Annotated in this window: 49 protein-coding genes, 1 tRNA gene and 1 pseudogene (1 of these 51 running past the window's edge); 31 read left to right on the top strand and 20 right to left on the bottom strand. The window is 69.0% G+C overall.

Annotated elements, in window-relative coordinates; all coding sequences use genetic code 11:
• Nucleotides 1-254 precede the first annotated feature (254 nt).
• Nucleotides 255-1,760 (bottom strand): alpha,alpha-trehalose-phosphate synthase (UDP-forming), encoded by a 1,506-nt coding sequence (locus tag AC3ERS_RS04015; protein ID WP_431964505.1) that lies wholly within the window; start codon nt 1,758-1,760, stop codon nt 255-257.
• A gap of 251 nt (nt 1,761-2,011) precedes the next feature.
• Nucleotides 2,012-2,203, bottom strand: coding sequence for a hypothetical protein (locus AC3ERS_RS04020; RefSeq protein ID WP_431964552.1), 192 nt, complete (start codon nt 2,201-2,203; stop codon nt 2,012-2,014).
• Between the two features lie 183 nt (nt 2,204-2,386).
• Here AC3ERS_RS04020 and AC3ERS_RS04025 point away from each other — a divergent pair, with 183 nt between their 5' ends.
• From AC3ERS_RS04025 to AC3ERS_RS04035, 3 genes are all read left to right on the top strand, one after another.
• Nucleotides 2,387-3,220, top strand: a complete 834-nt coding sequence (locus AC3ERS_RS04025; RefSeq protein WP_431963621.1) for an alpha/beta fold hydrolase — start codon at nt 2,387-2,389, stop codon at nt 3,218-3,220.
• Nucleotides 3,221-3,370: 150 nt separating this feature from the next.
• Nucleotides 3,371-3,613 (top strand): MbtH family protein, encoded by a 243-nt coding sequence (locus AC3ERS_RS04030; protein WP_011207082.1) that lies wholly within the window; start codon nt 3,371-3,373, stop codon nt 3,611-3,613.
• Between the two features lie 110 nt (nt 3,614-3,723).
• A tRNA-Thr gene (locus AC3ERS_RS04035) sits at nt 3,724-3,795 on the top strand.
• A gap of 145 nt (nt 3,796-3,940) precedes the next feature.
• Here the strand turns inward: AC3ERS_RS04035 and AC3ERS_RS04040 are convergent.
• The 3 genes from AC3ERS_RS04040 to AC3ERS_RS04050 all read right to left on the bottom strand — a co-directional run bounded on the left by AC3ERS_RS04040 (nt 3,941) and on the right by AC3ERS_RS04050 (nt 7,166).
• Complete coding sequence (locus AC3ERS_RS04040) at nt 3,941-5,692, bottom strand: glycoside hydrolase domain-containing protein (RefSeq protein ID WP_431963623.1); 1,752 nt, start codon at nt 5,690-5,692, stop codon at nt 3,941-3,943.
• A gap of 639 nt (nt 5,693-6,331) precedes the next feature.
• On the bottom strand, nt 6,332-6,757 hold the full coding sequence (locus tag AC3ERS_RS04045; protein WP_431963625.1) for an HIT family protein: 426 nt from the start codon (nt 6,755-6,757) through the stop codon (nt 6,332-6,334).
• A 31-nt stretch (nt 6,758-6,788) separates the two neighbouring features.
• The gene (locus AC3ERS_RS04050) at nt 6,789-7,166 is read right to left on the bottom strand and encodes a PH domain-containing protein (RefSeq protein WP_068055805.1); all 378 of its coding nucleotides are present in this window, start codon (nt 7,164-7,166) and stop codon (nt 6,789-6,791) included.
• A gap of 224 nt (nt 7,167-7,390) precedes the next feature.
• Between AC3ERS_RS04050 and purD the strand changes: the two genes are divergently transcribed.
• Nucleotides 7,391-8,668, top strand: a complete 1,278-nt coding sequence (purD, locus tag AC3ERS_RS04055) for a phosphoribosylamine--glycine ligase (RefSeq protein WP_431963628.1) — start codon at nt 7,391-7,393, stop codon at nt 8,666-8,668.
• A gap of 52 nt (nt 8,669-8,720) precedes the next feature.
• Here purD and AC3ERS_RS04060 read toward each other — a convergent pair whose 3' ends face one another.
• The gene (locus AC3ERS_RS04060; protein ID WP_431963630.1) at nt 8,721-9,674 is read right to left on the bottom strand and encodes a M23 family metallopeptidase; all 954 of its coding nucleotides are present in this window, start codon (nt 9,672-9,674) and stop codon (nt 8,721-8,723) included.
• Between the two features lie 128 nt (nt 9,675-9,802).
• Between AC3ERS_RS04060 and AC3ERS_RS04065 the strand changes: the two genes are divergently transcribed.
• From AC3ERS_RS04065 to AC3ERS_RS04085, 5 genes are all read left to right on the top strand, one after another.
• Nucleotides 9,803-10,972, top strand: a complete 1,170-nt coding sequence (locus AC3ERS_RS04065; protein WP_431963632.1) for a pyridoxal phosphate-dependent aminotransferase — start codon at nt 9,803-9,805, stop codon at nt 10,970-10,972.
• 129 nt (nt 10,973-11,101) lie between these two features.
• Nucleotides 11,102-11,740 carry a TetR/AcrR family transcriptional regulator gene (locus tag AC3ERS_RS04070; RefSeq protein WP_431963634.1) on the top strand — a complete coding sequence of 213 codons (639 nt, stop codon included), beginning with the start codon at nt 11,102-11,104 and terminating at the stop codon, nt 11,738-11,740.
• A gap of 6 nt (nt 11,741-11,746) precedes the next feature.
• The gene (gene purB / locus AC3ERS_RS04075; protein ID WP_431963636.1) at nt 11,747-13,168 is read left to right on the top strand and encodes an adenylosuccinate lyase; all 1,422 of its coding nucleotides are present in this window, start codon (nt 11,747-11,749) and stop codon (nt 13,166-13,168) included.
• A gap of 63 nt (nt 13,169-13,231) precedes the next feature.
• Nucleotides 13,232-13,675, top strand: a complete 444-nt coding sequence (locus AC3ERS_RS04080) for an HIT family protein (RefSeq protein ID WP_431963638.1) — start codon at nt 13,232-13,234, stop codon at nt 13,673-13,675.
• Between the two features lie 136 nt (nt 13,676-13,811).
• Nucleotides 13,812-14,771 (top strand): alpha/beta hydrolase, encoded by a 960-nt coding sequence (locus AC3ERS_RS04085; protein WP_431963640.1) that lies wholly within the window; start codon nt 13,812-13,814, stop codon nt 14,769-14,771.
• A gap of 47 nt (nt 14,772-14,818) precedes the next feature.
• Here AC3ERS_RS04085 and AC3ERS_RS04090 read toward each other — a convergent pair whose 3' ends face one another.
• Nucleotides 14,819-15,907, bottom strand: coding sequence for an alkene reductase (locus AC3ERS_RS04090; RefSeq protein WP_431963642.1), 1,089 nt, complete (start codon nt 15,905-15,907; stop codon nt 14,819-14,821).
• A 63-nt stretch (nt 15,908-15,970) separates the two neighbouring features.
• On the opposite strand from AC3ERS_RS04090, the gene AC3ERS_RS04095 reads away from it, so the two are divergent.
• The 3 genes from AC3ERS_RS04095 to AC3ERS_RS04105 all read left to right on the top strand — a co-directional run bounded on the left by AC3ERS_RS04095 (nt 15,971) and on the right by AC3ERS_RS04105 (nt 19,352).
• Nucleotides 15,971-16,378, top strand: coding sequence for a MerR family transcriptional regulator (locus tag AC3ERS_RS04095; RefSeq protein WP_431963644.1), 408 nt, complete (start codon nt 15,971-15,973; stop codon nt 16,376-16,378).
• 10 nt (nt 16,379-16,388) lie between these two features.
• Complete coding sequence (locus AC3ERS_RS04100; protein WP_431963646.1) at nt 16,389-18,533, top strand: S9 family peptidase; 2,145 nt, start codon at nt 16,389-16,391, stop codon at nt 18,531-18,533.
• 117 nt (nt 18,534-18,650) lie between these two features.
• Entirely contained in the window at nt 18,651-19,352 is a 702-nt protein-coding gene (locus tag AC3ERS_RS04105; protein ID WP_431963648.1) for a DUF2334 domain-containing protein, read from the top strand.
• Between the two features lie 73 nt (nt 19,353-19,425).
• Here the strand turns inward: AC3ERS_RS04105 and gad are convergent, their stop codons facing one another.
• A complete protein-coding gene (gene gad, locus AC3ERS_RS04110; RefSeq protein ID WP_431963650.1) occupies nt 19,426-20,847 on the bottom strand; it encodes a glutamate decarboxylase in 1,422 nt (473 codons plus the stop codon).
• Nucleotides 20,848-21,412: 565 nt separating this feature from the next.
• Between gad and AC3ERS_RS04115 the strand changes: the two genes are divergently transcribed.
• Nucleotides 21,413-22,771: a dipeptidase gene (locus AC3ERS_RS04115; protein WP_431963652.1), complete on the top strand. Its 1,359-nt coding sequence runs from the start codon at nt 21,413-21,415 to the stop codon at nt 22,769-22,771.
• A gap of 14 nt (nt 22,772-22,785) precedes the next feature.
• Here the strand turns inward: AC3ERS_RS04115 and AC3ERS_RS04120 are convergent, their stop codons facing one another.
• Complete coding sequence (locus tag AC3ERS_RS04120) at nt 22,786-23,430, bottom strand: MBL fold metallo-hydrolase (protein WP_431963654.1); 645 nt, start codon at nt 23,428-23,430, stop codon at nt 22,786-22,788.
• Nucleotides 23,431-23,544: 114 nt separating this feature from the next.
• Between AC3ERS_RS04120 and purS the strand changes: the two genes are divergently transcribed.
• Nucleotides 23,545-23,781, top strand: coding sequence for a phosphoribosylformylglycinamidine synthase subunit PurS (gene purS, locus AC3ERS_RS04125; protein ID WP_067841963.1), 237 nt, complete (start codon nt 23,545-23,547; stop codon nt 23,779-23,781).
• Nucleotides 23,778-24,455, top strand: a complete 678-nt coding sequence (gene purQ / locus AC3ERS_RS04130) for a phosphoribosylformylglycinamidine synthase subunit PurQ (protein ID WP_431963656.1) — start codon at nt 23,778-23,780, stop codon at nt 24,453-24,455. The genes purS and purQ overlap by 4 nt, the downstream gene beginning before the upstream one ends.
• 60 nt (nt 24,456-24,515) lie before the next feature.
• On the opposite strand, the gene AC3ERS_RS04135 is transcribed toward purQ, so the two are convergent.
• On the bottom strand, nt 24,516-25,535 hold the full coding sequence (locus tag AC3ERS_RS04135; RefSeq protein ID WP_431963658.1) for a substrate-binding domain-containing protein: 1,020 nt from the start codon (nt 25,533-25,535) through the stop codon (nt 24,516-24,518).
• Between AC3ERS_RS04135 and AC3ERS_RS04140 the strand changes: the two genes are divergently transcribed.
• Nucleotides 25,534-26,070, top strand: a complete 537-nt coding sequence (locus tag AC3ERS_RS04140) for a MarR family winged helix-turn-helix transcriptional regulator (protein WP_431963659.1) — start codon at nt 25,534-25,536, stop codon at nt 26,068-26,070. The two genes, AC3ERS_RS04135 and AC3ERS_RS04140, sit on opposite strands and share 2 nt — an antisense overlap.
• On the opposite strand, the gene AC3ERS_RS04145 is transcribed toward AC3ERS_RS04140, so the two are convergent.
• Complete coding sequence (locus AC3ERS_RS04145; RefSeq protein ID WP_431963661.1) at nt 26,067-27,140, bottom strand: ABC transporter substrate-binding protein; 1,074 nt, start codon at nt 27,138-27,140, stop codon at nt 26,067-26,069. The genes AC3ERS_RS04140 and AC3ERS_RS04145 overlap by 4 nt on opposite strands.
• A 250-nt stretch (nt 27,141-27,390) precedes the next feature.
• On the opposite strand from AC3ERS_RS04145, the gene AC3ERS_RS04150 reads away from it, so the two are divergent.
• Nucleotides 27,391-28,677 (top strand): M18 family aminopeptidase, encoded by a 1,287-nt coding sequence (locus AC3ERS_RS04150; protein ID WP_431963663.1) that lies wholly within the window; start codon nt 27,391-27,393, stop codon nt 28,675-28,677.
• 172 nt (nt 28,678-28,849) lie between these two features.
• On the opposite strand, the gene AC3ERS_RS04155 is transcribed toward AC3ERS_RS04150, so the two are convergent.
• Both AC3ERS_RS04155 and AC3ERS_RS04160 read right to left on the bottom strand, forming a co-directional pair.
• Entirely contained in the window at nt 28,850-31,516 is a 2,667-nt protein-coding gene (locus AC3ERS_RS04155; RefSeq protein WP_431963665.1) for a toll/interleukin-1 receptor domain-containing protein, read from the bottom strand.
• Nucleotides 31,517-31,940: 424 nt separating this feature from the next.
• The gene (locus AC3ERS_RS04160) at nt 31,941-33,272 is read right to left on the bottom strand and encodes a glycosyltransferase 87 family protein (protein ID WP_431963667.1); all 1,332 of its coding nucleotides are present in this window, start codon (nt 33,270-33,272) and stop codon (nt 31,941-31,943) included.
• A 387-nt stretch (nt 33,273-33,659) separates the two neighbouring features.
• Here AC3ERS_RS04160 and purL point away from each other — a divergent pair, with 387 nt between their 5' ends.
• Nucleotides 33,660-35,954, top strand: coding sequence for a phosphoribosylformylglycinamidine synthase subunit PurL (purL, locus tag AC3ERS_RS04165; protein WP_431963669.1), 2,295 nt, complete (start codon nt 33,660-33,662; stop codon nt 35,952-35,954).
• Nucleotides 35,955-35,981: 27 nt separating this feature from the next.
• Nucleotides 35,982-36,230 (top strand): alpha/beta-hydrolase family protein, encoded by a 249-nt coding sequence (locus AC3ERS_RS04170; RefSeq protein ID WP_431964507.1) that lies wholly within the window; start codon nt 35,982-35,984, stop codon nt 36,228-36,230.
• Between the two features lie 73 nt (nt 36,231-36,303).
• Here AC3ERS_RS04170 and AC3ERS_RS04175 read toward each other — a convergent pair whose 3' ends face one another.
• Nucleotides 36,304-36,591, bottom strand: a complete 288-nt coding sequence (locus AC3ERS_RS04175; protein WP_431963671.1) for a YiaA/YiaB family inner membrane protein — start codon at nt 36,589-36,591, stop codon at nt 36,304-36,306.
• 127 nt (nt 36,592-36,718) lie between these two features.
• Here AC3ERS_RS04175 and AC3ERS_RS04180 point away from each other — a divergent pair, with 127 nt between their 5' ends.
• From AC3ERS_RS04180 to AC3ERS_RS04195, 4 genes are all read left to right on the top strand, one after another.
• On the top strand, nt 36,719-38,452 hold the full coding sequence (locus AC3ERS_RS04180) for an alpha/beta hydrolase (protein ID WP_431963673.1): 1,734 nt from the start codon (nt 36,719-36,721) through the stop codon (nt 38,450-38,452).
• An 11-nt stretch (nt 38,453-38,463) separates the two neighbouring features.
• On the top strand, nt 38,464-39,084 hold the full coding sequence (locus AC3ERS_RS04185; RefSeq protein WP_431963675.1) for a CPBP family intramembrane glutamic endopeptidase: 621 nt from the start codon (nt 38,464-38,466) through the stop codon (nt 39,082-39,084).
• Nucleotides 39,085-39,156: 72 nt separating this feature from the next.
• A complete protein-coding gene (locus tag AC3ERS_RS04190) occupies nt 39,157-39,573 on the top strand; it encodes a PPOX class F420-dependent oxidoreductase (RefSeq protein WP_431963677.1) in 417 nt (138 codons plus the stop codon).
• Between the two features lie 132 nt (nt 39,574-39,705).
• Nucleotides 39,706-40,098, top strand: coding sequence for a sterol carrier family protein (locus tag AC3ERS_RS04195; protein ID WP_431963679.1), 393 nt, complete (start codon nt 39,706-39,708; stop codon nt 40,096-40,098).
• 77 nt (nt 40,099-40,175) lie between these two features.
• Here AC3ERS_RS04195 and AC3ERS_RS04200 read toward each other — a convergent pair whose 3' ends face one another.
• A complete protein-coding gene (locus AC3ERS_RS04200; RefSeq protein ID WP_431963681.1) occupies nt 40,176-41,447 on the bottom strand; it encodes a YhgE/Pip domain-containing protein in 1,272 nt (423 codons plus the stop codon).
• Nucleotides 41,448-41,661: 214 nt separating this feature from the next.
• Between AC3ERS_RS04200 and purF the strand changes: the two genes are divergently transcribed.
• Nucleotides 41,662-43,242: an amidophosphoribosyltransferase gene (gene purF / locus AC3ERS_RS04205; protein ID WP_431963683.1), complete on the top strand. Its 1,581-nt coding sequence runs from the start codon at nt 41,662-41,664 to the stop codon at nt 43,240-43,242.
• Between the two features lie 7 nt (nt 43,243-43,249).
• Here the strand turns inward: purF and AC3ERS_RS04210 are convergent, their stop codons facing one another.
• Nucleotides 43,250-43,648, bottom strand: a complete 399-nt coding sequence (locus AC3ERS_RS04210) for a hypothetical protein (RefSeq protein WP_431963685.1) — start codon at nt 43,646-43,648, stop codon at nt 43,250-43,252.
• 340 nt (nt 43,649-43,988) lie between these two features.
• Here AC3ERS_RS04210 and AC3ERS_RS04215 point away from each other — a divergent pair, with 340 nt between their 5' ends.
• The 5 genes and pseudogenes from AC3ERS_RS04215 to purM all read left to right on the top strand — a co-directional run bounded on the left by AC3ERS_RS04215 (nt 43,989) and on the right by purM (nt 51,139).
• Nucleotides 43,989-45,605, top strand: coding sequence for an ABC transporter substrate-binding protein (locus tag AC3ERS_RS04215; protein WP_431964509.1), 1,617 nt, complete (start codon nt 43,989-43,991; stop codon nt 45,603-45,605).
• A gap of 95 nt (nt 45,606-45,700) precedes the next feature.
• The gene (locus tag AC3ERS_RS04220; protein WP_431964511.1) at nt 45,701-46,711 is read left to right on the top strand and encodes an ABC transporter permease; all 1,011 of its coding nucleotides are present in this window, start codon (nt 45,701-45,703) and stop codon (nt 46,709-46,711) included.
• Nucleotides 46,711-47,655, top strand: a pseudogene (locus AC3ERS_RS04225) (ABC transporter permease); the annotation flags it as partial. The gene AC3ERS_RS04220 and the pseudogene AC3ERS_RS04225, both read left to right, overlap by 1 nt.
• Nucleotides 47,656-47,893: 238 nt before the next feature.
• Nucleotides 47,894-49,651, top strand: coding sequence for an ABC transporter ATP-binding protein (locus tag AC3ERS_RS04230; protein WP_431963687.1), 1,758 nt, complete (start codon nt 47,894-47,896; stop codon nt 49,649-49,651).
• A gap of 411 nt (nt 49,652-50,062) precedes the next feature.
• A complete protein-coding gene (gene purM / locus AC3ERS_RS04235; RefSeq protein ID WP_431963689.1) occupies nt 50,063-51,139 on the top strand; it encodes a phosphoribosylformylglycinamidine cyclo-ligase in 1,077 nt (358 codons plus the stop codon).
• Nucleotides 51,140-51,387: 248 nt separating this feature from the next.
• Here purM and AC3ERS_RS04240 read toward each other — a convergent pair whose 3' ends face one another.
• The 4 genes from AC3ERS_RS04240 to ygfZ form a co-directional block, all read right to left on the bottom strand.
• Nucleotides 51,388-51,603 (bottom strand): DUF3073 domain-containing protein, encoded by a 216-nt coding sequence (locus AC3ERS_RS04240; RefSeq protein ID WP_431963691.1) that lies wholly within the window; start codon nt 51,601-51,603, stop codon nt 51,388-51,390.
• 175 nt (nt 51,604-51,778) lie between these two features.
• Nucleotides 51,779-52,729 carry an asparaginase gene (locus tag AC3ERS_RS04245; protein WP_431963693.1) on the bottom strand — a complete coding sequence of 317 codons (951 nt, stop codon included), beginning with the start codon at nt 52,727-52,729 and terminating at the stop codon, nt 51,779-51,781.
• 150 nt (nt 52,730-52,879) lie between these two features.
• Nucleotides 52,880-53,578: an MOSC domain-containing protein gene (locus AC3ERS_RS04250; RefSeq protein ID WP_431963695.1), complete on the bottom strand. Its 699-nt coding sequence runs from the start codon at nt 53,576-53,578 to the stop codon at nt 52,880-52,882.
• 66 nt (nt 53,579-53,644) lie between these two features.
• Nucleotides 53,645-54,760, bottom strand: coding sequence for a CAF17-like 4Fe-4S cluster assembly/insertion protein YgfZ (ygfZ, locus tag AC3ERS_RS04255; RefSeq protein WP_431963697.1), 1,116 nt, complete (start codon nt 54,758-54,760; stop codon nt 53,645-53,647).
• 173 nt (nt 54,761-54,933) lie between these two features.
• Here ygfZ and AC3ERS_RS04260 point away from each other — a divergent pair, with 173 nt between their 5' ends.
• Nucleotides 54,934-55,854 (top strand): aminodeoxychorismate lyase, encoded by a 921-nt coding sequence (locus tag AC3ERS_RS04260; RefSeq protein ID WP_431963699.1) that lies wholly within the window; start codon nt 54,934-54,936, stop codon nt 55,852-55,854.
• A 130-nt stretch (nt 55,855-55,984) separates the two neighbouring features.
• Nucleotides 55,985-56,702, top strand: the 5' portion of a protein-coding gene (locus tag AC3ERS_RS04265) for a cytochrome ubiquinol oxidase subunit I (RefSeq protein ID WP_431963701.1). Its footprint extends 773 nt past the window's final position; the window shows 718 of its 1,491 coding nt (coding positions 1-718); its start codon is at nt 55,985-55,987; its stop codon lies beyond the right edge, outside the window.

Consider the following 56,702-nt stretch of genomic DNA (forward strand, 5'->3'; position numbering starts at 1 on the left):
GTAAGACTCGCCCTAGGGGTGGTTGGGAGGGTGGGGATGGTGCGTTCGGTTGTTTGGAGGTTCCGGGTGGGCGGGTCTTGCGGCTGCGGGGCGGGTGGTGAGTGAGTGGATCCTTGTGGCTGTGGCGGGGGTGATCGGAGGCGAGACGGGACGGGGCACGAACGGGCTCCTAAGACTCGCCCCCGGGTGGTTGCAGGTGGGGACGGTGCGTTTGCGCTGGGGTTTGCCGTGCCCGGGGGCAAACGCGCTCGGAGTCAGCGGCTGGGGGCTTCCGATTCCGGGTAGACATCTTCGTCGGTGAGCAGGGCGCTGCCCGCGACTTGGTCTTGGGCCAGAGCTTCCAGGAAGGCGCGGGCCCAGCGGTCCACGTCGTGGGCGAGGACCTGGCGGCGCAGGGAGCGCATGCGGCGGCGTTTGGTGTCGCGGTTGTCTTCCAGGGCGGAGACGATAGCGTCCTTCACGCTGTCCAGGTCGTGCGGGTTGCACAGGTATGCCTGGCGGAGCTCGGCGGCGGCGCCGGTGAACTCGCTGAGCACCAGGGCTCCGTTGAGGCCGCTGTGACAGGCGACGTACTCCTTGGCCACCAGGTTCATGCCGTCGCGCAGCGGGGTCACCAGCATGACGTCGGCGGCGACGAAGAAGGCGATCAGCTCGTCGCGCGGGATGGGGCGGTGCAGGTAGTGCACCACCGGGTGGCCGACCTGGGCGAACTCGCCGTTGATCCGGCCGACCTGGCGCTCGATGTCGCCGCGCATCTGGATGTAGCTCTCGACGCGCTCGCGGCTCGGGGTGGCCAGCTGCACCATGACGGTCTCGGAAGGGTCGACGCGGCCGTCGATCAGCAGCTCCTCCAGCGCGTTGAGCCGGATGTCGATGCCCTTGGTGTAGTCGAGCCGGTCGACGCCGAGCAGGATGTTCTTCGGGTTGCCCAGCTCGGCGCGGATCTTGGCCGCCCGCTCCCGGATCGAGCGACGCCGCGAGTGCTCGTCCAGCTCGGCCGAGGCGATCGAGATCGGGAACGCGCCGGCCCGCACGGTGCGGAAACCCACCTGCACCACGCCGAGCTTGGAACGCACGCCCACGGTGCCGCGCGAGGTCGGCTGTCCGGCCAGTCGCCGCGCCAGGTACAGGAAGTTCTGCGCGCCGCCGGGCAGGTGGAAACCGATCAGATCGGCGCCGAGCAAGCCCTCGATGATCTCGGTCCGCCACGGCATCTGCATGAACAGCTCGACCGGCGGGAACGGGATGTGCAGGAAGAAGCCGATGGTCAGATCCGGCCGCAGCATGCGCAGCATCTTGGGCACCAGCTGCAGCTGATAGTCCTGCACCCACACCGTCGCGCCCTCGGCGGCCACCTTCGCGGTCTCCTCGGCGAACCGGCGGTTCACGTTGACGTAGGCGGACCACCACCTGCGGTCGTAGATCGGCCGGACGATCACGTCGTGATACAGCGGCCACAGCGTGCCGTTGGAGAAGCCCTCGTAGTAATCGATGACCTCCTGCGCCGACAACGGGACCGGATGCAGCTCGAGGCCGTCCTCGATGATCGGATCGACGTCGACGTCGGGCACGCCCGCCCAGCCGACCCACGCGCCCTTGTTGCTGCGCAACACCGGCTCCAAAGCGGTCACCAGGCCGCCGGGGCTGCGCTTCCAGCGGGTGCTGCCGTCGGGGAGTTTCTCCAGGTCGACAGGCAGTCGGTTGGCCACAACGACGAAACCCGAACCCGCGCCTTCCGGAGCGATCGATCCGGCGCGCAAGGCGCCGGGCTCCGGTGGATCGGATTCGGGTAGTTCGGACCGGGCGTGCTGGGAGTCCTCGGACGGCTGTTCGGTCATCTGGTCCACTCACGCATCCTTATTTGGTTGGCGGCGCTCGCGGTGTCCTTCGCGGTCACGCGGGGTTGCTGTCGCCTGGCCCGTCGCTCGCCTCGGTCACGCGTCGCTGATTCGGCGTTGGAGTTTGTCTGTCGAGTCGACGGCGCCGTTGTCGTCGAGCGAGTGGTCGGGTGTTACTCGCCGCGGTTGTTCGGGCCGATGCCGAGCATCGACAGCAGCATCCGGCACTCGTCGGCGTCCTCGGCGTAGGCCGCGACGACCCGCTGCGCCTGACGCGCGGTCTCGTCGGCAAGTGGTTCCAGTTCGTCGTCCGCGATATCGTTCGCGCTGCCCTTCGCGGCCATCTTCTCGTCCTCCCGGCTCATACGCTCGTGCGTGTGAATAGTCAATGTTAAGCGACGCCCTTGCCCCCAAGGCCTCGGAGCCAGTTCACGGTATCGAATCGGCGCCGCCGCACCAGTATCCCGCGAATCCAGAGTGCCTGGTGCACCCGCACTCCGGTGCCTATACCGTGGTGGCGCAGCATCAACTCCACGAAAGGGTCGACAATGCCGCTGGCGACGGTGAACGGAATCTCCCTCAATTACCAGGTCAAGGGCGACCGGTCGAAGGGCACCGACGTCAAGGGCGGCGGGCCGCTCGTCGTGATGATCATGGGCACCGGGAGCCCCGGCCGGGTATGGGAGCTGCACCAGGTGCCTGCGCTGCTCGCCGCCGGATACCGGGTCTGCACCTTCGACAACCGCGGCATCGCGCCCTCCTTCGAGGCGCCCTCCGGCATGACCATCGATGACCTGGTCGCCGACACCGCCGGGCTCATCGAACTGCTCGACGAGGGACCCGCGCTGGTGGTCGGCACCTCGATGGGCGCGCGTGTGGCCCAGGAGCTAGCGCTGGCCAGGCCCGACCTGGTGCGCAAGGCCGTGTTCATGGCCGGGCACGGCCGGCTCGACCAGTTCCAGAAGACGCTTTCGCTCGGCGAGCACGAACTGGACGCGAGCGGGGTCAAGCTACCGCCGAAGTACGAGGCCGCGGTGACCGCGGTGATGAACCTGTCGCCCGCCACCATGGCCGAAACCAACGCCGCGCGCGACTGGCTCGACCTGTTCGAATTCACCGGCGGTCCGGTCACCCCCGGCATCCGCGCGCAGCGCAAGATGGACCACGATTTCGACCGTGTTCAGGCCTACCGTGCGATCTCGGTGCCCTGCCTCGCCGTCGGATTCGCCGATGACCGGATGATCCCCCCGCACCTCACCAGGGAGGTGGCCGAGGCCATCCCCGGCGCCGGCTACCAGGAGATCCCCGACGCCGGACATTTCGGCTACCTGGAGCGCCCGGAGGCGGTCAACAAGTTCCTCCTGGATTTCTTCGCCGCCTGAGGTAACCGCCTACGCGTAACGTCTCCCTTGCTAGGGTCGACACAACGCTCGGGAGTCTTCCGGCGGACGGCCCGTGATTCGCACGGGCGCCGCGCCGGACAGACCCTGCAGCCGATCCCGTACATAGCGCCAGTATCCAGTGAGGTGAAATTGAGCACCAACCCCTTCGATGACGAAGACGGCCGCTTCTTCGTCCTGGTCAACGACGAGGAACAGCATTCCCTGTGGCCCGCCTTCGCCGAGGTTCCGGCCGGTTGGCGCGTCGTCTTCGGTGAGGACAGCCGCGCTGCCTGCGTCGAGTACGTCGAGAAGAACTGGACCGACATGCGTCCGAAGAGTCTGCGTGACGCGATGGCCGCCGACGACGCGGCCCGACAGGGCGCCCAGTCCTGAACCGCGGTATTCGATACTGCGCCGGGGACTCTCGCTGAGCCGCCACCGCGTGGCACCGTAAAGCCGGTGTCACGCGGCGGGCAGGCCCGGCTATGATTGGTCCGCTTCTCGCCTCCTTAGCTCAGTGGTAGAGCACTCGCCTTGTAAGCGAAAGGTCGTCAGTTCAATCCTGACAGGGGGCTCGTTCGTGAGAGGGCGCTCGGTTCTTGGAGCCGGGCGCCCTTTTGCAGCCGCTTCGCGGCTGAGCTCAGTGGTAGAGGCTCTGCCGTTTTTGTAAGCGAAAGGTCGTCAGTTCAATCCTGACAGGGGGCTCGTTCGCTCTGCCACTCAGTCGCGGTCCGCGATGGGCGTATCGGGACCATCGTTGTGGAGCAGCGCGAGCGTGCTCCTGCGCCCGGGCCAGTAGATGGTCCCGTGCTCGAAGCGTTGATACGCGCCGCCGTCGAATTCCTGCTCGTCGGCGACGGGCCAGCCGAGATCGCCGTTCTCGAAACCGGATCGATTCCACCGATCGCGGATCGCGCCGTGCACCCACACCGGCGGACGGCCCGCTCCGTAGCGCAGGTACAGCGCGCCGCCCTGGAAACCCTGCACCTCGCCGAGACGCACGCCGTCCGCGGCGGTCAGCACGGTCCGGTCGGTGATCGGCCAGCCGAGCGGGCCTCCCTCCCAGCCGAGTTCGGCGAACTTGACGTACAGCTCCGTGGAAATGGCGTGCGCGCCGGTGTCCGGATGCCAGTACACCTGACCGTTCTCGAACTCTGCCCGGCGGCCGACGCCGTCCGGAGTCGCGATCTCGCCCACGGTGATCCTGCGGCCGAGCCACGGCGCGGCCGCGGCGGCGTCGTCGATGGCGTTGCCCTGCCCGGGCGGCGGCCCGCCGCCCGCGTACTCGTTGACGAACGTCTCCAGCCGATCCCAGATGAAGTTGTAGCCGACATCGGTGTGCGTGCCGATCCCCAGCTCCTCGGTGACGTACTTGTGGTCCGAGATGCCCTCCCCGCGCCAGTACGGCGGCGGGATGACGACCGGCTCGAAGCCGTACTTGCGCGCGTCCTGGACCGCGAGCCAGGCCGCGATCCGGACATCGTCCTCGCGCTCCAGCCACTGCGCGCGGCTCCATCCGGCGCGGGACCCGGCGAAGCACAGATTGATGGTGAAGGGGTTGGCGTCGAGGACGCTCCAGCTGGCGTAGTCGGTATCGACCACGTCGCAGATGATCCCGTCGCGCAGCGTGTAGTGGTAGGAGACGCTGTTCGCGGGATTGTTCAGATAGTTCGCCAGCGACTCGGCGGTGCCGTTGCCCTCCTGCGTGTGCAGCAGGAAGTTGGTGACGCGCGCGCCGTGGCGGCTGCTGCGTGAATTGCCCATGCGGTCGAGCTCGATGTACTCGGGTTGGGTCACGGGCCGCGGCGCGCGGTCGAGCGACCACTGCCCGTAGTCCGCGGCGTAGACGTCGTTCACGTCGACGGACGAGCCGTCGATGATCGGGCCGGGGTTCGTCGGGGTGTCGACGATGCGCTGATACAGCGAAATGCCTTCGGCGATATCGCCTTCCGACCACGCCTTGGTCTGCCAGGCCCAGTGCCGGCCCGGCGTGGTCGACCGGCCGACGACGCCGTCGCGGATGGCCCACAGGCACACCTCGTCGTGGCCGTAGACGCCGGTCCACTCCTGGCCGATCGCGTTGTTCACGCCGCGGAAGAAATGCACGGCCTTGGTGTTCCAGGTGTCCTCGTCGATGTCCTCGTCGACGGCGAAGTAGATCGGGCAGTAGCCGGGCCCGCCCGCCGCGAAATGGCGTTGCTTCGCCTCCTGTCCCATCCGGGCGCCGCCCTCGTAGCCGAGGGTGTAATCCGAAGGAGCGCTCGCGTTGCCGGTTTTGCCGTACTGCCAGATCGAGACGATGTCCAGACCGGCGGCGCGAATGCGGTCGGCGTATTCGCGCGTGAGCGGCTTGGCCCCGAAGTTCGAGCCAGGCCGCGACGTCGAGACGTAGGCGAGCACCGCGATGTGCCCGGCGTCCCGGATGGCTCGCGGATCGATCTGCCGCCCCGCGTAATCCACTGCTGTGACCATCGTTGCCCCTTCGTTTTCGTTGGTGCCGATTCCCCCGGCCGTTACTCACGGCCGAGCTCGGGCCGACGACGCCGAAGAGCCTGAGGGTCGGCCACATCGAGATATCGCGGCCGAAATTCCGCAGGAAGGTGACGGCGTCGCCGTCGAGAACTTCGAACGGCGCGGTATGCCTGAGTGCCACCGGCGTTCACGTCGATCCGGTCGACATGCGGTCCGCCGGGCCGAGCACCGTCAGGCAGTGCGCGCTTCGCCGACGGCGGGTAGTCGGTCGGCGGCGAGGCAATCCGGATGATCGGGGAGCAGAGGTCTCCGCAGCGGCGCTGGGTCCTTCGGCAACGGCGCTGAGTCCTTCGACGACGGCGCTCGGTTCTTCGATACTGTTGCCGGAGAAGGGAACTGAACGTGGCTATCAACCATGACACCACTCGTTTCGTGCGGAGCTGCAACGTCTGAAAGCCGTCTTCGTGCAACGGCACCGCTAACTGATAAAAGTGTAGAGCAGCGCGCGCGCTGGACAAGAGCGTTCATCGAACAGTCATGAAAGCCGGTGCGATCCAGGTCGGGTCGGCCGAACGGAAAAGGGCGCTCGGTTCGCCACCGAGCGCCCTTCGGCTTTGGGGAACGCGTCGCGCGACTCGCTCAGTCCGGCACGTTGGCGCCGTGGCCGAGATCCCGCAGCGCCTGCTTGATCTTGGCCTGCGCCTCGTCCAGCGACTCGGGCGAGGGGTTCGGGTCGGCGCCGGAGATGTCGAAGTTTCCGAGGCTGTAGGCAGGGAAGACGTGCACGTGCAGGTGCGGCACCTCGAGCCCGGCGATGAGCAGACCGGCGCGCGGCGCGTCGAACGCGGCCCGCACGGCCCTGCCGATCTGCTGCGCGACGCCGTTGAGGCGCGCGAAGGTGTCGGCATCGATGTCCTGCCACTGGTCGATTTCCTTGCGCGGCACCACGAGCGTGTGCCCCTGGGTGACCGGCGCGATGGTCAGGAAGGCGACGAATTCGTCGTCCTCCCAGACGAATCGACCAGGGATCTGACCGGCGATGATCGCACTGAAGACGGAAGCCATATCCGCAGCGTAGTCCGCGGACGGCCGCGCGCTACACCGCCACGAAGTGCGAGAGCAGGCCCTGTACCTCGTAGATGTCGACCTGCCGGTTGAACCGCTTCTGCAGCGGCTCGTGCGTGCCCGCGATCCAGATGACGAGCTCGGCGTCCAGATCGAAGGTGCCCGCCGTCTCCACCGCGAAATGCGTGATCGAGCGGTAGGGGATGCTGTGATAACTCACCTTCCTGCCGGACAGGCCCTGCTTGTCCACCAGGATCAGGCGGCGGTTGGTGAAGAGGATGGCGTCGCGCACCAGGAGGTAGGCGGAATAGATCTGCTCGCCGTTGCCGAGCAGCTTCGCGTACTCCTGCTGCGCCTGGCCGGGATCGATGCGCCCGGCGTTGCCCATCAGTCCGTCGATCAGACCCATGATCTGCACGTCCTTCGCGGTGGCGGGAGACGGTCCGGCGGATCGTCCGAACCCTCCCCACCATGATCCACGGGCCGCGGCCGCGACGGATGAAAGGCGGCAATCGAATTCGCGATCGGTCGGCTATCGGTGGTCGAACGGTGGGCGAACGGCCGCCGAACGCGGGACGTCCAGAAGGCCGATGCCCGGCGAGGCCGATAGTCGCTTCACCTAAGCTGTTGCCCGTGCGCGTACTCGTCATCGGTTCCGGAGCCCGTGAACATGCCCTCGTCCTCAGCCTGCGCCGCGACCCCGCGGTGACCGCGCTCTACGCCGCGCCGGGCAACGCGGGCATCGCGCAGCACGCGCAGGTGCGTCCGGTGGACCCGTCCTCGGCCGAGGCCGTCGTCGCGCTGGCCACCGAACTGTCCGCTGACCTGGTGATCATCGGGCCCGAGGTGCCGCTGGTGCTCGGCGTCGCCGACGCGGTGCGCGCCGCGGGTATCGCCTGTTTCGGCCCGTCGGGCGCGGCCGCCAGGATCGAGGGCTCGAAGGCTTTCGCCAAGGACGTGATGGCGGCGGCCGGGGTGCGCACCGCGCACAGCGAGGTCGTCGACAACCCCGCCGAGCTGGACGCCGCGCTCGATCGTTTCGGCCCCACCTGGGTCGTGAAGGACGACGGCCTCGCCGCGGGCAAGGGCGTCGTGGTCACTGCCGACCGCCTCGCGGCCCGCGATCACGGGGCCGAACTGCTCGAGCAGGGCCACCCGGTGCTGCTGGAGTCGTTCCTCGACGGCCCGGAGGTCTCGCTGTTCTGCCTGGTCGACGGCGAGACGGTGGTGCCGCTGCTGCCCGCGCAGGATCACAAGCGCGTCGGCGACGGCGACACCGGCCCCAACACCGGCGGCATGGGCGCGTACACGCCGCTGCCGTGGCTGCCGGAGGAAACTCTCACCGCGATCGTCGAGGACGTGGTGAAGCCGGTCGCCGCCGAGATGGTGCGCCGCGGCTGCCCGTTCTCCGGCCTCCTCTACGCCGGGCTCGCGATCGGCGCCGCCGGGCCCGCGGTGGTCGAATTCAATTGCCGCTTCGGCGATCCCGAGACCCAGGCGGTGCTCGCCCTGCTGGAGAGCCCGCTCGGCGAACTGCTGAACGCCACCGCGACCGGCACTCTCGCCGAGGTCGCGGCGCCGCGCTGGCGAGACGGCTCGGCCGTCACCGTCGTGATCGCCGCCGAGAACTACCCGGGCCGTCCGCGTCTCGGCGACGTGATCACCGGCACCGGCGAGGCCGCGCAGGACGACGCCGCCGTGCTGCACGCGGGCACCGCGCTGCGTGAAGACGGCGCGCTGGTCTCCGCGGGCGGCCGGGTGCTGAGCGTCGTCGGCGTCGGCGGCGACCTCTCCGAGGCCCGCACCAAGGCCTACGACCGCATCGCCTCGATCAAACTCCCCGGCAGCCACTACCGCACCGACATCGGCCTCGCCGCCGTCGAGAACCGCATCGCCCTCCCCACCCGGTAGCCCCCTTTCCGCACAAAGACCGTGACGCTGTGCGGCGACATGGTCTGTGGGGTCAGAAGCTGAGCCCGTGCAGGGCCAGCCAGGCGCGCGGGTCGACGTGCTGTCCGCCGACGATCACCTCGAAGTGCAGGTGCGGGCCGGTGGAATCGCCGCGGTTGCCCATGCGGGCGATCTGCATGCCCGCGGGCACGCGCTCGCCGACGGAGACGAAGAAGTCGTACATGTGCCCGTAGACGGTGATGGATCCGTCGTCGTGGCGGATGCGCACCCACAGGCCGAAGCCCTGGGCGGGGCCCGCGTCGATCACGGTGCCGTTGGCGACCGCGTAGATCGGGGTGCCGATGGGGGCCGCGATATCGATGCCGTTGTGGAAAGTGCCCCAGCGAGAACCGAATCCGGAGGTGAACGTGCCCCGGGTCGGCAGCACGAAGCCGCCGATTCCGGGCAGGATCGAGCCGGGCGGCAGCGGCGCGGTGCCGCCCATCCACGGCTGCCATTCGCCCGCGGCGGCCGCGGCGGCCTCGGCCTTCGCGCGTTCCAGTGTCGCCCGCGCCGCCGCCGCGACCACGGCCTGCTCGCGGCGGCGCTCACCGTTGGCGATGGCGTTGAGGTAGCGGCGCACCGAGGGCGGGGTCGACTGCATCTCCTGCGGGTGGGCGAAGAAGACGCGCATCGCCTCGTTCGGGCCGGGGGTGCGTTCACTGACGCCCCAGTCGAAAGGCGTGTCGGCGCCCGCAAGGAGCAGGGTCGCGATCAGCCCGGCGATCAGCACCCGGTGCTTGCGCAACAGGGCTCGATAGTCCTGCCGTTTCTGCTCGGTCCAGAGTTCGCGCAGATCGGGGCGGGGACGGCGGCGTAGTCCGTCGAACTCGGTGCGGGCACGCCGCAGCAGCTCACGTGGGCCGGACCGCTCCCGCTTTTCGGCACGCCAATCGGGCGGAATGACGCCGATGCCACCCACTCCGCGTACCCGATCGAGCCCCGCGCGGCGAGCCTTTTCAAGCATTACGCCGACCTTAGTGGTGCGCGCGGAACGAACGGGCGGATGCGGGTAGATGTCGGCCGGGAAAGCTCTCCGGCGAAAGCCGAGCGTTGCCGACATGGCGTCGTGTGCGAGGGTCTACCGTCTGTCGGGTGTCTGGAGAATCTCGCCGGTCGACCATTCCACCTTTCTACGTGATGGATGTCTGGAAAGCCGCCGCGGAGCGCGCCCGAACCCACGGCGACGTGCTGGTGCTCGCGGCCGGCCAGCCGTCGACGCCCGCCCCTGCTCCGGTGCTGCGCGCGACCAAAGCCGCGATCGACGCCGAATTGCTCGGCTACACAGAGACTTTCGGCATCCTTCAGCTGCGCGAGGCGATCGCCGAGCACCACAGGGACACCTACGGCTACCACGTCGACCCCGACGAGGTAGTGGTGACGACCGGCTCGTCCGGCGCGTTCACCCTCATCTTCCTGGCCGCCTTCGACGCGGGGGACACCGTGGTGGTGGCGCGGCCCGGCTATCCGGCCTACCGCAACACCCTCACCGCGCTCGGCTGCCGGGTGGTCGAACTGGACTGCGGCCCCGAAACTCGGTTCCAGCCGACCGTGGCCATGCTCGACGCGTTGCCCGAACCGCCCGCGGGACTCGTGGTCGCCAGCCCGGCCAATCCGACCGGAACCATGATCGCCCCGGCCGAACTCGCCGCGCTGGCCCGGTGGTGCGACGCGCACGGGACACTGCTGATCTCCGACGAGATCTACCACGGCATCACCTACGAGAGCACAGGCTCGGACGCACAGACCTCCTCCGCGTGGGAGACCTCCCGCGAATCCGTGGTTATCGGCTCGGTTTCCAAGTACTTCTCCATGACCGGCTGGCGGCTCGGCTGGATGCTCGCGCCGAGCAGGCTGCGACCCGCGCTGCAACGGCTGGCCTCCAATATGACGGTGTGCCCGCCCGCGGTCTCCCAGTACGCGGCGCTGCACGCCTTCGGGGCCGAGGCCAAGACGGAGCTCGACGGACACGTCCGGCGTTACGCGGTCAACCGGCGGCTGCTGCTCGACGGGCTGCCGAAACTCGGGATCACCGATCTCGCGCCCGCGGACGGCGCCTTCTACGCTTACGCCGACATCGGCCATCTCACCGACGATTCGCGCGTGTGGTGTGCCGAGGTGCTCGAGCACACCGGGGTCGCGCTGGCGCCCGGCATCGACTTCGATACCGTGGCCGGGCGCCGCACCGTTCGCTTCTCGTTCGCGGGTGCTACCGCGGACATCGAGGCGGCGCTGCTCCGGCTCGGGTACTATCTGCGCGCCTGATCCTTATGTCCGACAACAAGTTTCCACAGTTCGGCACCGGAAACGCCCAGATGAGGTAAAACAACGTTGGCTGGGTTTCGACAATCGATTTCGCACGGATGAACTGATGACGACTGGCACGATGGCACGGTGATAACCGCGACGACCCCGAAAGGCGAACGGCGTCGCCAGGCCCTGGTAGCGGCCGCCGCCGAGTTGTTACTCGAAGGCGGATTCGATGCAGTGCGGCATCGCTCGGTTGCCACGCGCGCGGACCTACCGCTCGCGTCGACCACGTACTACTTCGAATCCCTGGAGGACCTGATCGCCCGCGCGGTCGAGTTCAGCGGGAACGCGGAGCTGGACGCGATGCGCCGCAGGGTCGGCGAGGTGAGTCACCGCCGCCGCGGAGCCGAGGCGACCGTCGACTTGGTGCTCGACCTACTGGTCGGCGCCGACGGGCAGGACGAGGGAGCGCGCGGCCAGCTGATCGCCCGCTACGAGCGTTCGGTGGCCTCGGCGCGGCATCCCGAGCTACGTGAGGTCCAGCTACGGCTACGGGCCCAGCTCGACGAGCTGCTCTCCGACGTACTGCGGCGTTCGGACCGGTTGGTGCGGCACGAACAGCTGCGCAGGCTGATCGCGGTGGTCGACGGCGCGGTGGTCGCGGCACTCAGCGAAAGCAACCCGGAACCCCGGCGAATGGCGCGCGGCGCGCTGCTCGAGGTGATCGATATCGTCGCCCCGGCGACGCCGCAGCAAGTGGACAGGTTCCGAGCACTAGACTGACCAGACGTGAGTCTCGTCCCGAATGTCCTCGCCACCCGTTACGCCAGCCCCGAACTGGTGCACCTGTGGTCGCCCGAGCACAAGATCGTGCTGGAACGGCGGCTGTGGCTGGAGGTGCTGCGGGCACAGTCGGAGCTCGGCATCGACATCCCGGCCGGCGTGATCGCCGACTACGAGCGAGTGATCGACCGCGTCGACCTCGCGTCTATCGCCGAGCGCGAGCGGGTCACCCGGCACGACGTGAAGGCGCGTATCGAGGAGTTCAACGCGCTGGCCGGGCACGAACACGTGCACAAGGGCATGACCAGCCGCGACCTCACCGAAAACGTCGAGCAGCTGCAGATCCGGCTCTCGCTCGAGCACGTGCACGCGCACGGCGTGGCGATCGCGGCGCGGCTGGCCGAGCGCGCGGCCGAGTACCAAACCGTGGTCATGGCGGGCCGCTCGCACAACGTGGCGGCGCAGGCCACCACCCTCGGCAAGCGCTTCGCCTCGGCCGCCGACGAACTGCTGATCGCGCTGACCCGGCTGCGCGAGCTCATCGACCGTTATCCGCTGCGCGGTATCAAGGGCCCGATGGGCACCGCGCAGGACATGCTCGACCTGCTCGACGGCGACCCGGCCAAGCTGGCCACGCTGGAGCAGCAGGTGGCGAGGCACCTCGGATTCGCGACCGTGTTCACCAGCGTGGGCCAGGTCTACCCGCGCTCGCTCGACCACGACGTGCTCTCCGCGCTGGTGCAGGTGGGTGCGGGCCCGTCGTCGTTCGCGCACACCATCCGGCTGATGGCGGGCCACGAGCTGGTCACCGAGGGCTTCCAGCCCGGGCAGGTGGGCAGCTCGGCCATGCCGCACAAGATGAACACGCGCTCGTGCGAGCGGGTCAACGGCCTGCAGGTGGTGCTGCGCGGCTATGCCTCGATGGCCGCCGAACTCGCGGGCGCGCAGTGGAACGAGGGCGACGTGTTCTGTTCCGTGGTGCGCCGCGTCGCGCTGCCGGACGCGTTCTTCGCCATCGACGGCATGATGGAGACCTTCCTCACCGTGCTCGCCGAGTTCGGCGCCTACCCGGCCGTGATCGCCCGCGAGCTCGACCGCTACCTGCCGTTCCTCGCCACCACCCGCATCCTGATGGCCGCGGTCCGCGCGGGCGTCGGACGGGAGACCGCGCACGAGGTCATCAAGGAGCACGCCGTCGCCGTCGCCCTCGCCATGCGCGAACAGGGCCGCGAGCCCGACCTGCTGGACCGCCTCGCCGCCGACCACCGCCTCCCCCTCGACCGCCCGGCCCTCGACGCCGCCCTCGCCGACAAGTCCGCCTTCATCGGCGCCGCAGGCGCCCAGGCCGCCGACGTGGTCGCCCAGGTCCAAAAACTGGTCGACGCCTACCCCGAAGCCGCCCGCTACACCCCATCCCCGATCCTCTAGCCGCACACGCGAAACCCGGCTGCCACCGTCCCTTCGCTTCGGCTGTGGCGGTTAGGGTGCGGTGTGGATCCGTACACGATTTTCGCTGACATCATTGCCGGGCGGGCGCCTGCTTCCAAGGTGTACGAGGACGACGACGTGGTCGCGTTCATGGATATTCGGCCGATGACGCCGGGGCATTTGTTGGTGGTGCCGCGGGTGGCGGCGCGGAGTCTCGCGGAGTTGGATCCGGTGGTCGGCGGGAAGCTGTTTCAGGTGGGGCAGCGGCTGGCGGGGGCTTTGCGGGAGAGTGAAGTGGGGTGTGACGGGGTCAACTTCTTTCTCGCGGACGGCGTGACGGCGGGGCAGGAGGTGTTCCACGTGCACCTGCACGTCATCCCGCGCATCCCGGGCGACGGCTTCGGATTGCGCGGGCGGCCGACCAGTCCGCACCGCGCTGACCTGGACTATCTGGCCGGATCCATTCGCGGGGCGCTGGCGCGGACGGAGCCCGCAGGGGGCCGGTGAACGCTCGAGCGGGACGTGAAAGCCCTTACGTACTGGGCAGTTTGCTGCGATAGCGCCAAGATCTCGAATCCCTCCCGCAACTCCATGGAGTGGGTTACGTTGGATGCCATTGTCGTGCAGTGTTGGAGGGCGGGACATGCGGCGTACCAAAGTTGCTGTTGCAGTGCTCTCCTGCGCGATCGCGATGCTCGGGCCATGGGCGGTCGAACCCGCGTCCGCCTCGGCCGCTCGGATCGTGCGAATCTCCGAGCTGGGCCCGACCCGCTCCTCGGTGTTCATCGATTCCCCCGCGATGGGCCGAACGGTCCAGGTCGACGTGCTGCACCCGGCGGACGGCGGCTCCAGGCCCGCCTACTACCTGCTGGACGGCCTCGACCCCGGCGTCGGCCAGAGCACCTGGACCAACGCGACCGACGCCGAGGCGTTCTTCCGCGGCAAGAACGTCAACGTGGTGCTGCCCGTCGGCGGCCAGGCCAGCTACTACACGGACTGGCAGCGGGACGACCCGCGCTTCGGCCGCTACAAGTGGGAGACCTTCCTCACCCAGGAACTGCCGCCGTTGATCGAGGAGACCTTCGACGGCAACGGCGTGAACGCGATCGGCGGCCTCTCGATGGGCGGCAGCGCGGCCTTCATCCTGGCCGCCCGCCACCCGCACCTGTATCGCGCGATCGCGGGCTACAGCGCCTGCCCCGACACCGGACTCGCCACCGGCGGAGTGATGTTCTCCATCGCCAACCGCGGCGGCAACCCGGTCAACATGTGGGGCGCGCCGGGCAGCCCGGCCTGGGCCGAGCACGATCCCTCGCTGATGGCGGATCGCTTGCGCGGCAAGACGATCTACCTGTCCACGGGCACCGGCGTGCCTGGCCCGCACGAGGCCGAGTTCAAGCCGCAGCTGGCCGAGAACATCTTCCTCGGCGGTCCGGTCGAGGTCGGCATCAACACCTGCGTGATCACCTTCGAGCGGCGGCTGCGCGGCATGGCCATTCCGGCGCGCATCGACTACAGCCCGGTCGGCACCCACTCCTGGTCCTACTGGCAGGACACGCTGCACGCCTCCTGGCCCACCCTGGCCTCGGCCATCGGCGCCTGATCCGGCAACCGCCCGGCGCGAATCCGATCGCGCCGGGCGTCGCGCGATCACAGCCGGGACAGTTCGCTCTCCGACCACGCGGGATAGTCGGTGTAGCCCTTCGCATCTCGCCCGTACAACCCTTCCTCGCGAACCGAAGCCAGCGGCAGGCCGCGCGTGATCCGTTCCACCAGATCGGGATTGGCGATGAAAGCCCGCCCGAAGGAGACGAGATCGGCGACGCCGTCCCGCAGCACCGCTTCCGCGCCTTCGGCGGCGGTCGGCTCGCGGTTCTCGCCGATGTTCGCGATCAGCGTGCCACGCCAGCGCGGTCGCAGATCGGCGAGCGCGGGATAGTCGTCGTTGTCGATGAGATGCAGGTAGGCCAGCTCGCGAGAATCCAACTCGTCCACCAGCTTTCGGTACAGGGACGCCGGATCGTCTTCGCGCATGTCGAATTGCGGGTTGCCGGGCGAGAGCCGGATCGCGGTGCGGCGCGATCCGATCGCCTCGGCCACCGCGTCCACGATGGCCAGCGGCGCCCGCATCCGGTTGACGTTCGAACCGCCGTATTCGTCCGTGCGCAGGTTGGTGTTGTCGGCGAGGAACTGGTGCACCAGATAGCTGTTGGCGCCGTGGATTTCGACGCCGTCGAAGCCCGCGGCCACGGCATTGCGGGCGGACGCGGCGTACTGGCCGATGATCGCGGTGATGTCGTCCCGGCTCAAGACACCCGGCGTGATCGGATCGGCCTTGCCGCCCTCGATCAGGTGCACGCGATCCGGATCGATCACCGCGGAGGGGCCCGCGGGCCATGATCCGTCGATGCGGCCGCGCGGATGGTTCTTGCGGCCGCCGTGCATCAGCTGGGCGAAGATCCGTCCGCCGTTGGCGTGCACGGCGGCGGTGACCCGGCGCCAGGCGTCGACGTGGGCTTCGGTCTCCAAGCCGGGCGCCCACGCCTCGCTCTGGCCGGTCGAATGCGGCCAGATTCCCTCGGTGACGATCAATCCGGCGGCGGCGCGCTGCGCGTAGTAGTCGACGACATCGGAGGTGGGGGAGCCGTCCGGCAGCGAGCGCAACCGGGTCATCGGTGACATGACGATCCGGTTCGGCAGGGCCAGTTCGTGGTTGCGGTAGGGCGTCAGAAGCTGCATGACGCGTACGCTAGGACCTGACATCAATGTCAGGTCAAGAGCAGTTGGTGCGAGGAGTCGAGGATGCGCATCGGGGAACTGGCCGAGCGGACCGGCGTCAGCGTCCGGTCGCTGCGGTACTACGAGGACAAGGGCATGCTCGCCGCGGCGCGCAGCTCCGGCGGGCAGCGCGAATACCCGGAGGCCGCCGTGGACCGGGTCAACCGGATTCAGGAGATGTTCGCGGCCGGGCTGACCAGCGACACCATCGCCGAACTGCTCCCGTGCATCCACGACACGGACGGCACGCCGAGCGCCGCGGCCACCCCGTTCCTGGTGCAGAAGCTGACCGAGGAGCGAGCCAGGATCGACCGGGCGCTGCGGGACCTGCACAGCACCTGCGAGGTGCTCGACGGCGTCCTCCGGGCCGCGGGTGGTGAGGCGCCGCCGCCGGAGTTCCATCGCGCCGAGGATTCGACGACCCGCAAGTAGGGTGGATCCCATGTCTGTCGAAAGTGTGGTGGCGGCGCCGATCGCCAAGACGGTGCCTGCCGAGCGGGTGCATCACGGCGACGTCTTCGTCGACGAGTACGAGTGGCTGCGGGACAAGGAGGATCCCGAGGTCATCTCCCACCTCCAGGCGGAGAACGCCTACACCGAGGCGCAGACCGCCCACCTGCAGGGCCTGCGCGAGAAGATCTTCGAGGAGATCAAATCGCGCACCCAGGAGACCGACCTCTCGGTGCCGACCAGGATGGGCGAGTTCTGGTACTACTCGCGCAGCTACGAGGGCAAACAGTACGGCGTACACTGCCGCTGCCCGATCGACGAGCAGGCCGAGGGCATCGACGCCTGGACCCCGCCGCGGCTCGAGGCCGACAGCGAGATCCCCGGCGAACAGGTGCTGCTGGACAGCAACGAGCTGGCCGCGGGCCACGCCTACTTCGCCCTCGGCGCGTTCTCGGTGAGCCACGACGGTCACCTGCTCGCCTATTCGGTCGACACTGTCGGCGACGAGCGCTACACCCTGCGATTCCAGGACCTGCGCAGCGGTGAGTCGCTGGCCGACGAGATCGTGGGCACCGCGCCGGGCGCGACCTGGTCGCTGGACGGCAGCCACGTCTTCTATCAGACGGTGGACGAGTCCTGGCGGCCCGACACCGTGTGGCGGCACCGGCTCGGCGCGGCGACCGATACCGACGTGAAGGTCTTCCACGAGCCCGACGAGCGCTACTGGGTGAGCATCGGCTCGACCCGCTCGGAGAAGTACCTGATGATCTGGGTCGGCTCCAAGATCACCACCGAGGGTTGGGTGCTCGAATCCGACAACCCCGAGGGCGAATTCCGGATCGTCATGCCGCGGCGCGAGGGCGTCGAGTACTCGGCCGAGCACGTCGTGATCGGCGGCGAGGACCGCTTCCTGATCCTGCACAACGACGTCGTGGACGGCGTCAAGGCGGAGAACTTCGTGCTCGCCGAGGCGCCGGTCGACGACCCGTCGAACCTGACGCTGCTCATCGGCCACCGCGACGACGTGCGGCTCGAGGACGTCGACGCTTTCGCCGATCACCTGGTGCTGAGCTACCGGCGCGAGGCCCTGACCAGGGTGGCGGTATGGCCGCTCACCGCGTCCGGCTACGGCGAGCGGCGCGAACTCGAATTCGATCTGGAGCTCTTCGCGGTCGGCGCGGGCGCCAACCCGGAATGGGCCCAGCCGACCCTGCGCATCGGTCTGACCTCGTTCATCACCCCGATGCAGGTGTTCGACTACGTGCCTGCCACCGGCGCGTTGCTGCTGCGCAAGGAGCAGCCGGTGCTCGGCGGCTACGACGCGAACGACTACGAGCAGCGCCGGGATTGGGCGGTCGCCGCGGACGGCACCCGGGTCCCGATCTCGCTGGTGTGGAAGAAGGGCGCGGTGGCCGAGGGCGAGCCGAAGCCGCTGCTGCTCTACGGCTACGGGTCCTACGAGGCGAGCATGGATCCGTCCTTCTCGGTGGCGCGGTTGTCGCTGCTCGACCGCGGCATGGTGTTCGCGGTCGCGCACGTGCGCGGCGGCGGCGAGATGGGCAGGCTCTGGTACGAGAACGGCAAGACGCTCACCAAGAAGAACACCTTCACCGACTTCGTGGCCTGCGCTCGGCAGCTGATCGACACCGGGGTGACCACCGCCGATCGGATGGTCGCCGACGGTGGCAGCGCGGGTGGGCTGCTGGTAGGCGCCGTGGCGAACCTGGCGCCGGAGCTGTTCCGTGGTGTTCTCGCGAACGTGCCCTTCGTCGACCCGCTGACCTCGATCCTCGATCCCTCGCTGCCGCTCACCGTCATCGAGTGGGACGAGTGGGGTAATCCGTTGGCGGACAAGGACGTCTACGAGTACATGAAGTCCTACTCGCCGTACGAGAACGTCGAGGCCAAGGACTACCCGGCGATCCTGGCCGTCACGAGCCTGAACGACACCAGGGTGCTCTATGTCGAGCCCGCCAAGTGGGTGGCCAAGCTGCGCGCGACCAAGACCGGTGACGCGCCGCTGCTGCTCAAGACCGAGATGAGCGCAGGCCACGGCGGCGTCAGCGGCCGCTACGAGAAGTGGAAGGAAGTGGCCTTCGAGCACGCCTGGGTGCTCGACACGGTCGGGCTGGCATAGGACCGTTCCGGCGGCCTCCCGATCTCGGCTGGCCGCCGGCCGCGAATGCGGTGAGTGTTCGTTCTGCGGTCACGCTCGCTGCACGTCGATGACACTTGCGTCCGGCATCGTAGGTTCATGAACGCTGAGCTGATCGTGTCCGTGTCGGGGATTCGGGACACCACTCGAGACGCCGCGATCGAATTCGCCGCCGAGATGGATCATCGCGACGTGCGGTTGTCACTGCTGGTGGCGCCGCGGTTGAAGGGCAAGTACCGGCTGGTCGACGACCCGGCCACGCAGGCGTGGCTGCGCGGCAGGCGGGCCCGTGGCGACGCCATCGTGCTGCACGGCTACGACCAGGCGGCGACCAAGCGGCGCAGGGCCGAGTTCGCCACGTTGCCCAAGCACGAGGCGAAGCTGCGGCTCACCGCGGCGGATCGGGTGCTGGAGCAGGTGGAGCTGCGCACCAGGCTCTTCGCCGCGCCGCGCTGGGACGCCTCGGCCGGCGCCATCGCCGCGCTGCCGGAGACGGGTTTCCGGGTGGCGCTGGGTCTGACCTCGATCCTCGACCTGGAGCGCAACGCAGCGCAGAAGGCGCGCGTCTATGGCATCGGCGAGGGTTTCCGTGCCGAGCCGTGGTGGTGCCGGGCCCTGGTCATGGGCGCTGCGCGTACCGCGCGGCGTGGCGGCGTGCTGCGCTTGGCCGTTTCCGCGGCGCAGTTGCAGCGCTCGGGTCCGCGCCAGGCGATGCTGGACGCGGTGGATCTGGCGCTGTTCCACGGCGCGGTCAGCGAGGTGTACCGCTGGGAGCCGGTCGACCTGGTGCGCGCGGCCTGACGGCCGCGGGCCTCGGTACGCCCGCCGCCGGGTCTGGCGATCGAAGGCGGCGGGCGTACCTTCGCTCGGATGCCTAACCGGTGGGTTCCGTATGCGGGGTTGTCGCGGCGGGCGTCGTGCCGGGCACCTTGGCTTTCGCGTTGTGCGTGAAGCCGCCCGCCTCGGCCCTGGTCAGCGAGACCTTCAGCGGATGGCTGGCCAGCTGTCGCACGCAGCGGTCGACGTCGGCGAGCAGCAGATCGACCATGTCGTGGGTGAAGCCGTGCCGGATGACAGCGCGCATGACCGTCTCCGAACCGCGGTCGGGCGGCAGCGGATACGCGGCGATCAGCCAGCCGCGGGTGCGCAGCCGGTCGGACAGGTCGTAGAGATTGAAGCCCGGCGTGCCGGTGAGCCGCCAGCACACCGCGGCGATGCCGCGATTCGGGTCGCCGTCGTGGATCAGCTCGAATCCGTCGAACGCGGTCAGGCCGTCCGCCAGATGCCGGGCGACCCGGTAGATCGCCTCCTGCAATCGGGTGTAGCCCAGTCTGCCGAGCCGGATGAAGTCGTAGTACTGCGTGATCACCTGGCCGCCCGGCCGGGAGAAGTTCAGATTGAAGGTGGCCATGCTGCCGCCGAGATAGTCGACGTCGAAGATCAGCTCCTGGGGTAGATCGTCGGCCGTGCGCCAGATCGCCCAGCCCGCGCCCAGCGGGGCGAGCCCGGTCTTGTGGCCGGAGGAGTTGATCGATTTCACCCGTTCCAGGCGGAAATCCCACACCAGGTCGGGTGCGGTGAACGGGGCGAGGAAGCCGCCGCTCGCCGCGTCGACGTGCAGCGGAATGTCCAGGCCGCTCGTGGCTTGCAGGTCGTCGAGCGCTTGCGCGATGCCCGCGACGTCCTCGAACAATCCCGTGTAGGTCTGTCCGAAGTTGGCGACCACCATGATGGTGTTCGCGTCGCAGTGCGCGGCCACGTCGTCGGGGTGCATGGTGAGCCGGTCGCCGCGCAGCGGCACCTGACGGATCTCGACGTCGAAGTAGCGGGCGAACTTCTCCCAGCAGACCTGCACGGGACCGCAGACGAAGTTCGGCGTGCCCGAGCCACCGCGCTTGCGCCAGCGGAACTTGGCGGCGAGCCCGCCCAGCATCGCGGCCTCGCTGGACCCGGTGGTGGAGGTGCCGAGCGTGGTCGCGGGATCGGGGGCGTGCCAGAGGTCGGCGAGCATGCACGCGCAGCGGCGCTCCAGCTCCGCGGTCTGCGGGTACTCATCCTTGTCGACGATGTTCTTGTCCAGCGACTCGTTCATCAGCCTGCGCGCCTGGTCGTCGACCCAGGTGGTGCAGAAGGTGGCGAGGTTCATCCGCGAGACGCCGTCGAGCAGCAGCTCGTCGTGCACGATCTGGTAGGCGGCGTCCGGAATCGTCTCCTTCGCCGGGAATCGCTCCTTGGGTGCGGGGTGGTCGATAGCAGGCAGCGCGAACAGATCGTCGAAGTCCGGTTCAGCGGGCATCAGGGGCCTCCCAGCAAGGCTGCTCATCGATTGCCACGGATCGGTTGATGACCTCATTCTGCAATGAATGGCCTGTACAAGTGGCCAATTCGAGCTGACGCGGCGAATGCTGAGCGGCTGCTGGCGTGCGACACTCCGGTGCTGTGTATGTCTGTCGCGCGGTCCGGCGTTCCGTCGATGGCGGTATGCCCACCGCGTTCGCACGTATCCTGACCTCGCAGGGGACGGAATCTCGAGCTGATCTGCCACTGTCTTTTCAGCAGTCGAATCGCTGCGGTCGAGTGGGGGTCTCCCTACTGCGACCATAGCAGCGGGTGGGCGCGAACGGTGCTTCGGCTGCGGCGGATCTGAGCCGACGCGGCGGTGGTTGGGCGCGAACGCGCCGTTCTCGCGGCCGGATCGGATGGCATCGCGAACGGCACGCCCGGCCCCGGCAACCGGTCGGTGCGGGGCGGGCGCGATACGGTGATCGCCGTCGAATCGGCCAGCGCCGTGCGGACCGGCTCGGCACCCACCTCCACGAGGTGTGCATCCGAGCTGGACGACACGACGAAGTGAGCTGCCCATGACTTCCGACGATCCGCATACCGCCGACCTGCGCTCGCGCGTCGCGGGACTGATGGCGCAGGCCGAACGCGATCTGGCCCAACTGGTTTCGTTCAAGTCGGTGGCCGACCCTCGGCAGTTCCCGGCGGAGGAGTGCGAGCGTGCCGCGCAGTGGGTGGCCGACGCGTTCGCCGCGGTCGGGCTGACCAGGGTGGGGTTGCACGAGACGGCGGACGGCAGCAAGGCCGTCATCGCCTCGCGTCCCGCGCCGCCCGGTGCGCCGACGGTGCTGCTCTACTGCCACTATGACGTGCAGCCGCCGCTGGACGAGGCGGCGTGGCGCACGCCGGTCTGGGAGCTCACCGAGAAGGAAGGCCGCTGGTACGGGCGCGGCGCGGCGGACTGCAAGGGCAACATCGTCATGCACCTGACGGCCTTGCGCGCCATCGGATCCGAGCTACCCGTCGGGGTCACGCTGGTCGCCGAAGGCTCCGAGGAGCAGGGCACCGGCGGACTGGAGAAATTCGTCGTCGACAACCCGGATCTGCTGCGCGCCGACGCCATCGTGATCGGCGACTGCGGCAACTTCGCGGTCGGCGTGCCGACCTTCACCGAGACGTTGCGCGGCAACGTGAACGTGGTGGTCACCGTGGAAACCCTTGCCGGACCGCTGCATTCGGGCATGTTCGGCGGAGCGGCGCCGGACGCGCTCGCCACGCTGATCCACGTGCTCGCCACGCTGCGCGACGCAGAGGGCAACACCACCGTGGCCGGGCTGGACAACCGGCAGCCCTGGGACGGCGTGCAGTACGATCCCGACCGCTTCCGCATCGACGCCGGTGTGCTCGGCGGCGTGGATCTGGCGGGCGATGGCACGGTCGCCGAAATGCTCTGGGCCCGGCCGACTCTCACCGTGCTCGGCATCGACGCGCCGCGGGTGGTCGGCTCCTCCGCGGCGATCCAGCCCACGGCCCGCGCCCGGCTGAACCTGCGCATTCCGCCGGGCATCGTGCCGGAGGACGCGCACCGGGCGCTGGTCGCTCACTTGGCGGCCAACACTCCGCTGCACGCCAAGCTGACCATCGAGCTGGAGAGCGTGGGAGCGCCGTTTCGCTCCGCCAGCGGCGGCCCCGCCCGCGCCGCCATGGACGCGGCCCTCGCCGCCTCCTACGGCAAGCCGACCACCACCCAGGGGCAGGGCGGTTCTATCCCGCTGTGCAACGTCTTCGCCGACACCTATCCCGACGCGGAGATCATGCTCATCGGCGTCGAGGAGCCGAAGTGCCTGATCCACGCCCCCAACGAGAGCGTGGACCCCTCCGAAATCGAGCACATGGCTTTGGCGGAAGCGCTCTTCCTCACCACCTACGGCCGCTGACCGGAACCGAAGGGTCAGAATTCGCGCTGGTTCTCCGGTTCGAGCACGGTGAATTCCGTTCCCTTCGGGCCCATTTCGGCGAGCCTGCCGAAGTAGATGCCACGCGCCTCGGGCTGGATGATGCCGAAGTGGATGGGCAGGGCGGTGCGCGGGGCGACCGCGCGGAGGTAGTCGACCGCCTCGCTGATCCGCATCCACGGCGCCGCGGCCGGGATGGCCAGCACGCCGACCTGCACCGGCGGGACCCAGAGCGAGTCGCCGGGGTGCACGAGCTGGGCGGGGTCCTCGGCGGTGCCGAGCTGGAAGACGGTGTTGTCGATGACCGGGATGTCCGGATGGATGACCGCGTGCCTGCCGCCACCGCCGGTGATCTGCAGATCACCGAGTCGCAGCACGTTGCCCGCGTGCACGGCTTCCCAGCGGTCGCCGCGCTGGGCCGCGGTCTGCGGATCCGACAGCAGGCGGGCGTTCGGGTTGGCCTCGATCAAGGCGTCGATGCGGTTCGGGTCGATGTGGTCGGGGTGCTGGTGGGTGATCGCGATGGCGTCCAGGCCGGTGATGCCCTCGAAACCGTGCGAAAAGGTGCCCGGATCGAAGAGCACCTTCGTGCCGTGCAGTTCGACGAGGATGCAGGAGTGGCCGAAATGGGCTATGCGCATGCCGCCATGCTATTGGCATGGTGTCGATTTTCACCCGACCCCGCAGGTAACTCGCGCGACCTGAGCAACTACGCTGCTCAGGTAACCCCCGCATACCCATCTGAGGAGCAACGCGTGGCACGAGTCGTGGTCGAGGTGATGCCGAAGGCCGAAATCCTGGATCCGCAGGGGCAGGCCATTGTCGGCGCGCTCCCGCGCCTGGGATTCGCCGGGATCGCTGATGTGCGGCAGGGCAAGCGATTCGAGCTCGACGTGGACGACAGCGTCAGCGACGCCGAGCTCGAGCAGATCGCCGAAGGCCTGCTCGCCAACACCGTGATCGAGGAGTGGAAGGTGGTTCGCCTCCCATGACGGCGCGCATCGGGGTCATCACGTTTCCCGGCACGCTCGACGACGTCGACGCGGCGCGCGCGGTGCGTCTCGCCGGCGCCGAGGCGGTCAGCCTGTGGCACGCCGACGCCGACCTGAAGGAGGTCGACGCGGTGGTCGTGCCCGGCGGCTTCTCCTACGGCGACTACCTGCGTGCGGGCGCCATCGCCCGGTTCGCGCCGGTGATGGGCAAGGTCGTGCAGGCCGCGGGCAAGGGCATGCCGGTGCTCGGCATCTGCAACGGCTTCCAGGTGCTGTGCGAGGCCGGGCTGCTGCCGGGCGCGCTGACCCGCAACGAGGGTCTGCACTTCGTCTGCCGCGACGAATGGCTCACCGTCGAGTCGGTGTCCACCGCGTGGACCTCCCGCTACGAGCCAGGCGCGCAGATCCTGGTCCCGCTCAAGTCCGGTGAGGGCCGCTACCAGGCCTCGGCCGCCGTGCTCGACGAGCTGGAGGGCGAGGGCCGGGTGGTCTTCCGCTACTCGGGCGACAACCCGAACGGCTCGCAGCGCGGCATCGCGGGCATCGCCTCGGCCAACGGCCGGGTGGTCGGCCTGATGCCGCACCCCGAGCACGCCACCGAGCCGCTGACCGGTCCGAGCGACGACGGTCTCGGACTGTTCCTCTCGGTGCTCGACACCCTGGTCTCGGCCTGACGTAATACTTCGGCCCGAGCCGACCCGAAGCGGGTCGGCTCGGGCCGTTTCGCATTCTGTTCACCAGATGCGGTCGATGAGCTCGAATTCGACGCCTTCGGCCCGCGCCAGATAGCCGGGCTGGATCGCCTGGTTGCCGAGGAAACCGCGTGGGCCGCCAGGGGTTTGAAAGTGCACGCCGTCGGCCAGCGCGCCCTGCAAGCTCGGCACGTCCAGCGAGCCGACGGACTCGGCCAGCCCGCGCAGGGCGTGGATGGCCTCGTAGGTGGCGTTGCTGAAGGTGGTGAGCGCGGGCGCGAAACTGCCGTGCATTCGCCGGTAGCGGGTCTTGCGGTCCAAGCCGTCGGCGAGCTTGTCGTTCAGGAAGAAGCTGGACGGCACATAGAGATTGTGGTTCGCCTTGGCGCCGCCCGTGAGCAGCACGTTCTCGTCGGCGGCCGGGCTGACTCGCACCTGATCGGCGGCCCGGCCCGTGGCGTAGAACTGACGGTTGAAGCGCGAGACGTCCGCGCCGACCATCAGGATGATGACGCCATCGGCCCGGTCCAGATCGGGATGGGTGAGGAAGTCGAGGAAACTGGGTGTGCCGAGCGGGACGTACCGCTCCAGCACGACGGCGCCGGGATCGATCAGGCTGCGCCGCACCGCTTTCGCCGTCTCGCGCGGCCAGATGTAGTCGTTGCCGATGATGGCCCAGCGGCGCACGCCGAGTTCCCTGCCGAGCCACCGCACCGCGGCCACGGTGTGGCCCGCCGGATGCTCGCCGACCAGCAGCACACCGGGCAACTCGTCGGACAGGCCCTCGTGGCTGACCGCGAACAGATAGGGGACGCGCCCGTCGTTCGTCTTGGCCACAGCCCGCCGCACCGCCGAGGTGTGCCAGCCGGTGATGGCGTGCACCATACCGGTGGCCAGCAGCGCGGACACCTCGGTGGCGACCTCGTCCGGCGGTCGGCCGCCATCGATATTCGTGGTACGAATTTCGCGTCCCAGAATTCCGGCGCCACGGTTGATTTCGGATACGGCGAGCGAAATGGCAGCGTCGCAGGACGGCGCGAAGATCCCGCCAGGTCCTTGCATGGGAACGATGTTCAGTATCTCTATTGTGCCGTCTGGGCTCTCGCCGACCGCTGACATTCGGTACTCTTCTTCTGGTTCGAGCGAAATTCAAAAGCAGGCGGGGAAATCAATGTCGACCATTCTAAACGGATATGCCACGCTGCATGGGGCGCTGCGTGCCGCCGAACGCCGTTGGCTACGGCATCTCGACGCGGCGCTGTGCGCCAGGCAGCTTTCGCCGGATCAGTGGTCGATGCTGTGCAACCTGTCGAGCGAAACCGGTATCACCATGAGCGAATTGGCCAACCGTTCGCAGTTGGCGCCGTCGTCGGCCACCCGGCACGCCGACGGTCTCGCCGAGCGCGGCCTCATCTTCCGTGTCGCCGCGGAGGAGGATCGGCGGCGCATCCTGATCGGGCTGAGCAGGCTGGGAACCGAGCTGGTCGCGTCGGTGCGCGCCGAGGAGGAACTCGCCGAGCGGCAGCTCCAGGCGAAGATCGGCGCGCGGCGCTACGCCGAGCTGAAGCGGCTGCTGGAGCTGGTGGCCGAGGCCTAGGTCACGGTGAGCGTCTCGAAGTCGACGCCCGCCGCGCGCGCCACGAAGGTCGGTCGCACGACCTGATCGCCGCGAAAGGTGAACGCGCCCGAGGGACCTTCGAGCACCGCGCGGTCCGCGAGCGCGCCGTGGATGCGCGCCGTCTCGAACGAGCCCGCGGCGTCGACCACGGTGCGCAGTGCGTGCAGGGAGCGGTAGGCGCCGTTGGCGAATCGGCTGAAGGTGGGGGCGAATCCGTGGTGCAGCCGCAGGTATCGGTCGAGCAGATCGCGATCGTCGGCGCTGCGCCGGTCGGGAATCACGCCCGAGGGCACGTAGATATTGCGGTTCGCGTCGAGTCCGCCTGCCAGCAGCACGTTTTCGTCGATCGTCGGGCCGGTACGGAACTGCCGGTCGGCGCGTCCCGCCGCGGTGAATGCCCGGTTGAATCGGGCGGCGTCGGCGCCGACCAGCAGCAGGATCACTCCGTCGGCCGCGTCGAGCCGGGGATCGTCGAGCACCGCGCCGAAATCCTCGGCGCCCAACGGCACGAAGTGCTCGGCGACCACCGTGTGCCGCGGCGCGAGGATCTCGCGCAGCGTCGGCGCGATACGGCGGGACCAGAGGTAGTCGCTGGCCACCACCGCCCAGCGCCGGGCGCCGAACTCCCGATAGAGCCAATCCACCGCGACCATGGTCTGGATGCCGGGGTGCTCGCCGATCATGAAGACGCCCGGCTCTTCGGCGGCGAGCCCGTCGTGGCCGACGCCGAACAGGCAGGGCGCCCGACCGGCCGCGGCGCGCATGATCGCGCAGCGATTCTCCGGCATCGGAATTCCGGTGACGGCGTGCACCATGCCGGTCGCCAGCAGAGCCGACACCTCGTCGTGCACGCGCTGCGGCGGGCCGCCGCCGTCGATCGTGGTGACGCAGACCTCCCGGCCGAGAATGCCAGTCCCGCTGTTGATTTCGGCCATGGCCAGGTTCGCGGCCGCGACACAGGACGGTCCGATGAGGGCGCCCGCGCCGCGCAGGGGTGCGATGTTGACGATCTCGACGACATCGTGGTGCCGCCCGCTCGACAATGTCATGCGAACCCCCGTTCTGCGCGCGAGATTTGCTGGATGTTCTCGTTCGCCGCGTCGCGAGCCAGTCTAGCGGCGTTTTCGCGCTTTTTCGTTTCGGCGCGGCGGCGGGATTACCGCAGGGCTACCGCGGTATTACCGTTGCCGTTAATTGCCCGATACGTCCGATATCGGAACAAGTTGCCGCGGGGCTCGCCCCGGTGCGAGAAATCGCGGCATCACGACCGGCGCGGCGGCGGCTCTCTAGGATCGGTCCATGCCCGTTTCCACCACCGCCGCCACGGCCGAAGGTCTGTGCGCGTTCATCGATGACTCGCCCTCGCCGTTCCACGTGGTCCGCACGGTCGCGCAGGAGCTGGACGCACACGGCTTCACCCGCCTCGCGGAAACGGCGGCATGGCCCGCCGAGTCGACCGGCCGCCGCTATGTGGTGCGCGGCGGTTCGCTGGTCGCCTGGGCCGGGACCGGCGACGCCGCGGCCCCGTTTCGCGTCGTCGGCGCGCACACCGACAGCCCGAACCTGCGGGTGAAGCAGCACCCGGATCTGGCGTCCGCGGGGTGGCAGCTGGTCGGGCTCGAACCGTACGGCGGCGCGTGGCTGAACTCGTGGCTGGACCGCGAGCTCGGCATTTCCGGCAGGCTGACGGTGCGCGACGGAAACGCGTTGCGCGAGGAGCTCATTCGCATCGAGGAGCCGATCCTGCGGGTGCCGCAGCTGGCCATCCACCTCTCCGAGGACCGGCGCGGCGTCACGCTGGACCCGCAGCGGCACGTGAACGCGGTGTGGGGCGTCGGTGACCTGCCGCGCTCGTTCCTCGCCTTCGTCGCCGAAAGCATCGAGGTGGATCCGGCCGCGGTGCTCGGCTGGGAGCTGATGACGCACGTGCTGGCCCCGAGCGGCCTGGTGGGCCGGGACAACGACCTGGTCAGCGCGCCCCGGCTGGACAACCAGGGCACCTGCTACGCCGGGTTGCGCGCGTTCCTGGCCGCCGTCGAGGATCCGGGTGCGGCGGTGCCGGTGCTGGCCATGTTCGATCACGAGGAGGTCGGCAGCCAGTCCGACCGTGGCGCCCAGTCCGATCTGCTGCCCGCCGTGCTGGAGCGGATCGTGCTGGCGCGCGGCGGTGGTCGCGCCGAATACCTGGCGGCGCTGGCCGGTTCGATCTGCGCGTCCGGCGACATGGCGCACGCGACCCACCCGAACTACCCGGAGCGGCACGAGCCCGCGCACCGCATCGAGATCAACGGCGGGCCGGTGCTCAAGGTCAACCAGAACCTGCGCTACGCCACCGACGCCACCGGCGCGGGCGCGTTCGCCCTGGCGTGCGACCAAGCGGCCGTCCCGTTGCAGCGCTACGTGCATCGCGCCGACCTGCCCTGCGGCTCGACCATCGGCCCGATGACGGCGGCCCGCACCGGCATGCCCACGGTCGACGTCGGCGCACCCCAGCTGGCGATGCACTCGGCCCGAGAGTTGATGGGGGCGAACGACGTTCCGGCTTATGCGGCGGCGCTCGCGGCGTTTCTCACGCCCGCCGAGTAGGGCACTGTCGGATTCGTTCGTGAGCGTGCCGAGCATACCGAGTGCGCGATACCTTGCACTGGTGTGAGAGTGCCCGCCCCGATGTCAGTGTGCTGAGCTGCGGGTTTCCCATCGGAGGGTCATGCTGTCGACCTTTCCTCGAACACCCGGACGCGGTTCGCGGCAACCTGGATCACTGCGCGTATCGACACTTCGGTGCCATGCCTGAGGGCATGTACTCCTGCACTTGGGCTCGGGTCACGTATCGGGCGGCGAGTTCACATGCCTCGTCCACGTCCCAGGGGCTGTCCCACAGCCGCACAGTGCCGTCCCGTCCAGCGGAGGCCAGTCGGCTGCCGTCCGGGCTGAATGCCACCGCAATCACCATTTGAGTGTGGCCGGTGAGTGGTTCGCCGACCTGCTCACCGGTGGCGGGATCCCACAGCCGCAGGGTGTCATCGCCGCCGCCGGTGGCCAGTCGGGTGCCGTCCGGGCTGAACGCCACCGCGGCCACCGGGCCGGTGTGACCGGTGAGTGGTTCGCCGACCTGTTTGCCGGTGGCGGGGTCCCACAGTCGCACAGCGTGATCGGCGCCGGCGGTGGCGAGTCGGGTGCCGTCCGGGCTGAACTTCACCGCAAACACCATTTCGGTGTGGCCGGTAAGTGGTTCGCCGACCTGCTTTCCGGTGGCGGGGTCCCACAGGCGCACTGTCCCGTCCATGCCGGTGGAGGCCAGTCGGGTGCCATTCGGGCTGAACGTCGCCGCGTACCACTCGTCGGTGTGGCCGGTGAGTGGTTCGCCGACCTGTTTGCCGGTGGCGCGGTCCCACAGTCGCACGGCGTGATCGGCGCCGGCGGTGGCCAGTAGGGTGCCGTCCGGGCTGAATGCCACCGCGGCCACCGGGCCGGTGTGGCCGGTGAGTGGTTCGCCGACCTGTTTGCCGGTGGCGGGGTCCCACAGGCGCACAGTGTGATCGGCGCCGGCGGTGGCCAGTAGGGTGCCGTCCGGACTGAATGCCACCGCGTACACCTCGTCGGTGTGGCCGGTGAGCGTCGCGCCTATCGGTCGGCCGGGGGTCAGATCCCACAGCCGCACCGTTTTGTCTGCGCTGGCGGTGGCCAGCTGAGTGCCGGCCCGGTTGAACGCCACCGCGTTCACCTCGCTGGTGTGGCCGGTGAGCAGGGAAGCGATCTGTCGGCTTCTGGCCGGGTCCCACAACCGCAGGGTGTGGTCGATGCCGGAAGAAGCCAGCCGGGTACCGTCCGGGCTGAACGCCACCGCGGTCACCGCACCGATATGGCCGGTGAGTGGTTCGCCGACCTGCCGCCTGGTGGCGGGGTCCCACAGCCGCACGGTGCGATCGGCGCCAGCTGAGGCGAGCCGGGTGCCGTCCGGGCTGAACGCCACCCCGGTCACCCAGTAGGTGTGGCCGGTGAGCGGTTCGCCGACCTGCTCACCGGTGGCGGGGTCCCACAGCCGCAGGGTGTGGTCTTTGCCGCCGGAAGCCAGTCGGGTGCCGTCCGGGCTGAACTTCACCGCCAGCACTGCGCCGTCGTGGCCGCGGAGCGGTTCGCCGACCCTCCGTCCCGTGGTGGGGTCCCACAGCCGCAGGGTGCCGTCTCCGCCTGCGGAGGCCAGCCGGGTGCCGTCGGGGCTGAACGCCACGTCGTTCACTATGTCGGTGTGGTCGGTGAGCGGTTCGCCGACCTGCTTGCCGGTGGCGGGGTCCCACAGCCGCACGGTGCGATCGGCGCCGGCCGAGGCGAGCCGGGTGCCGTCCGGGCTGAACGCCACCGCGGTCACCGGGCCGGTGTGGCCGGTGAGTGGTTCGCCGACCTGCTTGCCGGTGGCGGGGTCCCACAGCCGCAGGGTGCCGTCTTTGCCTGCGGAAGCCAGTCGGGTGCCATCGGGGCTGAACGCCACGTCGTTCACTATGTCGGTGTGACCTGCGAGCGGGTCGCGAACCTGCTGAGCGACGCGCTGACCGAAGCCGACGCGGGCGTTGACCACTGCATTGGTGGCCTGCCGCAGCGGGGTCGGTGTCGTCCGGCTGCTCTCGGCGGCGAGGGCGAGAGCCAGAGCGGAATTGCTGGTGGCGGTGTCGCGGGAGGTTGCAGCCAGGGCGAGAGCCACCGCCTCACGCCGTTGGATGGCTTCCTGTTGCCATTTGACGGCCGCGATCGCGGCACAGGCCACCGCGAGAACGGTCAGCAGGACCAGGGCCGTGATCGCGGCGCGTCGTAGCCGTCGGAAGCGACGTTGCTCGTGCAAGTCCTCGCTGGCCAGTTCGTATTTGGGTTTGCCGTGGATCGGTGCAGCCAGGTCGGTGACCTTCTCCCGGAACATCGGTGCGCGAGGATCCCATGGTGCATCCGCGCTGACGTCGACATGGAACGGCTCGGTGGGGAGGACTCCCGGCTCGGTGAGTACCGGCAAAGCCACATCCGACCGCTCAGGATCGAACCGCCCGGTGTCTTCGTCCCAGGTCAGGGACCCACCGGCCACAACGAAGAGCAACCGGTCCGGGCCGCGGCGCCGCAGCCAGTGGGCGACTTCTTTGTTGACCCATTTCGAGGCGACCGCGTCGGGGGACAGCACCACGATGAAAAAGCGGGCGTGGTTGATCGCGTCGGTGACCTTGCCCCACAGATCGGGGCTCGCGGTGAGGTCGGTGGCGTCACGGAACACTCGCACGGCATGTAAGTGGCCCATGCGTCGGCCGATGCGGTGCAAGGCCTTCTGGATCCCCGCGGCGACCTGCCGATCATCGTGGGTATAGGAGATGAACGCGTCGTAATCGAGCGACTCGTCGTTCCCGAGAGTCGGCTGCTCTAGGTTCCCCGGAGCCTGAGCACACATGGACTATCACCACGCCTCCAGATCGAGACATGAACTAGACCGTTTGAGCGTGACCCGGGCGGCACCGGATATCGCGGGTAGTCCACTACCTGTCTTCGCGGCACGGTTGCCGGCACGCCTGCGATCGAGCCCTCCATTGACCGACTGACCGGCTGATGTCATCAGCGCTTGTGGTGGACGTTGCCGGCGGAGACACCGATGAACGACAGGAAAACTGCTGAAGTGACAGTTATGGTGCTTCGCCCAACGGCCGGGAGTCGTGTCGGTGGTCCGTGTGGTCACGCCGGGCAGTACCCGCGGCTGCCGAACGAACGTCTCTATCTGGAACCGTGAGAAGGGGCGTTGCGCAAGCGTTCGGACCGGTCGGGAATCGACTGGCGGCGGGCTGTTGCACCTCGGCCGACTCCGCGCCGCGTGAGGTGGGTCAGGCTGTGACCGGAGCGGGTTCGGGCGAGGGTTTCGTGACGGGGCGGTAGGTGGCGACCGCGACGACGAACACCGCGAACGTCGCGAGGACGTAGCTGCTTCCGATGATCTGCTGCCACCAGTCCCAGTCGAGTTCCCGGTCCTTCGAATGCGGCAGCAGCCAGTGCGGGCCGATCAGGAACAGCACGGTGAAGCCGACGACCGTCGCGACGAACAACCGTCCGCGCGGAGTTCGCGCGCGGCCCTCGCGAACTCGCACGATGGCGTCGGCGGCCACGACGAGCGCGGGCGCCACCCAGACCCAGTGGTGCGACCACGAGACCGGTGAGACCAGCAGCACCGCAGCAGCATTCACCAGCAGCGCCGCCACGGTGGCCCCCGCCTCGATGAGCCGGTGCATCCAGATCGCGGCCAGCGCGATCGTCACCAGCGAGAGCGTGATCCAGATCAGCGTGGCCGCCGAATCGGAGACGCCGAGCCGGAAGGCCATGCCCTTGAGCGACTGGTTGCCCGCGAAGTAGGGCGGGCCGATGCGGCCGGTGTCGGCCAGCGTGTTGAACCAGTACTCCACGGAATCGCGCGGGAACAGCAGGAATCCGAGGCCGACCGCGCCGATCGCCGACACCACCAGCGTGCCCGCCGCTTTCCAATCCTTGCGCAGCAGGAAGTACAACAGATAGCCCGCGGGAATCAGCTTGACCGACACCGCGATTCCGATGAGCATGCCGCGCGGCCAGAATGGCTTGCGCACCAGGCAGTCCAGCGCGATGGCGGCCATCAGCACCAGATTGATCTGGCCGAAGCCGTAGGTCTGACGCACCGGCTCGAGGAAGCCCACCGCCGCGACGGCGGCGATCACCAAGGGCAGCACGGCCAACCGGTCGAGTTCCGGCCGGATCCTGGCCAGTACCAGCCACAGCGTGATGCCGAGGGCGGCGATCGAGGTGGCGAGCACCAGCACCTCGGCCAGCACCAACGGCATCAGCGCCAGCGGCGCGAAGAACAGCGCGGCCAGCGGGGGATAGGTGAACGGAAGGCCGATGCCGAACACCGGCGGCATCGGGCCGTACAGCTCGCCACCGTCCAGCCACACCCGCGCGCCGTTGCGATAGACCTGGAGATCGATGTACCCGTTCCACCAGTGGACGAGCAGCGAGACCACCGCCGAGATCAGGAACAGTCCGAACGCGGCGGCCAGCCAGCGCATCTGCGTGGACGACATCGGCGACCGCGGCGACGACTCGGTCGCGACATTCGCGACGCCGGGGCGCACATCCTCCGTGGCAGCCTGCTGCTCGGCCGAATTCGCGACCCCCGATCGTTCACTCACTCCGACAGAGTATCCGGGGGGTGGGGCGGTCTCCGGGTCGCCCCGGACGCCGCAACCCGCGAGGACCGCCCGCCGATCTCGCCCGCTGACAGGGGAATCGGCGGCTCGGATCGAGACGCGACGGTCTCGGGCAACGACCCAGCGACCATGATCGAGACCACACTCGGATCGGAGCGCTGCACGGCGTCACCGTCGGCAATCCGCGCCGTCACCGCGGCCGCGCCCCTCACCTGCGTGACCGCGCCACCCGCCCTCTAGACTGAGTGCCAGGCATCTCGCCGCAACCAGTGACAACGCTCGTCGCTGCCGACGCCCGTGCTCACCCACCCCGCCGGCTCCGCCGGCTCGCCGACCCCCAAGGCCCGGCCGAAAGGACCCTGGTACTCCGTGACTCCGCAGGTCGACACCGTCAGTGCAGCCGCAGCAACCCCCGATGTGGCGCAACCGTACAAAGAGCTTGGTCTCAAGGACGACGAGTACGCCCGCATCAAGGAGATCCTCGGCCGTCGGCCCACCGACGCCGAGCTGGCGATGTACTCGGTGATGTGGAGCGAGCACTGCTCCTACAAATCGTCCAAGGTGCACCTGCGCTACTTCGGCCAGACCACCACCGACCAGATGCGCGAGTCCATGCTCGCGGGCATCGGCGAGAACGCGGGCGTCGTCGACGTGGGCGACGGCTGGGCGGTCACCTTCAAGGTGGAGAGCCACAACCACCCCTCCTACGTCGAGCCGTACCAGGGCGCGGCCACCGGCGTCGGCGGCATCGTGCGCGACATCATGGCGATGGGCGCGCGCCCGATCGCGGTGATGGACCAGCTGCGGTTCGGCGCGGCGGACGCGGCGGACACCCGGCGCGTGGTGGACGGCGTGGTGCGCGGCGTCGGCGGCTACGGCAACTCGCTCGGTCTGCCCAATGTCGGCGGCGAGACCGTCTTCGACGCCTCCTACCAGGGCAACCCACTGGTCAACGCGCTGTGCGCCGGCGTGATGCGGGTCGAGGACCTGCACCTGGCCTTCGCCTCCGGCACCGGCAACAAGATCATCCTCTTCGGCGCGCGCACCGGCCTGGACGGCATCGGCGGCGTGTCCGTGCTGGCCTCCGACACCTTCTCCGGTGACGAGTCCGGCGCGGGTCGCAAGAAGCTGCCCAGCGTGCAGGTGGGCGACCCGTTCACCGAGAAGGTGCTCATCGAGTGCTGTCTCGAGCTGTACGCGGCCAAGCTGGTCGTCGGCATCCAGGACCTCGGCGGCGCCGGGCTGTCCTGCGCCACCTCCGAACTCGCGGCCGCGGGCGACGGCGGCATGCACATCGACCTGACCAAGGTGCCGCTGCGTGCGGCCAACATGACGCCTGCGGAGATCCTCTCCAGCGAATCCCAGGAGCGCATGTGCGCCGTGGTCACCCCCGAGAACGTGGAAGCGTTCATGGCGGTGTGCCACAAGTGGGACGTGCTCGCCACCGTCATCGGTGAGGTCACCGACGGCGACCGCCTCGTGGTCACCTGGCACGGCGAGACCGTGGTCGACGTGCCGCCGCGCACGGTCGCGCACGAGGGCCCGGTGTACGAGCGCCCGGTGCAGCGCCCGGACTACCAGGACGCGCTGATCGCCGACACCCCGGACAAGCTGTCGCGTCCCAAGACCGCGGAGGAATTGCGCGCGACCCTGCTGCAGATGATCTCCAGCCCGCAGCTGTGCAGCCGCAAGTGGATCACCGAGCAGTACGACCGCTACGTACGCGGTAACACCGTGCTCGCCGAGCACGCCGACGCGGGCGTCATCCGGATCGACGAGGAGACCGGCCGCGGCATCGCGCTGGCCACCGATGCCTCCGGCCGCTACACCAAGCTGGACCCGTACACCGGCGCGCAGCTCGCGCTGGCCGAGGCCTTCCGCAACGTCGCCACCACCGGCGCGACCCCGAAGGCCGTCACCAACTGCCTCAACTTCGGCTCGCCGGAGGACCCTGGCGTGATGTGGCAGTTCCAGCAGGCCGTGCGCGGTCTCGCGGACGGCTGTGTGGCGCTTGGCATTCCGGTCACCGGCGGCAACGTCAGCTTCTACAACCAGACCGGCCAGGACGCCATCCTGCCGACGCCGGTGGTCGGCGTGCTCGGCGTCATCGACGACGTGCACCGGCGCATTCCGACCGGCCTCGGCCTCGAGCCGGGCGAGACGCTGATCCTGCTCGGCGAGACCCGCGACGAGTTCGGCGGTTCCATCTGGTCGCAGGTCGCCCACGATCACCTCGGCGGCGAGCCGCCCAAGGTCGACTTCGCCCGCGAGCAGCTGCTCGCCGAGGTGCTGACCTCCGGCTCGCGCGATGGCATGATCAGCGCCGCGCACGACCTGTCCGAGGGCGGTCTCGCGCAGGCCGTGGTGGAGGCCGCGCTGGCGGGCGAAACCGGTTGCCGCATCCTGCTTCCCGAGGGCGCGGACCCGTTCGTCACGCTGTTCTCCGAATCGGCGGGCCGGGTGCTCGTCGCGGTGCCGCGCTCCGAGGAGACCCGGTTCACCAAGATGTGCGACGCGCGCGAGCTGCCGTGGGTGCGCATCGGTGTCGTGGACCAGGGCTCGGATTCCGTCGAGGTTCAGGGCCAATTCTCGGTTACCATGGCGGAACTGCGCGAAGCCTACGAGGGCACGCTGCCGAAACTGTTCGGAGCCAGCGCGATCTGACCCCACCGGAGGCTCGGATAGTTACCTCTGAGCTACACGACGGGGCCGGCCGAGTGGTCGGCCTCGGGCTGGTATCCGATCGTCACGTTCTGGCAGGTCGCCGCCGACCTGCCGAACGGGCAGCGGGTCAGCGACGGTCATGGGCATCGCTACGGCACGCTGGTGCTCGACGCCTGGGTCGCCATCGCCCAACCGCCGGACTGGACGGCGGAACTCTCCGACCGGATCCGCCGGTACCTGGAGGAATCCGCCGACCGCGAGCGCGAGCTGAAGTAGACCGACGAACGCCCACCCGGGCGAGCCCGGACCCCTCGTTGCCGGGCTCGCCCAGGTGGGCGTCTGTCGTCGGTCAGATGGCCTTGAACGGATCGTGTTCGGCCATCAGCTTTTCCATCCGCGCCGCGTCGATGCGGTTGGTGGTGGAGTTGGCCTCGTGCTGGTCGCGGACCACCTTGGCCAGGGTGAAGGTGCTGGTCACCAGGAACAGCACGGTCATTCCGAGGAAGCCGCGCTGCCAGATGTCCAGCGGAAGGTAGAAGATGCCGACGCCCGCCCCGAACAAACTGATGCCGAACGCGATCGCGGCCTGCGCGACGTAGGCCGAACTGGCTTTCGGCGCTGCGTTTGGTGTGCTCATGGATATCGAGTCTGCTCGGAGGACGGCCGGCGCGACCGCGTACAACTACTCGAGCGCGGTGGGTAATTGTCGCGCGGTGACCTGGGCAACGCGCACCGCCGTCGGTGCCGACAGCCATACTGTTCGAGTGCTCGAGAAGGCCGACACCCTGACGAAGCTGCGTGCCCGCGGCGTCGTCGTGGTGCAGCGCGCCGAGGACATCATCGACCTCAACTACGTCGGCCTGATCGTCGCCACCGTCTTCTTCGCACTGTCGGTGACGCCCTCGCTGGTACCGAGGGACTGGCTGTTCCAGGGCCTGATCTCGGGCGTCAACGCGGCGCTCGGCTACGGCCTCGGCTGCCTGCTCGAGTGGCTGTTCCGGCTCTGGGTGCGGCCGCGGCTGAAGATTCCGGGGCCGCCCATCTGGGTGCGCTACGCGCTGAAGACCGCGGTGCTGTTCTCCTCCGCGGTGGCGGCCGCCCTGATGCTGGTGCAGTCGGCCCGCTGGCAGCGCGAGATCACCGCGCTGATGGGCATGGAGGGCACCACGACCCCGGCCTACCTGCGCACCGGACTGCTGAGCGTGGCGGTGGGCGTCGCGGTGGTCGCCGTCTATCGGACCGTGCGCGAGATCATCCTGTTCCTGGCCAGGCAGCTCAACCGGTGGGTCCGGGTGCCGCGCGAACTGGCACCGGCCGCGGGGGCGCTGGTGCTCGTGGTGCTCGTGGTGACGCTGTTCAACGGTGTCGCCACCGAGGCATTCTTCGCGGTCGCCAACTCGGCCTTCAGCGTGCGCAACGACCACACCTCGGCCAATGCGGTGCAGCCGCAGCAATCCGAGCGCTCGGGAAGTCCGGCATCGCTGGCGAAATGGGAGACGCTCGGCTTCGAGGGACGCTGGTTCGTCTCGCACGGGCCGACGCAGAGCCGCATCGCGGCCGTTACCGGGCAGCCCGCCCGCGAGCCGATCCGGGTCTACGTCGGGCTGGAGTCGACCGACGGCGAGGCGGACCAGGACGCGCTCGCGGTGCAGGAACTGGAGCGCACCGGGGCCTTCGACCGGAAGGCGCTCGTGGTGGTCACCACCACGGGCACCGGCTGGGTCAATTCGATGGCGGTGGGGGCGATCGAGTACATGTACGGCGGCGACACCGCCATTGTCGCGACCCAGTACTCGTATCTGCCCAGCCCGCTGTCGTTCCTCGCGGACCGCGGCAAGGCGGCCGCGGCGGGCAAGGGGCTCTTCGACGCGGTGTACGAGCACTGGTCGGCGCGTCCGCCGCAGTCGCGGCCCAAGCTGCTCGTGTACGGCGAGAGCCTCGGTTCACAGGGGTCGGAGGCCGCGTTCGACGGACTCGCCGATCTGCGCGCCAAGGTGGACGGCGCGCTGTGGGTCGGTCCGCCGAATTCGAACCGCCTGTGGCAGCAGCTCGTGCAGCGGCGCGACCCGGGGTCGAGGGAGGTGGAGCCAGTGTACGCCGACGGGCTGGTGGTCCGATTCGCCGACGACGCCGCCGATCTGGGGCGTCCAGACACCGAATGGCGGGCGCCGCGCATCGCCTACCTCATGCACCCCTCGGACCCCATCGTCTGGTGGTCGCCGGATCTGATCTTCTCCCAACCGGATTGGCTCTCCGAGCCGCGCGGCGCCGACGTGTCCTCGCAGATGCGCTGGGCGCCGTTCGTCACCTTCTGGCAGGTCGCCGCGGATCTCACCAACGCCCAAGGCGTTTCGGACGGGCACGGGCATCGCTACGGCAGTCTGGTGCTGGACGGCTGGGCCGCCGTCGCGGCACCGCCGGGTTGGAATGATCAGCTGGCAGAACGGATTCGGTTCCAGCTGGAGGCGGCGGAGGAATTCGAGCGGGAGACCAAGTGAGTCTCGGACCGGTGTCGAAGGCGATTGTCGGCACCGGATTTGCGCTGTTGTGGAGTAATCGGGTGCTGCCAGGGCTCGGGCTCGATCAGCGCGGGCGCACCGCGGCCAACGCGTGCTTCGCGACCGGGTACGGGCTCGCGTTCGGCGGGCGATCCCACTGGTGGTCGGGCCGGGGGCTGGCGGTCGGCGCGTCCGCCGGAGCACTGGTTCTCGCCGGTTACGGTGCGGCCGTGGCGATTCCGGCGCTGCGCGAGGTGCTGCGCGACGTCGCTCCGGTAGGGCAGGAGGTGTCGGACCTCGAGTGGGTCGCCGTGCACATCCCGGTCGGCACGGTCTACAGCGAGGAGCTGATCTTCCGTTCCACTCTGGAACCGCTGCTGGACAACACTTTCGGTGCGCGCCTCGGCCACGTGCTCGGCGCCGCCGCCTTCGGCCTGTGGCACATCCACCCGGCCCGCGCGGGCGGGCAGCCCATCGCCCCCACGGTTTTGGCCACCGCCGGGGGCGGCGCGATTCTCGGCCTGCTGCGCCGAAAGACCGGCAGCACCACGGCCCCGGCACTGCTGCACTGGGCGATGAACGCGGGCGGGGTGCTCGCGACCCGCCTAGCGCTCCCCGAGCCTATTCCGTAAGTCCCCGAATCGGCCGCGCGTCCACACGGCGAAAACGGGAATGAACGAGGCGAATTGGTGTTGGATCGACACGTGAAACTCGATGACGCCGCGCGCGCACTGATCGGATCCGGTGCCGACGCCACGCTGGTCACGCTCAATCCCGACGGCAGCCCGCAGGTCAGCCTGGTCTGGGTCGCCCTGCAATCGACTCCCGAGGGCGACGAGCTCGTCACCGCACACCTCGGCGAGTACAAGAAAGTCCGCAACGTGCGTCGTGACGGCCGTGTCGCGCTCACCATCGTCTCCAGGGAACGCGGCGAAGTCATGACGCCGTACCTGACCGTCACCGGCACGGCTCGCATCGTCGAGGGCGGTGCGCCGGAACTGCTGAAGGAACTCGCGCAGACGATGGCGCCCGGAGTCCCCTTCCCGCCCGAGGGCGCACCGGACGGGGTCCTCACCCGCATCCGCATCGAGAAGGTCGGCGGCATCGGACCTTGGGCCTGATCCGAACCGGTCGCGGCGCGCGGCAGCCCGGGACTCGCGGTCGGACGCGGATCAGTGACTCATGGTCTGTCTGTCCTCGACGAGGGTTCCTGAAGCGCGAGCCTGTCGGCGCCGATCGGTAATCTCGGCGCTGTGGGACGACGAACGGCGGTGGACCCGGCGGAGACTCGGTCGGCGGTGGCCGCGGTGAGCGCTTGGCTGCGCGACGAGACGGCCGCCGCGCCCGCGCGCCCCGAGCTGGCGGCGGCCGTGCGGACCACGGTGCGCACGCTGGCCGCCAACGCGCCGGGCCATTCCGTCGAGGTGCGGGTCCCGCCGTTCGTCGCGGTGCAGTGCATCGAGGGCCCCCGCCACACCCGCGGCACTCCGCCCAATGTCGTGGAGGCCGACCCGCGCACCTGGCTGCTGCTCGCCACCGGCCTGCTCGACTTCGAGACCGCGCGGCATTCCGGCGCACTCACGGCCTCCGGGAGCAGAGCGCCCGAGGTGGCGCACTGGCTGCCCATCCTGCGACCAGACGAGTGAGAACAGTCGTTCAGGCGGCCGGGCGCGCCTTCGACCGGACGATTGCCGCCGGACCGATTGATCACCTGCCGGACCGATTACTGGGCGACCGCCGCTGAACTGCCGCGATGTAGGCCCTTGTAGTCGTAGTAGCGGGTGATGACCGCCCCGAGAACGAGCCCGACTATCAGGCCGATCAGCGTCATCCAGACGCCACGCCCCAGCCCTGTCGCCCAGTTGGCGTCGAAGTACAGGATCGATCGGACGGCGAGGAACACCTGGTGCATCGGCTCGAAATGGGCCAGCCAGCCGAAGTACTTGGGCGTCGCCTCGATCGGGACCGTGCCGCCCGAGGACGGCAGGCCGAGCACGATGAACAGGATCAGGTTCACCAGCAGTCCCGCCGAGCCGATGGCCGCGAGGATCGACAGGCCGGTGATGCCTACCGCAATGATTGCGAACGCGCCGTAGAGGAACAGCGGTAGCGGATCGTCGATCGGCATGCCGAGCCCCTTGGCCACCAGCAGATAGATCAGCGAGACGACGTTCGCCATGAGGACCATCACGCCCCACTTGATCAGCAGGGTCTTGAATCGCGAGATCGGGGTGGGCGGGAAGTGGACGTACCACGGGCCGTACTCGGTGGGCACGAAACCGAGGGCGGCGTCGACCATGGTGTGGATGGTCATGGAACCGATCACGCCCGCGAGCAGCAGCAACAGCGCGTAGAAGAACGCGGTCAGTCCCTGTCCGGTGTTGCCGGGTAGCGGGTGGTACTGCTCGCTGATCAGCTGGAGCGGACTGGCCAGCGCGATGCGGGTCGCTCCGCTGAGCGCCGGCGCCTGCCCGCCCTCCGGCGGCGTGAGCTGGGACTGCACCTGCCGGGTCAGCTGCTCGCCGACCTGCTTGTTCACCTGCGGGAACGCCTGGTCGCCGACGCGGACGACGATCGAGGAGGCGTACGCGCCCATGCGCGGGTTGGTCTGCAACGTGATGATGGGTTGTTCGATGTCGCCGGGCACCACGCTGCCGACGCCGAGAATGCCGAGTCGCTTGCTGAAGTCGCTCGGAATGATGATCGCGCCGTAGACCTTGCCGGACTGCATCTGCCGCTCGGCCTCGGTGATCCCGAGGACCCGCAGATCGATCTGGTCTGCGGGCACGGACTCGCGCAGCCCGTCGGCCACCTGCTCGCCGAAATTCACCTGTCGTTGCTGCCCCGGTGTGCCCATCGTCTCGCCGACGTCCTGGTTGACCAGCGCGATGGGGAAGTCGTGCAGGTTGTCCACGGGATCGATGACGTAGTCCAGGTACATGATCCCGAGCAGGGTGGTCAGCAGAGTGAGTACCACCACAGGCGAGGCAACCATGCGCAGTACTGAACGACGGTCGAGCCGCCGAGCGTTCGGATCCGTCCCGCTGGTGCTGTCCGTGGTCGCCACGAATGGACGGTACCGCCGTCACCCTGGGATTTCGGGTGATCGACACGGGAATTGCTGCCGGGGTGCGGTGGCCGTGATCGCCCTCCAACTTTCACCCGTAGAATGACTGGTGCCCCCAGCCCGCCCGAACAGGGAGCAAACGGTGACCAACGCCGAAGTATCGGTCGACAACCTCGCAGCCACCCCCGATGAGGACGAGAACGAGCCGCGCGAGGAGTGTGGTGTCTTCGGTGTCTGGGCGCCGAGCGAGGACGTGGCGAAGCTCACGTATTACGGACTTTATGCCCTGCAACACCGTGGCCAGGAGGCGGCGGGCATCGCGGTCTCGGACGGTCAGCAGATCTTGGTCTTCAAGGACCTCGGGCTGGTGTCGCAGGTGTTCGACGAGCAGACGCTGGCCGCCATGCCGGGCCACATCGCCGTCGGCCACTGTCGCTACTCCACCACCGGCGGTGTGACCTGGGAGAACGCGCAGCCGATCTTCCGCACCACCGCGGTCGGTTCCGGACTCGCGCTGGGACACAACGGCAATCTGGTCAACACCGCCGAACTGGCAAGCCGCGCACGGGAACTCGGGCTGATCGGCAACCCGGTCTCCGGTGGCCGCCCGCAGCCGGTCGGCGCGACCTCCGACTCCGACGTGATGACCGCGCTGCTGGCGCACGCCGCCGCGGACTCCAGCATCGAGCAGGCGGCCATGAAGCTGCTGCCCACGCTGAAGGGCGCCTTCTGCCTGACCTTCATGGACGAGCACACCCTCTACGCCGCCCGCGACCCGCACGGCGTGCGTCCGCTCTGCCTCGGCAGGCTCGAGCGTGGCTGGGTCGTTGCCAGCGAGACGGCGGCGCTGGACATCGTCGGCGCGGCCTTCGTCCGTGAGATCGAACCGGGCGAACTGCTGGCGATCGACGCCGACGGCGTGCGTTCGATGCGCTTCGCCAACCCCGAGCCCAAGGGCTGCGTTTTCGAGTACGTGTACCTGGCCAGGCCCGACTCCACCATCGCGGGCCGTTCGGTGCACGCGACCCGTGTCGAGATCGGCCGCAGGCTGGCCAAGGAGCATCCGGTCGAGGCCGACCTGGTGATCCCGGTGCCGGAATCGGGCACCCCGGCCGCTGTCGGTTACGCACAGGGTTCGGGCGTGCCTTACGGGCAGGGTCTGATGAAGAACGCCTACGTGGGCCGTACCTTCATCCAGCCGAGCCAGACCATTCGTCAGCTCGGCATCCGGCTCAAGCTGAACCCGCTGCGTGAGGTGATCCGCGGCAAGCGGCTGATCGTGGTGGACGACTCGATCGTGCGCGGCAACACCCAGCGCGCCCTGGTGCGGATGCTGCGCGAGGCGGGCGCGGTGGAGATCCACGTGCGGATCGCCTCGCCGCCGGTGAAGTGGCCCTGCTTCTACGGCATCGACTTCGCCTCGCGCGCGGAGCTGATCGCCAACGGCGCGGGCTCCGACGACAGCTACGACGACATGGTCGAGAACGTGCGCCGCTCGATCGGCGCCGACAGCCTCGGCTACATCTCCACCGAGGGCATGATCGCCGCGACCGAGCAGCCGCGCACCCGTCTGTGCAGCGCGTGCTTCGACGGCAACTACCCGATCCCGCTGCCGCAGGAGGCCTCGATCGGCAAGAACCTGCTCGAGGGCATGCTGACCGGTCAGCCGGAGTCGGTGCTGCTCGGCGAGAACGCGAACGCGAGCGCGCTGAGCAGGCCCTGAGGCCGGTTCAGCGCGGGAGGTGGTCGGCGAGCCACCGCGCGAAGGCGGCGTCCAGCTCCGTGCCGGTGGGGACGGCGGTGAAGACCGGTGCGCGGTCCACCGTCGGGATGTCCATCCGTGCCAGGTGGTCGTAGACGTAGCGAACGAACTGCCAGGCGCCGTTCTTGCGCACCTTCAGCACGGCGGGCATCGAGCTCACGAGCGGCAGCTCGACCAGCCAGTACCGATCGAGGAGGGTGCCCTCGGCGGCGATCCGGAGTTCCGCGACGGCTGCGATGAAGTCCGGGATGCGAGCGTCGATCAGCGCGGTGACGGCGGCGAGGTTCTCCGCGAGCCCGCGCTGCCTGCCCGCCGCCCGCTCGGCCTCGGCGCGACGTAGTTCCCGTGCGTCGTCCGCCATCCCCATGCCGGGGAGCATAGCGGCGGACGTCCGATGCGCCCGCCGGTTTGGCGAACATCCGAAATGGGTAGCGGCACAATGCTGTCCGTGCTCGTGTCGTGGCCTCCTCGAGACGCTGTGACCTCGGTTTCCCCGCTTTTCTGGACATTTGACCGGTCGTTACCGGTGTCGCCGTGCACGACTCGCAACGCGCGATGGCAGCCCGGTGATTTTTCTTTGAAAACGCAATGTGCCGGAAATGGTTCGTGGGTACGGTCGCCAGCTATATCGGAAGTTCACCGCGTCCGGACCGGGCCTGTGATCCAGGTATCGCGGTGCGGCGCGCTCGAAGAAGTGGGGCCGGATGATGAGGGTTTCGAGGACGCCGGGCGGGCGGAGACGAGCGAAAGGCGTTGCGGCGGTCGGGCTCGCGGCGCTGGTGGCGTCGCTGCTGGCGGGCTGCGGGTCCGGACGGACGGGAGAGGGAGGCGACGGCGCCGGGCTGATCGTCGGCACCACGGACAAGATCTTCTCGCTCGATCCGGCCGCCGCCTACGACAACGGATCGCTGGTCGCGGAGACGCAGATCTACCAGTACCTGCTGAATTTCGCGCCGGGCGATCCCACCCCGAGACCGGACGCGGCCGAGAAGTGCGAGTTCACCACGCCGACGGTGTACACCTGCACGTTGCAGGCCGGGCTGAAGTTCGCCAGCGGAAACCCGTTGACCGCCAAGAGCGTCAAGTTCTCCTTCGACCGCATGCTCGGCATCAACGACCCGAACGGCCCCGCCTCGTTGCTGGGCAACCTGGAGAAGACGGACGTGGTCGACGACCGCACCGTCGCTTTCACGCTGAAGGTCCCCAACGACCAGACCTTCCCGGCCATTCTGCCCACCCAGGCGGGGCCGATCGTGGACGAGCAGGTCTTCCCGGCCGACAAGGTGATGGCCGACGAGGACGTGGTGCGCGCCAAGGGCTACTCCGGCCCGTTCACGATCACCAGCTACGACAAGAACAAACTGGTGGAATACCAGGCGAATCCGGATTACCGCGGCATCCTCGGCACCCCGAAGACCCCGCGCATCTCGGCGAAGTACTACGCCACCACCGACAACCTGAAGCTGGACCTGCAGAGCGGCGCGATCGACGCGGGGTACCGCTCGCTGACGCCCACCGACATCGAGGGCTTGCGTGCCTCGGACAAGGTCAAGGTGCTGGACGGTCCCGGCGGCGAGTTGCGCTACATCGTCTTCAACATGAACACCATGCCCGGCGGTACGCCGGAGCAGAAGCTGGCGGTGCGTAAGGCCGTCGCGTCGTCGGTCGACCGGGCCGCGCTGGCGCGCGACGTCTACAAGGACACCTATCTCCCGGCGTATTCGTCCGTACCGCAGGGCATTCCGGGCGCGGCCGAACCGTTCAAGGAGATCTACGGCGCGGGCCCGAACAAGGACGCGGCCGCGAAGTTGCTCGCCGACGCGGGCGTGGCGACACCGGTGGAGCTCAACCTCCAGTACAACCCCGACCACTACGGCTCCAGCAGCACCGAGGAATACAAAGCGATCAAGGCGCAACTGGAGGGCACCGGCCTGTTCCGGGTGAACCTCCAGTCCACGGAATGGGTCAGCTACCAACGGGAACGGGCGCGCGACGCGTATCCGCTGTTCCAGTTCGGCTGGTTCCCCGACTTCCCGGACCCGGACAACTACCTCTCGCCGTTCTTCGGGCCCAACAACTTCCTGCAATCGCATTTCGAGAATCCCGGCATCACCGCGCAACTGGTCGGTGAGGCGACCCAGCCGGACCGGGATCGCAGGCTCCAGCAGATTCAGCAGGTGCAGCGCGATCTGGCGCAGAACTTCTTGCCGATCGTTCCGCTGTTGTCCGGCAAGCAGATCGGCGTGGCGGCCAGCGGCGTGCAGGGGATGGAGCAGACGCTGGATCTGTCGTTCAAGTTCCGCTACACGGTGCTCAGCAAGTGACTTCGGAGGGGACCGGGCCCGCGGCGATCGCGCCGCGGGCCCGGCGGTTCGCGCTGCCGCGCCGGGCGGCGGGCGGGGATTCCCGCGGGCTCGCCCTGGCCAGGTACCTGGGAGTGCGGTTGCTGCTGATCCCGGTGACGGCCTGGATCCTGGTGACCGCGGTGTTCTTCCTGATGCGGGTGATCGGCGATCCCATCGAGGCATCGCTGGGCGGGCGGCTCCCGCCGGACCAGATCGAGCAGCGGCGGGCGGCGGCGGGCCTGAACCGGCCGATCCTGGTGCAGTACTGGGAGTATCTGTCCGGCCTGGCTCGCGGTGATTTCGGGCAGACCCAGGACCACCGGATGGTCGCCGACATCATCGCCACCCGCGGCGCGGCGACACTCGAGCTGGTCTGCTGGGCGCTGCTCGTCGCCTTCGCGATCGGCGTCCCGCTCGGTAGATACGCCGCGACACACCGGGATTCGGCGCGCGACGCCACCCTGCGGCTGTTCGCGATCCTGGCCTACGCGGCGCCGGTGTTCTTCGTCGGGCTGCTGCTCAAGCTGTTGTTCGCGGTACGGCTCGGCTGGCTGCCGGTCTCCGGACGGGCCAGCGCCGACGTGGAATTGCGGCTGCAGCACGTCTCGCCGAAGACCAACATCATGGTGGTCGACGCGATCCTCTACGGCGACAACGCCTATCTGATCGACGTGCTGAAACACGCCGTGCTGCCCGCCATCGCGCTCGGCTTGCTGACCGCGGGCGTGTTCCTGCGGCTGGTGCGGATCAACTTGATCCAGACCCTGCGCAGCGACTACGTGGACGCGGCACGGGCCCGCGGCCTGTCCGCCCGGGTGGTCACCGGCCGGCATGCCGTGCGCAACGCCATGATCCCGATCGTCACGGTGATGGGCATGTACATCGCCATGATGCTCGGCGGCGCGGTGCTCACCGAGATGACCTTCGAATGGAAGGGACTCGGCTTCGAGCTCGCCGAGTACCTCAAGGCTCGCGACTTCATGGCGGTGCAGGGCATCGTCGCGTTCATCGCGCTGGTCGTCGCCGTGATGAGCTTCGTGGTGGATGCCCTTGTCGCGCTGATCGATCCGAGGGTGAGGTTCTGATGACCGCTCCGGAACTGGTGACCGAACCGGTCGCCGCGCTCCCGCCGGGGCGGCGGGGTCTGCCCGGCCTTCGATTGTTCTCGATGACCGCGGGCATGCAGCGCGTCACGCTGATCATGGGCCTGGTGTCGATCGCGGGATTCCTCTTCGTCGCGGTCTTCGCGCCGCTGCTCGCGCCATACGGGTTGGCGCAGACCGCCCAGGACGGCGTGAGTTTCGGCCAGTACCAGCCGCCTTCGGCGCAGCACTGGTTCGGTACCACCGTCGCGCAGGAGGACGTGTACTCCAGGGTGCTCTACGGCGCGCGGACGGCGCTGTGGGTGATCGTGGTGTCGCTCGTGCTCTCGCTGTTCGTCGGTGTGCCGCTGGGCCTGGTGTCCGGGTACGTGGGGCGCTGGGTGGACCGGGTGCTGGTGACCGTCATGGACGCGCTGTACGCGTTCCCGACGCTGCTGCTGGCGATCGTGGTGTCCATCGTGGTGTCGGGCGGGGAGTCCAGCGGGTTCGGCGGCGTGCTCTCCGCGGCCGTGGCGATCACGACCATCTTCGTGCCGCAGTACTTCCGGGTGGTGCGCAACGCGACCGTGGCGGTGAAGCAGGAGCCTTATGTGGACGCCGCGCGGGTCACCGGCGCGTCGACGGCGCGGATTCTGTTCCGGCACATCCTCGCCAACGTCACCCAGTCGCTGCCGGTGATCGTCACCCTCAACGGGGCCGAGGCCATCCTGACGCTGGCCGGGCTCGGCTTCCTCGGCTTCGGCATCGAGTCCACCCAGGCCGCGGAGTGGGGATTCGACCTGAACAAGTCGCTGGCCGCGGTGTCCAACGGGATCTGGTGGACGGCGGTGTTTCCCGGCACCGCCATCGTGCTGGTCGTGCTCGGGATGACGCTCGTCGGCGAGAGCCTCAACGAGGTGCTCAACCCACTGTTGCGCACCCGGCGTACCGCCGTGCCGGTGGCGGTGGGCAGCGACGTGGTGATCGGCGCGACCGGAGAACCGGAGATGCCGGTCGAGGAGGACGGCGCCGGTGCCGAGCGGTCGACCGGTGCAGGCGGTCGGACGAAGCCGGACGGTGGAGGCGAACCCGCGGCGGACGATGACGGTCCGGCTGCGGCGATCTCGGACGGCGGCGCGGAATCCGTTGCTGTGATAGATGATTCGAACAGACGGGAGGGCGGCCATGCCTGACGTGACCGAGGAGCGGCGACCCGCGCTGTCCATCGAGGCGCTGTCGGTCACCTTCGCCACCGACGCGGGTCCGGTGCACGCGGTGACCGACGTGTCCTACGAAGTGTTCCCCGGCGAGGTGCTCGCCATCGTGGGGGAGTCGGGGTCGGGCAAGTCGGTGAGCTCGCGCACCGCCATGGGACTGCTGCCGTCGACCGCGCACGTGCGCGGACTGGTGACCCTCGGCGCGCAGCAGGTCACCGCGATGTCCGAACGCCAGCTCACCGCGCTGCGCGGCGGGGCGATCGCCATGGTGTTCCAGGAGCCGGGGTTGGCGCTGGACCCGCTGTTCACGGTGGGCTTCCAGATCGCCGAGGCGCTGCGGGCGCACACCGAGCTGTCGCGGAAGGCGGCCAAGGCGCGGGCCGTGGAGTTGCTGCGGCTGGTCGGTCTGCCCGATCCCGAGCACCGCGTCGACTACTACCCGCACCAACTCTCCGGCGGGCAGAAGCAGCGCGTGGTGATCGCCATCGCCATCGCCTGCGAGCCCAAGGTGATCATCGCCGACGAGCCGACCACGGCGCTCGACGTCACCGTGCAGGCCGAGATCCTGAACCTGCTGCGCGATCTGCGCGACCGCATCGGCAGCGCGATCGTCCTCATCACGCACAACATGGGCGTGGTGGCGGATCTCGCGGACCGGGTGGTGGTGATGCGCGAGGGACGGGTCGTGGAACAGGCTTCGGTGCACGAACTGTTCGCCGAGCCGAAGGCGGACTACACCCGCGCGTTGCTCGCGGCGGTGCCGCATTTGGGCGCGCGGCGGGTGAAAAGTACCGATACGCAGGTCGGTACGGAACGGCATTCGTCGGAAGCGGTCGCGGACGCAGGGCACGGCGCGGGTGCCGGGGCCGGGGCAACCAGCGCCGGTGCAAACCTGCCGGTGCTCGAGGTCTCCGATCTGGTGGTGGAGTTCCCAGGCCCCTTCGGTCGTCCGCGATTCCGGGCGGTGGACGGGGTGAATCTGTCCATCGCCGCCGGGGAGACGTTGGGCCTGGTGGGGGAGTCGGGTTCCGGTAAGTCCACCATCGGCCGGTGCGTCGCGGCATTGCAGCGGCCCACGTCGGGAGTGGTGCGGGTGCGGGGCCAGGACATCGCCGGCCTCTCGCAGCGGCGGCTGCGCCCGATTCGGCGGCGGTTCGGTTTCGTGTTCCAGGATCCGGCCAGTTCGCTGAATCCCCGGATGACCGTGGGCGATTGCGTCGCCGAACCGATGATCGTGCACAAGATCGGCACCTCGGCGGTGATCCGCGCCAGAGTGCGCACGCTGCTCGACGACGTGCGCCTGCCCGCGGGCGTGGAACGGCGCTACCCGCACGAACTGTCCGGCGGCCAGCGTCAGCGGGCCAGCCTGGCGCGTGCGCTGGCGCTCGACCCCGACCTGCTCGTCGCCGACGAACCGACGAGCGCGCTGGACGTCTCGGTGCAGGCCGCGGTGCTGGAGCTCTTCGCCCAGCTCCAGCGCGAGTGCGGGTGGGCATGCCTGTTCATCAGTCACGATCTGGCCGTGGTCGACCAGCTCGCCGACCGCATCGTGGTGCTGCGCGACGGTGCGGTGGTCGAACAGGGCGACCGGGACGCGATCCTGCGATCCCCGCGGCAGGAGTACACCCGGCGGTTGGTCGCCGCCGTTCCGGTGCCCGATCCGGTCGAGCAACGCCGACGCAGGGCCGAGACCGCCGCGCTGTTCGCCCAGGGGCCGCCGGACTGAACCGCGCCACCCCGATGGCGCGCCCGTCGGACTCTCAGGACGCGCCCCCGACAGGCTGCTCGCCCCGACCCGATGGGACGGACTGCCCGTCATCGGACCTATCTCGGACGCACGGTTCGCCGCGGGCCCTGTCGAGTCGGCCACCTGACGCCGATCCGTGCCCAACACACCCCCCTTTTTCCCGAAGACCGGGCACAATGATCAGCGGTGAACAGCAACGAAAACGCGACAACTGATCTCGCAAGGATCCGGGTAACTCCTCGGGCACGCCCAGAACTCGGCCACTCGACCAACCGTCGGCCCGGCGTCACAGTCTCGCGGCACTTACGACCGGCAAGAAACGCGGAGAGGCGGATGAGCTAGCGTGAGCAGGCATCTATCCGCCGATTCGGTTTGGAGCTTTCCCCGAAAATGACTGAACAGACCCCCACTGGTGGTGCCTCGTACGCCGCGGCAGGCGTGGACATCGAGGCCGGTGACCGCGCAGTCGAGTTGTTCGGGCCATTGGCGAAGAAGGCCACCCGACCCGAGGTCCAGGGTGGGCTCGGCGGCTTCGCCGGGTTGTTCGCGCTCAAGGGCGGCTACCGCGAGCCCCTGCTCGCTGCCTCCACCGACGGCGTCGGCACCAAGATCGCGGTCGCGCAGGCGTTGGACAAGCACGACACCGTCGGCCTCGACCTGGTCGCGATGGTCGTCGACGACCTCGTCGTCTGCGGCGCGGAGCCGCTGTTCCTCCAGGACTACATCGCCATCGGCAAGGTCGTCCCGGAGAAGGTCGCCGAGCTGGTGTCCGGCATCGCCGAGGGCTGCGTGCGGGCGGGCTGCGCGCTGCTCGGCGGCGAGACCGCGGAACACCCCGGCCTGATGGATCCCGACGACTACGACCTGTCCGCGACCGGTGTCGGCGTGGTCGAGGCCGACGCGGTGCTCGGCCCCGACCGGGTGCGTCCCGGCGACGTGGTGATCGCGATGGGTTCCTCGGGTCTGCACTCCAACGGCTACAGCCTGGCGCGCAAGGTGCTGCTCGACATCGACCGGATGTCGCTGACCGGGCACGTCGAGGAGTTCGGCCGGACCCTCGGCGAGGAACTGCTCGAGCCGACCCGCATCTACGCCAAGGATTGCCTCGCGCTGATCGCCGAGACCGATGTGCGCACCTTCTCGCACGTCACCGGCGGCGGACTGGCGGCCAACCTGGCCCGCGTCATCCCGGCGGGCATGGTGGCCGAGCTGGACCGAGGCACCTGGAATCCGGCGCCGGTGTTCAAGATGATCGCCCAGCGCGGCCGGGTGGAGCGGGCCGAGATGGAGAAGACGTTCAACATGGGCGTCGGCATGGTCGCCGTGGTCGCTCCGGAAGACGTCGATCGCGCCCTCGCGGTGCTCACCGCCCGGCACATCGAATGCTGGACCCTCGGCACCGTGAAGAAGGCCAAGGAGTCCGACGCCGCCCGCGCCGTGCTGCTCGGCGAGCACCCGCGCTTCTGACTGTAGCCGCCGGCTGTCGCGAGAACGCGCGTCTCTCCGTGGCTTCGGCAGCCGGCTCGGGTCGCTGGCGCCGTCCTCGGGTCGGCGGTCGGTAGTACCCGCTCACACGACATCAGCGTCCCGCATCATCGGATGCGGGACGCTGATCTCGTTGTATGGCAAGCCTCTAAGGCGATGTCCCTGCCCCGGTGTCAACGTTCGAAGGGGGAGGCCCGGATGGCCTCCCCCTTCGTCATGTTTTATCCGAGTCAGCGGCGCCAGTCGTCGTAGTCGTCGTCCTCGTCCCAGCGGGATGAGGACGCGTCCGCGTCATGCTCATCGGACAGCACACCGCCACTGCGTTGTTGGGTGGTGGGGCTTCCCGAGAGCTCGCGCTGAAGGCTCGCGAAGTCGGTCGGCGCTGAGCTGTACTTCAGCTCGCGTGCGACCTTGGTCTGCTTTGCCTTAGCCCGGCCACGGCCCATGGCTGACCCCCTCGCGTCACTGCGGGGCGGCCTGGGGTTTGTTGGCGGCCCCGTTCGAATTAATACTCTTCCTGACAGACACTTTAGCGTGTGTCCGGCGGTCGCGCTTCCAGGAGTGGGGGAAGAACTCCCGAACGGAGCCCGTTTGCCCGGTTGTCGCCGTGTGTCCTGGCTCTTAGAGTACGCCGGGAATTGTCCGGATCACCCCGACTCGGGTGCCGCCGCCGAGCACCGGCTGGGCCGCGAGGTCGGTATGCGCCTCGGTCCACTCGACGCCCATCCGTTGCAGAATCGCCAGCGTCAGGGGCATCCGCGCGCGGTCGTGCCCGTCGTCGATCTTGTACGCGAAAGCCCTCCCGTCGGGCAACGCACCCGCGTGCACACCGTCGGCGCCGATCTTGCACACCAGGCCGGGAGCCGCGGCCATGGCCAGCAAATCGGGTGCGTTCGTGCCCGAAATCACTCGCGGGTTCGCGCGAATCGCGTCGGCGACCCGGCGCGGCGGGGTACCGGGCTCGCCGGTGGCCATGGTCGCGAAGGCGCGGGCCAGGTTCATCAGCGAGACAGGAACAATGGGCAGGCCGCAGCCGTCGATGCCCAGGTCGGTCTCCGGTTCGCCGGTGAACTCGGTGACGTTCGTGACCACCGCCCGCTGCAAAGGGTGCGCCTCGTCGAGGTAGCCCTCGGTCGGCCAGCCGTTGATCGCGCAGGTCGCCAGCATGGCGGCGTGCTTGCCGGAGCAATTCATGTAGATCCGGCGCGGTTCGTCACCGGTCAGCGCGGCGGCGCGAGCCCGCTCCTCGAAGGGCAGATCGGGCGGGCACTCCAGCGCCTTTTCGGGGAAACCGAACCGCGCGAGCAGCCGCTCGACCAGAGCGACGTGGTCGGGTTCGCCGAAGTGCGAGGCGGTTGCGATGGCCAGCTCGGCGTCGTCGACCGGCTCGAAACCGTTGCGCAACAGCGTGATCGCCTGCAGGGGTTTGTTGGTCGAACGCGGGAAGATCGGCACGTGTACTTCGCCGAGCTGATGTGTCGGCTCGCCGTCGGCGCCGAGGATCACCAGGGAACCGCGGTGCACGCATTCGCGGAATCCGGAGCGGACGACCTCGACCAGTTCGACACTCATGCCCGCGCCTCGCTGACGCTCGGCTCCGGCATGCGCGATGCACGCTGGCACATGATTCGCTCGCTCCGCTCACTCATGCCTGCACCTCGCTGACGCTCGGCTCCGGCATGCGCGATGCACGCTGGCACATGATTCGCTCGCTCCGCTCACTCATCGCGCGGCTCCCGCCGGGAGATCCCCGCGGCGTTCGGCTGCGCGGGCGGCGTTGGCGGACCGGCGGGCGTGCCGGTCGATCTGCATCCGGATGTCGTCGGAGATGGTCGACTCGTGCTCGAGCAGGGTGGCCAGGCGATCCGCGTCGGCGCCGGTGAACACATCGCGCACGGTGACGCCGTGGTCAGGGACGTGCACCACCTCGACGGCATCGCCGGCGCCGATCGTTCCCTCGGTGAGGACGCGCAGGTAGGCGCCGGTATTGCTGCGCAGTGTGAAGCGCTTGACCCACTGCGCCTCGCCGGACCAGTGCTGGAAGGTCACGCACGGCACCCGCGGCGCGCTCACCTCGAGCAGGGTGTCGCCGATCGCCCAGCGGGCGCCGACCACGGCGTCGCTCACCTCGAGGCCGCTGATGCGCAGGTTCTCGCCGAACCAGCCCGCGGGCAGCTCCCTGCCGAGTTCGTCGGCCCAGTGCTGCGCGTCGTGCTCGGCGTAGGCGTAGACCGCTTGGTGCACGCCGCCGTGGTGCTTGGTGTCGCAGACGTGGTCGCCGTCGAGTCCGAGGGCGCGCACGCCGACTCGACCCGCGACAGGTCGCTTGTCGATGGCGGTGCGGCCGACCCTGGTCGGCACTTCCAGATCGGCGTGCACCACGCAGACCGCAAGCACGCGGGCGGTGTCATCGCTGCGCATCGGCGCCGCTCCCTTCGTCGAGTGGGTGGGAATCGCGAGACTCGGCGTCGAGCGAGGTCGGGTGGATCACCGTCCGCGCAGCCGGTCGACGGCGAGACGGCCTGCTTGCGGCTCGTCGTCGGCGGGGACCGAGTCGGGATCGATGGCGGCGGCGCACGGTCCGGCGACGAGCGCGGTGTCGGCCGGAATCGTGCGCTTGATCAGGGCAAGCGCGATCGGGCCGAGCTCGTAGTGGTCGATGACGGTGCCGAGCCTGCCCACGGTGCGACCGCCCGCGGTGACGTCCTCGCCCGGTGTGGGGCGCTCGTCGGCGGAACCGTCCAAGTGCAGGAGGACCAGGTGGCGCGGTGGCTTGCCCAGGTTGTGCACCCTGGCCACGGTCTCCTGGCCGCGATAGCAGCCCTTGTCCAGGTGCACGGCGCCGTGTTCGTCGACGCCGCCGATCCAGCGGGCCTCGTGCGGGATGGTGCGTTCGTCGGTGTCGAGGCCGATGCGCGGGCGCAGCGCGGCCACCCGCAGCGCCTCGAAAGCCCACATGCCCGCGGGTTCGGCGCCCGCTTCGGTGATCTTGGACCACCACTCGGACAGCCGCTCGCGGGGTATCACCAGGTCGAAGGAGTCGGCGGTCGGCCATGGCATGCGGCGCAGGAAGCCGCCGCCGGGCAGCGGCACGGCCGCGTAGATGTCGGGCAGATCGGCCACGCCGAGCACGGCGGTCAGTTCGCGCACCCGAGGTCCGAGCAGGCTCAGCACCGCGTGGTCGGTGGCCTCACGTGGTTGGGCGTCGGCCCAGAACACCATCTTGCGCAGGAAATCGAGCAGGGCCGGACCATGGTCGGCCTCGGTGTCGGCCCAGACCGTGCCGTCCAGGTCGGTGAGCACGAAGTGGTGCTGCACGCGGCCGTTGAGATCGAGATCCAGATTCTCCGCGGACCGCCCGTCGGCGAGGTCGGCCACGTGCTGGCTGGAGATGGTGTGCAGCCAGCTCAGCCGCTCGGCTCCGGTGATGCTCAGGACGAAGCGGTGCGAGCGATCGATGACCGCGACGCGTTCCGCCGCGGCGCGTTGCTCGCCGAAGGGATTGCCGTAATGCCACGCCACGGTGGCGTCCGGAGCGCCGGGCGGACCCGCGACGGCGCCCGGAACGGAAAGCAGGGGGCTGGGTGCATCGACCACGGACACGTCTTCCACTGTAGTGGCAGTGCCGGACACGGTCCGCCGAGAGCCCGCTCGCGGCCGCCGCGGCGACGCCGGAACGACGCGGCGCGCGGGCAAGCCGCCGATGACTCGCGGACGCGTGCGGGGCGGCGTGGCAAACATAGGCAAGGGCAGTGCATACCGCCTACGCTCGACGCATGGTAGATCGGGTTCTTGTCACACTCGACGGCGTCGTCCAGGATGCGGACGCGCCGTTGTTGTTCGCCGACGACATCGGGGTGCTGCGCGGCGACGGCGTCTTCGAAACGGTGCTGGTGCGCGGTGGGACCGCGGCCGCCCTCGAATTCCACCTCGGCAGGCTACGGCGCTCGGCGCAGGCGCTCGAACTACCGGAGCCCGAGCTGGGCCGCTGGCGCGAGGCCGTCGAGACCGCCGCGAAGGAGTGGGGCAGCGAGCGCGAGGGCATGATGCGCCTGGTGCTGACCCGCGGCCGGGACTCCGAACTATCCGGCGCGCGATCCAGTGTCACCTCGGGCGATCTGGCCGCGGCGGTGCCGGTGCCGACCTGCTACGTGCTGGTGGTGCCGGTGCCCGATCGGGTGGCCAAGGCGCGCACCGAGGGCATCTCGGTGGTGACGCTGCCGCGCGGCATCTCGATCGATCTGGCCCAGGCCGCGCCGTGGCAGCTGCTCGGCGCCAAGACGCTCTCCTACGCGACGAACATGGCCGCACTGCGTTTCGCGCACCGGATGGGCGCCGACGACGTGATCTTCACCAGCACCGAGAACCGGGTGCTGGAGGGTCCGCGCTCCACGGTGGTGATCGCGCGCGACAAGAAGCTGATCACGCCGCCCGCGAAGAACGGTGTGCTGCCCGGCGTCACCCAGCGCGCGCTGTTCAGCGAGGCGCAGAAGGCCGGGTGGACGTGCAGCTACGAACTGCTCTTCACCGCGGATTTGCTGACGTGCGACAGCATCTGGCTGGTCTCCAGCATCAGCCTTGCCGCGCGGGTGAATTCGCTGGACGGTTTGCGTATGTCCGCGCCGGACAACGCGCAGGAGATCATCGAACTGGTAGACCGCGGTATCGATCGGGCAGGCGCCATCGGCGATTGGTGAGGTGACGTCCGCCTCTTCGGGGCGGACACCCGCCGGTTCCCCATGCGTGTCGTGTCCTAACGCACGTTGATTGCCAGACCTTGCCGCGTAGCATTTACTACGACACGTCGTAGTAAGGCTGGAGGGTCGGATGAGTGTTCTGGACATCTCACGTTGGCAGTTCGGCATCACGACCGTCTACCACTTCGTATTCGTCCCGCTCACCATCGGTCTCGCCCCGCTCGTAGCGGGGATGCAGACCGCGTGGGTGATCACCGGCAAGGACCATTGGTACCGGCTGACGAAGTTCTTCGGCAAATTGTTCCTGATCAATTTCGCCCTCGGCGTCGCCACCGGCATCGTGCAGGAATTCCAGTTCGGCATGAACTGGAGCGAGTACTCCCGCTTCGTCGGCGACGTGTTCGGCGCGCCGCTGGCGCTGGAGGCGCTGGTCGCCTTCTTCCTCGAGTCGACCTTCATCGGCCTGTGGATCTTCGGCTGGACGCGATTGCCGAAACTGCTTCACCTGGGCGCGATCTGGATGGTCGCGATCGGCGTGAACGCCTCCGCCTACTTCATCGTCGCCGCCAATTCGTTCATGCAGCACCCGGTCGGTGCGAGGTACAACCCGGAGCGCGGGCGCGCCGAGCTCACCAGCATCTGGGAGGTGCTGACCAACAACACGACGCTGGCGGCGTTCCCCCACGTGGTCGCGGGCGCGTTCCTCACCGCGGGCACCTTCGTGGCGGGCATCGCGGGCTGGTGGATGGTGCGCAACGCGCGCAGCGGGGATCCGGCCAAGGTCGCCGAGGCGCGCACCATGTGGCGCTCCGGCGGACGCGCGGGCATGTGGGTGATCGTGGTCTCCG

This window comes from Nocardia sp. bgisy134, from assembly GCF_057708325.1.

Excerpts from the sequence above, each read along its gene's own strand:
- AC3ERS_RS04020 (WP_431964552.1), bottom strand. The coding sequence starts at position 2,203 with ATGAGCCGGGAGGACGAGAAGATGGCCGCGAAGGGCAGCGCGAACGAT.
- AC3ERS_RS04025 (WP_431963621.1), top strand. The coding sequence starts at position 2,387 with ATGCCGCTGGCGACGGTGAACGGAATCTCCCTCAATTACCAGGTCAAG.
- AC3ERS_RS04040 (WP_431963623.1), bottom strand. The coding sequence starts at position 5,692 with ATGGTCACAGCAGTGGATTACGCGGGGCGGCAGATCGATCCGCGAGCC.
- AC3ERS_RS04045 (WP_431963625.1), bottom strand. The coding sequence starts at position 6,757 with ATGGCTTCCGTCTTCAGTGCGATCATCGCCGGTCAGATCCCTGGTCGA.
- AC3ERS_RS04050 (WP_068055805.1), bottom strand. The coding sequence starts at position 7,166 with ATGGGTCTGATCGACGGACTGATGGGCAACGCCGGGCGCATCGATCCC.
- AC3ERS_RS04060 (WP_431963630.1), bottom strand. The coding sequence starts at position 9,674 with ATGCTTGAAAAGGCTCGCCGCGCGGGGCTCGATCGGGTACGCGGAGTG.
- AC3ERS_RS04085 (WP_431963640.1), top strand. The coding sequence starts at position 13,812 with ATGCGGCGTACCAAAGTTGCTGTTGCAGTGCTCTCCTGCGCGATCGCG.
- AC3ERS_RS04090 (WP_431963642.1), bottom strand. The coding sequence starts at position 15,907 with ATGCAGCTTCTGACGCCCTACCGCAACCACGAACTGGCCCTGCCGAAC.
- AC3ERS_RS04095 (WP_431963644.1), top strand. The coding sequence starts at position 15,971 with ATGCGCATCGGGGAACTGGCCGAGCGGACCGGCGTCAGCGTCCGGTCG.
- AC3ERS_RS04100 (WP_431963646.1), top strand. The coding sequence starts at position 16,389 with ATGTCTGTCGAAAGTGTGGTGGCGGCGCCGATCGCCAAGACGGTGCCT.
- AC3ERS_RS04105 (WP_431963648.1), top strand. The coding sequence starts at position 18,651 with ATGAACGCTGAGCTGATCGTGTCCGTGTCGGGGATTCGGGACACCACT.
- gad (WP_431963650.1), bottom strand. The coding sequence starts at position 20,847 with ATGCCCGCTGAACCGGACTTCGACGATCTGTTCGCGCTGCCTGCTATC.
- AC3ERS_RS04115 (WP_431963652.1), top strand. The coding sequence starts at position 21,413 with ATGACTTCCGACGATCCGCATACCGCCGACCTGCGCTCGCGCGTCGCG.
- AC3ERS_RS04120 (WP_431963654.1), bottom strand. The coding sequence starts at position 23,430 with ATGCGCATAGCCCATTTCGGCCACTCCTGCATCCTCGTCGAACTGCAC.
- purQ (WP_431963656.1), top strand. The coding sequence starts at position 23,778 with ATGACGGCGCGCATCGGGGTCATCACGTTTCCCGGCACGCTCGACGAC.
- AC3ERS_RS04140 (WP_431963659.1), top strand. The coding sequence starts at position 25,534 with ATGGGAACGATGTTCAGTATCTCTATTGTGCCGTCTGGGCTCTCGCCG.
- AC3ERS_RS04135 (WP_431963658.1), bottom strand. The coding sequence starts at position 25,535 with ATGCAAGGACCTGGCGGGATCTTCGCGCCGTCCTGCGACGCTGCCATT.
- AC3ERS_RS04145 (WP_431963661.1), bottom strand. The coding sequence starts at position 27,140 with ATGACATTGTCGAGCGGGCGGCACCACGATGTCGTCGAGATCGTCAAC.
- AC3ERS_RS04150 (WP_431963663.1), top strand. The coding sequence starts at position 27,391 with ATGCCCGTTTCCACCACCGCCGCCACGGCCGAAGGTCTGTGCGCGTTC.
- AC3ERS_RS04155 (WP_431963665.1), bottom strand. The coding sequence starts at position 31,516 with ATGTGTGCTCAGGCTCCGGGGAACCTAGAGCAGCCGACTCTCGGGAAC.
- AC3ERS_RS04175 (WP_431963671.1), bottom strand. The coding sequence starts at position 36,591 with ATGAGCACACCAAACGCAGCGCCGAAAGCCAGTTCGGCCTACGTCGCG.
- AC3ERS_RS04200 (WP_431963681.1), bottom strand. The coding sequence starts at position 41,447 with ATGGTTGCCTCGCCTGTGGTGGTACTCACTCTGCTGACCACCCTGCTC.
- AC3ERS_RS04210 (WP_431963685.1), bottom strand. The coding sequence starts at position 43,648 with ATGGGGATGGCGGACGACGCACGGGAACTACGTCGCGCCGAGGCCGAG.
- AC3ERS_RS04215 (WP_431964509.1), top strand. The coding sequence starts at position 43,989 with ATGAGGGTTTCGAGGACGCCGGGCGGGCGGAGACGAGCGAAAGGCGTT.
- AC3ERS_RS04230 (WP_431963687.1), top strand. The coding sequence starts at position 47,894 with ATGCCTGACGTGACCGAGGAGCGGCGACCCGCGCTGTCCATCGAGGCG.
- purM (WP_431963689.1), top strand. The coding sequence starts at position 50,063 with ATGACTGAACAGACCCCCACTGGTGGTGCCTCGTACGCCGCGGCAGGC.
- AC3ERS_RS04240 (WP_431963691.1), bottom strand. The coding sequence starts at position 51,603 with ATGGGCCGTGGCCGGGCTAAGGCAAAGCAGACCAAGGTCGCACGCGAG.
- AC3ERS_RS04245 (WP_431963693.1), bottom strand. The coding sequence starts at position 52,729 with ATGAGTGTCGAACTGGTCGAGGTCGTCCGCTCCGGATTCCGCGAATGC.
- AC3ERS_RS04250 (WP_431963695.1), bottom strand. The coding sequence starts at position 53,578 with ATGCGCAGCGATGACACCGCCCGCGTGCTTGCGGTCTGCGTGGTGCAC.
- AC3ERS_RS04260 (WP_431963699.1), top strand. The coding sequence starts at position 54,934 with ATGGTAGATCGGGTTCTTGTCACACTCGACGGCGTCGTCCAGGATGCG.